This is a genomic window from Galbibacter sp. (assembly GCF_035306585.1).
Lineage (GTDB): Bacteria > Bacteroidota > Bacteroidia > Flavobacteriales > Flavobacteriaceae > Galbibacter.
Window position 1 is genome coordinate 1 of sequence record NZ_DATGNU010000048.1, and the last position, 42,402, is coordinate 42,402.

Genomic DNA, 42,402 nt, shown 5'->3' on the forward strand with positions numbered 1-42,402 from the left:
CCGCCAGTTGTTGTGGCTACTGCTTGATATAATGCCTTCATTTTTAAAAATTTATTTGATTATTTCCTGTAAGTTACCTTTATTCCTACAAAGTATATACATTTTAAATATTAAATTTGCTATAAAATTTAACCTTGGCAACGAAACCATCACAAGAATCATCAAAAAATGAAACACCGAAAAATCCGTTGATTTCAAAGACGAGATCCTCGGTGGTCGACCAGTTTAAATCCAAACGTAAAGCCGCGTTTGATGTAGATGCCTTGTGTGACTCTTTATTAAAAGGAAATATTACGGCTTTAAGTAGAGCCATCACCCTAATTGAAAGTACAAAGCCCGAGCATAGACCTTTAGCGCAGGACCTGTTACATCGATGTCTTCCTTATAGCAATTCCTCGAAGAGAATAGGTATAACAGGAGTTCCTGGGGTTGGAAAAAGCAGTTTTATAGAAGCCTTCGGCTGTCTTGTGGCCTCGCCCTCAAATAAAGTTGCCGTACTAGCTGTGGATCCCAGTAGCTCTATCTCAAAAGGTAGTGTCCTAGGGGATAAAACTCGTATGCAAGAGCTTTCAAGGCATCCGGATGTTTTTATTCGGCCTTCTCCCGCTGGAAGTACCCTAGGAGGAGTGGCACGAAAAACACGCGAAACAATCCTGTTATGTGAAGCTTTTGGCTTTCAAACCATCCTTGTCGAAACTGTAGGGGTAGGCCAGAGTGAAACGGTTGTACATAGTATGGTTGATTTTTTCTTAGTGCTAAAACTCTCTGGTGCGGGGGATGAGCTGCAAGGAATTAAAAGAGGTATTATCGAGCTAGCAGATTCTATTGTCATCAATAAAGCGGATGGTGATAATTTGCAGCGAGCAAAAATTGCCAGAAGTGAATTTAGTAAAGCCCTAAAGCTCTACCCACCTAAAGAAAACGGGTGGAAACCAAAAGTACTGCTAACCTCAGCCATTGAAAATAAAGGGATTATAGAGGTGAATGAGCTCATAGAGGATTACATTAAAACCGCTAAAGAGAATCACAGCTTTGATACAAAGCGACTAGAACAAAATAAATTCTGGCTATACCAATCCATCGAAGAGCATCTCAAGGAGAGCTTTTATCAAAATCCAGAAATCCAAAAAGCATTACGCCTTCAGTTAAAAGCTATAGAAGAACATAAAATCACTCCATTTGCAGCTGCACAATATTTAATTTCCTTACTTTAGTTATATTAACTACTTGAATTGGTGTCACTACAGTACCTTTTTAAGCGTGCAAACCAAAAATTATATATGGAATTCGAGCTTACCATAGTTGTTCCTGTATACAATGAACAAGACAACTTACCTCGCGTAGTCTCCACATTTATCACCTATTTTGAGACCGCACCTCTTTCAACTAAATTACTATTTGTAAATGATGGTTCTTCAGATAATAGCCAAGAAATAATCGAAGAGATCTGTAAGAAAGATCACAGATTTGAATACATCCAATTTGACAAAAACTATGGTTTAAGTACCGCCATTAAAGCGGGATTTGACACCGTCCAAACACCGCTTGTAGGTTATATAGATGCCGATCTACAAACCAACCCTGAGGATTTCAATAAACTATTACAATACAAGGATCATTACCAACTCATCACTGGTGTACGCACGGAGAGAAAAGATTCCTTTTTTAAAAATTTCATGTCGAAAGTTGCCAATATGATTCGTCGCGCCTTTACCAAAGACGGCATGGATGATACAGGTTGCCCTTTAAAAATTATACATACAGATTACGCCAAGAGGATTCCTATGTTTAAAGGTTTGCATCGTTTTCTACCAGCTATGATCTTATTGCAAAATGGAAAAGTGATTCAAGTTCCCATCCGCCATTACCCAAGGATAGCTGGTAGCGCAAATTTCGGGTTACGCAACCGCCTTATGGGACCACTGATGGATTGTTTTGCATATTTATGGATGAAAAGAAAATATATTAATTACACCATTGTTAAGAAAAGATGATTGACAATTGGCTCATATACGCTATTGGATTTCTAGCGCAAATACTGTTTTCCGCTCGCTTGTTACATCAGTGGTTAAGTTCTGAAAAACTTAAAAAAGTAAGTACTCCCACATTGTTTTGGATCCTTAGTCTAGTGGCTTCTTTTTTACTTTTTTCCTACGGCTGGCTAAGGAATGATTTTGCGATTATGCTCGGACAAACCCTCTCTTACTTTATTTATATTAGAAATTTACAATTACAAGGCAAATGGCAACATGCGCCAAAAGGCCTTCGTTTGTTTTTAATCCTCTTCCCCATATTAATTATTACATTTGGATATAACAATAACAACTACGACCTTCGGGCGTTATTTGATAAGGAGAACATCCCATGGTGGTTATTAATTTTAGGTGTGGTAGCTCAAATTATTTTCACGCTCCGATTTATCTACCAATGGGCGTATTCCGAACACAAAAAAATATCTTGCCTTCCTCAAGGGTTTTGGATCTTAAGTCTAATTGGCGCACTGTTAATTTTAATCTATGCTGTTTTTCGTAGAGACCCCGTACTTTTTGTCGGACATTGTTTTGGCAGCGTTATATACATTAGAAATTTACTTATTCTAAGAAAACAAGATGGTTAAATTTGTCGAAAAACACTCCCTCTTGATGATTGTTCTGGTCTGTGTAGGGATCTTCCTTACTCATCTGGATGTGCTTTATGTGAACATTATGGAAGCCCGAAACTTTATATCTGCTCGAGAAATGCTCCACGATGGTAATTGGCTGTTGACTACCATGAACCATGTCCCCCGTTATGAGAAACCTCCACTACCCACCTGGTTAACCGCTTTAAGCGCTTTTCTCTTTGGAATTCACAATTTAAGTGCCCTTAGACTTCCTGCCGCTCTTATATGTATTGCTTTAATTCTAACCTATTATAAACTCATACTAGAATTCTTTAAAAACACCAAACTCGCGTTTTATACTGCACTGATCTTGGCCACTTCTTTTTACATTATTTTCTCAGGACGAAATGGGCAGTGGGATATTTTTGCCCATGGATTTATGGTCATAAGCATCTACTTTTTACTAAAGATGTTACACCGCTCCAATAGGTGGTATTATGCTATTTTAAGCGGGTTGTTTTTTGGATGTGCTTTTTTAAGCAAAGGACCCGTATCCCCTTACGCATTATGGCTCCCTTTTATGATTGCCTATTTAGCAATCTATAAAAATAGGCCCTCCAAAAGAGATATCCTTCCAATGGTGCTGACACTTGTAATTGGCGTATGTGTTGGGCTATCTTGGTATCTTTACATTCAAATTGAAGATCCAGTAAGTTACTTTAGAATTACACAGGAGGAGACTGCGAATTGGTCAAATTTTAACATTCGTCCTTTTTATTACTATTGGAGTTTCTTTACCCAAAGTGGCATTTGGACCATACCCTCGTTTATAGCACTGCTCTACCCTTATTTAAAAAATAAAGTGAGTGATCGAAAAGCCTACACCTTTTCTTTACTTTGGACCATTTCTTCAGTGGTACTACTATCGGTAATTCCAGAGAAAAAATCGCGGTATTTACTTCCCGTACTAATACCCATGGCTTTGAATACCGCATTTTATATCGAGTATTTAATAGCTAAGTTTAAACAACTCAAGAGGACTGAAAAATTACCAGTGTATGTTAACTTTGGACTTATTGGTTTGATCGGAGTTTTATTTCCCATTGCTGGACTAGTGTATTTTAACGGCACCTTAGAGAGGTTCTATGCAAACTTTATCCTGTGTGCCTGTTTGCTATTTGGTGTAGGGTTACTTATCTTAATTACGCTTAAAAAACAACAGTTTAAAAACGTATTTCTACTGACCGTTTTATTTACATGGATGATCCTAACGGTTGGTTTTCCATTAACAAAGGCCTTGTATATCAATCCAAACTTCAACAATTTAAGCGACCTAAAACCAGAAGTTCCGTTGTATTCTTATGGTGAGGTTACCCCTGAAACTTTATGGCATTTTGGGCATACGGTGCCTGATATTCTCTATAGCGGCCAACTTGAAACTCCATCAGAAAATAAATTCGGAATTTTAGTTACCCCTGAGAATAGCTCTGAATTTAAACGTATATTTGCTAAGGAGTATCATATTGAACTATCGGATACTTTTGATTTAAATTATACGGCGAGTCCTCAACATTCCGCGTATAAAGATCGGTTAAAAACATATTATTTTATACTTGAAAAAAAACAAAATAACCATGACAATCAATAGAACTGAAAAATTAGGGTATGCATTTTTAGCAGTTATTTTTGCTGTAAGTCTCTATTTAGGTTTTACTAATGAATCATATTTCAACGACGTTTTTGCCGCTGAAGACAATGCTGTAGAGTGGACAACGGCTATTATGTTGTTATGCGTTAGTATACTTTGTGTTGTCCGATTATTGACCATTTCTAAAGAAAAATCGATGACATGGAAATTAGGGGTATGTGCATTTGCTTTGATTTTCTTCTTTGGTGCAGGGGAAGAAATTTCATGGGGACAACGTATTTTTAACATTGAATCCAGTGCCTTCTTCATGGAGAATAACGCACAAAAAGAAACCAACTTACATAATTTAGTTGTCAGTGGTAAAAAAGTAAATAAAATCGTTTTTAGCCAACTCCTCATGGTAGCGATGGTGGTGTACTTGATTATTGTGCCCATTCTATATCGCAAAATGGATAGTGTACGAAGATTGATGCACTCCTTTGCTGTTCCAGTGGTTCAATGGCATCAAACCATCGCATTTTTAGTTTCAACCCTGATCGTTACGGTCATTCCTCCAAGTAGAAAGTGGGAAGTCTATGAACTTGCCTTTGGCGTTATTTTCTTTTTAATTTTCTTGTTCCCTTTAAACGATTCTATATTCCAGAAAGGTAAGATAAAAAGTGGACACTAAAAGGGGTTCCTCCATGTGTGGCACTAAAGCTTAGGGTATGGGAAACCTACAGGCGTCTATTAAGGTATATTAAGGTATTTATGGGTCTGAAGCGATACTTTCCATTTGGGATGCTTCATAACGTAATCGACAATCATCGGAATTACCTTATCCCGTTTACTCCACTCTGGTTGTAAGTATAATATGCAATTTTCATTGACCTTGGCAGCTTGCTCCTCCGCAAACTTTAAATCGTGTTGATTGAATACAATAACCTTTAGCTCATGCGCTTTTTTATAAATCTCTGCGGTGGGAAGTTTTAACTTTTTAGGCGATAAACAGATCCAATCCCACTGTCCTGTTAATGGGTAAGCACCAGAGGTCTCAATATGTATTTTCAATCCTTTCTTTTTCAGCTCCGAGGTAATAAAGCTCATATCCCATGTAAGTGGCTCCCCTCCAGTGATGACAATAGTATCAGAATATTTAGCCGCATTATCTACAATTTGCATTACATCCGTAGGCGGATGGGTTGCGGCATTCCAGCTCTCCTTAACATCACACCAGTGACACCCTACATCACAACCACCAACTCGAATAAAATATGCGGCTGTCCCCTTGTGAAAACCTTCTCCTTGAATGGTATAAAACTCCTCCATTAGTGGAAGCATTTCTCCTGCATTTACCTTGGCTAATATCCCTTCTTCTATCATGCTGCAAAGATACGTTTTCCATTTTTAATTTAATACCGCCTATTCCCTTGATTTTATCATGGAGCTTTAAAGAATAAGTATTTATTTCAAAATACCTCCGCGAGGACTTTTGAAATTGGATTCAAAACTACGCGGATTACTTGCCATTGCTATACTTGGTTGTAACTTAAAAGCATTAAAAAGTAAAATCTTTGTTACTTTGTGAGATTTTCATCTATTTTAGTATAAATTTTTAGATACAATGGCTGATAAAGACGCTTTTTTCACCTCAATAGAAGCAGGATATAAAACTAAAGGAGATTATATTACGATGGGAAGTGCCATGTTAGATGGTGAAACACTAACCAATGCATTTGTGAAAATCCCACTTAAAACGCTAAACAGACACGGTCTGATCGCTGGTGCAACAGGTACAGGAAAGACAAAAACCTTACAGATATTAGCAGAAAACCTATCCGATAAAGGGATCCCAGTACTTCTAATGGATCTCAAAGGAGATTTAAGTGGACTAGCGCAACCAGGAGATCAAAATGTTGGAATCGAAGAACGTCATTCCAAAATTGGTTTTCCTTATCAAGCCAAAAAATTTCCTTTAGAAATACTGACCCTATCAGAACAAGCTGGAGTGCGTTTAAGAGCTACCGTCTCTGAGTTTGGCCCAATATTACTTTCTCGAATTTTAGATCTCACCGAAACGCAGCAAGGCATCGTGGCTGTGATTTTTAAATACTGCGACGATAACCAACTCCCACTTTTAGATTTAAAAGACTTTAAAAAGATACTCCAATATGCAACCGATCATGGAAAGGATGAATTTCAAAAATCCTACGGTAGAATCTCAACAGCATCCACAGGTGCTATACTGCGTAAAATAATTCAACTTGAGCAACAAGGAGCAGATTTATTCTTTGGTGAAACTTCTTTTGATGTCAATGATTTGACTAGAATTGATAACCAGGGAAGAGGCATCATAAACGTTATTCGCCTAACCGATATACAAGATAGACCCAAACTTTTCTCCACCTTTATGATGAGTCTATTAGCGGAGGTATACGACACTTTCCCGGAGCAAGGTGATAGCGACCGTCCGGAACTGGTTCTTTTTATAGATGAGGCACATTTGCTCTTTAATGAAGCTTCTAATGCTTTATTAGATCAGATTGAGAATATTGTTAAATTAATTCGTTCCAAAGGAATCGGTGTATATTTTGTAACCCAGAATCCAACCGACATTCCAAATGCTGTACTTTCACAGCTTGGACTAAAAATACAACATGCCCTGCGTGCCTTTACCGCCAAGGATAGGAAAGCTATAAAATTAACCGCTGAAAATTATCCGATATCACCCTATTACGATACAGCAGCGGTCTTAACTTCACTTGGAATAGGGGAAGCTCTTATTACCGCTTTGGATGAGAAAGGTCGCCCTACTCCCCTAGCAGCAACATTGTTACGCGCTCCAATGAGTAGAATGGACATCCTTAACGATCAGGAATTAAAGGAACTTATTGACAATTCGCAACTAAGTTCGAAATACAATAAGATTGTTGATCGTGAAAGCGCCTATGAGATCCTAACCAGAAAAATCGAAATCTCTCAACGGGAAGAGGTGCAAAAACAGGCCAAAGAAGAGCAAAGCAAACAACAGAAGACTTCCAGGAAAAGTACTCGTATGAACCCCGTTATTAAAGTACTAACTTCGGCTACTTTCATTAGAGGAGTTATGGGAATTTTAAAGAAAGCCATGCGCTAAAGAAGTCAACTTTAAGTTAATCAATGCTTTTGAATGTTTCTATAACACGTTTTATAAAGCACGCAAACGATAAATAATTTTCTATTTTTTTTGGTGGCGTCAGGTAAAAAAATCACTGGCATCAATAAATTTGGTTATCATTAATATTACTCCTACATTTGACCTGTAAACTTTAGGGGTGCCATCAAGTTTTGGCTGAGATATTACCCTTTGAACCTGATTCAGGCTAGTACCTGCGAAGGAAAAAGTTCAAAAATTCCATTATAACTTTTGCGCGCACATTTGCGCTATCTTGTATAAGATAAACTTTTCTCCGCAATCCATCCCTTTTGTTTACAGCTATTAAAATCAAAGCGATATGATAACTGTAAATGTAAACAACCAAAATCACTCCTTTAGACAACCTATAAGGCTTCTAGAATTACTAGAGCAGCTTCAAATTCAACATTCAGGAATTGCTATAGCTATTGACAATCACGTGATTTCTAAACCCTTGTGGTCGGAAACGCTCCTTGTGGACGGAAGCCAGGTTTTAATCATCCAAGCAGCTCAAGGAGGATGACACTTTTGTTGGTTTTACAAGCAAACACAAATTAAATCAAATTTTTATTATGAAAGAACAGCGTACACCCTCTAGTCAAGGTATCAGCAGAGAACCCTTTCCAAACTCCCAAAAAGTCTACCTAACAGGGAAGCTTCATAAGGGGATTAAAGTCCCAATGAGAAAGATCAATTTAGATGATAGTATTGACCATTTTAACAACACTAGAACACCTAATGAGCCCGTATTGGTATATGACACCAGCGGTCCTTATACAGATCCCTCTCAAGAAATTGATATCCATCGAGGATTACCACCCATTAGACAACCGTGGATTGCTGCTCGCAAAGATGTAGAACTCCTTAGTGAATTGTCTTCAGATTACGGCAAGGAACGTGCTGAAAACAAACCATCACACTCCTTCAGGTTTAAGAATATCCGTAAACCATTACGGGCTAAAGCGGGCAAAAATGTAACCCAATTACATTATGCTCGAAAAGGCATTATAACACCAGAGATGGAGTTTATCGCTATTCGTGAGAATCAAAAGATCCAGGATACTTTGGCCATTAGGAAGCAACATCCTGGTGAAGATTTCGGTGCTAATATCCCGAAACAAATCACGCCAGAGTTCGTCCGGGATGAAGTTGCCAAAGGCCGTGCAGTGATCCCTAATAACATCAACCACCCCGAGAGTGAACCTATGATAATTGGTCGAAATTTCCTGGTTAAAATCAATGCGAACATCGGAAATTCTGCGGTGAGCTCTTCCATTGAAGAAGAGGTGGAAAAGGCAGTCTGGGCATGTAGATGGGGTGCCGATACTATTATGGATCTCTCAACGGGTAAAAACATTCATGAAACACGTGAATGGATCCTTCGCAACTCTCCGGTTCCAATTGGTACAGTGCCAATTTATCAAGCATTGGAAAAAGTCAATGGAAAGGCAGAAAATTTGAATTGGGAGATCTTTAAAGATACACTCATTGAGCAGGCAGAACAAGGGGTTGATTACTTTACCATCCACGCAGGAGTTCGTCTTAAATACGTACCACATACCGCTAAAAGACTTACAGGGATTGTCTCCAGAGGTGGTTCAATAATGGCTAAATGGTGTCTAGCCCATCACCAAGAAAACTTTTTATATACTCACTTTGAGGAAATTTGCCAAATCATGAAATCCTATGATGTGGCTTTCTCTCTGGGGGATGGATTACGACCAGGGAGTATAGCTGATGCCAATGATTACGCTCAGTTTGCCGAATTAGAAACCCTAGGAGAGCTCACTAAAATTGCCTCTAAACATGATGTACAGTGTATCATAGAAGGTCCTGGTCATATACCAATGCACATGATAAAGGAAAACATGGACAAGCAACTTAAAGAGTGCGACCAAGCACCTTTTTATACCTTAGGACCGCTAACCACTGATATTGCTCCAGGATATGATCATATCACTAGTGGAATTGGTGCGGCGATGATTGGATGGTACGGTTGCGCTATGTTGTGTTATGTCACTCCGAAAGAACACCTTGGTCTTCCCAACAAAGAAGATGTAAAACAAGGTGTAATTACCTATAAAATTGCTGCACATGCTGCGGATTTAGCTAAAGGCCATCCAGGGGCACAACACAGGGACAATGCCATGAGTAAAGCTCGCTTTGAATTCCGTTGGAACGATCAGTTTAACCTGGCCTTGGATCCCGATACAGCCAGAGCATATCACGACGAGACCTTACCGTCAGACAATGCGAAAGTAGCTCATTTTTGCTCCATGTGTGGGCCTAATTTCTGTTCAATGAAAATCACACAAGATGTACGCCAATACGCTAAAGAAAACAACATGGATAGTGAAGAGGCTATTATCAAGGGGATGCAAGAAAAATCAGAGGAATTCAAAGCGAAAGGTGGAGAGGTCTACCTCTAAAATTTTTTAAACTATCCAATAAAATCAATAGTATCATCCCATGCTTTTACTAATTACAGCGCAACATAATGTAGAACATGAAGCCAGTATTCTAGAGGAGATTGGCACCTATGACAGCTGTATGATACATGTTAGAAAGCCTGGCTTTTCCCAAGAGCAGATGAAGCAGTGGCTGGAGCAATTTTCTACAAGGACCCTTGAGAAGATGATGCTGCACCAGCACCACCATCTTTGTGCAAATTTTCCGCTGAGAGGAATCCACTTTAAAGAGTCAGAAAAAGATAGGAATATAAAGGTAGCAAGGTCCACCAAATTAATGATCTCTGCTGCCTTTCACGATCCTTTCCAGGCTCAGTGGCAAAACCAATACCATTATGCTATTCTAAGTCCAGTTTTTGATTCCATTTCAAAAACACAGCTGAAGGGGAAAAATTTTCATATTCATACCTCGGTTAAACCCATTATTGCTTTAGGAGGAATAACCACCAAAAATATGAAGGTAGCCCGTAACCTTGGATTTAAAGGAGTTGCGGTATTGGGAAGTGTATGGCAAAACAATGATCCGTTAAAAGCATTTAAGGCTATTGAAAAAACCTATAAAATAGTATATGAATAAGCCCACAGTATTAGTGATTGCTGGATTTGATCCCAGCGGTGGCGCTGGGATTATCGCAGATGCCAAAACTCTTGAGACAATAGGCGTACAGGGTGTTTTTGTGCAAAGTTGTAACACCGTTCAAACTACCACTAAGTTCTTTGAATGCTATTGGGTAGAAGAATCGATAATTTGGCAACAACTCGATCTATTACTCAAAAACCTCACCCCAAAAGTCATCAAAATTGGAGTGGTTAAAAACCTTGAGTTTCTAGATAAATTATTGGAAGTTCTCAAAGTAAAACTTCCCAAGGCTAAAATCATCTGGGATCCCATCGTAAAATCATCTAGTGGATTTGATTTTCACCATCAGAAACATTTTGCACAAATCACTAGGGGTTGTCTTTCAAAGATCGATTTAATCACACCGAACTACAATGAAATAGCTGCTTTCACTTTGGAGAGCGATCATACAAAGGCACTCGAGTACCTAAGAGCTTTTTGTCGTGTGTATCTAAAAGGGGGGCATCGAAAAGAAGTGGGAGTCGATGAACTTTACCAACCCTATAAATTAAAGAAAGTGTATTATCCAAGGACAACGAATTGCAGCGAGAAACATGGGAGTGGTTGCGTTCTATCTTCCGCCATTGCCGCTTATTACGCCAACTGTGGAAAATGGGAAGAGAGTTGTGAAATGGCAAAATTATATGTAGAACGCTATTTAGCCTCCACGACCACCCTTATGGGATCACATTTGAAATAACTTAAAATGAAACAACCAATAGTATATTATATTAGTCAGGGTCCTACAGCAGAACAACATCTAGCGCACCTTATAAAAATGGCAAATGCGGGCTGCAGTTGGGTACAACTACGATTAAAAAACACCCCGAAAAAACAGCACCTTCAAATTGCCCTTCGTGCACAAGAGTATTGTAAAGACCAACAGGTAAATTTAATTATCAACGATAATGTAGAGATTGCAAAGGTCGTCGATGCTGCTGGGGTTCACTTGGGCAAAGACGACCAAGATCCACTCATCGCTAGAAAAGTACTTGGCAAAGACAAGATCATAGGTGGAACAGCCAATACGTGGGAAGATTGTAAAATCTTACTAGAAAAGAAAGTAGATTATATTGGCCTTGGGCCTTTTCGCTTTACAGCTACCAAAAAAAATCTCAGTCCCATACTAGGCATCAATTCCTATCACACCATTATTCAAAAAATGCAACATCACCCCAATAGGGTTCCAATAGTGGCCATTGGTGGGATCACCTTAGCAGATATCTCCGCCTTACAAAAAGCAGGTGTCTGGGGAATTGCACTCTCCGCTTATTTACATCAACAGTCCAACATCCCACAAGCTATTAAAGATATTAAAGATACATTCAAATCATCACAACTTTATGAATACTAAATTAACTATAGCCGGAAAATCATTCCATTCGCGACTCTTAACTGGAACTGGTAAGTTTTCCTCCTCACATATGATGCAGCAAGCCATTCTTGCTAGCGAAAGTGAACTTGTAACTGTTGCGCTAAAAAGAGTTGACCTAGAAAATGAACAACACTCTATTTTACAAGGTCTTACGCATGATCACATTTCACTCTTACCTAACACCTCCGGGGTTCGCAACGCTGAAGAAGCTGTTTTCGCAGCGCAAATGGCAAAAGAAGCCTTGGGGACTAATTGGGTAAAAGTAGAAATACATCCTGATGCCAAGTACTTACTACCTGATCCTATTGAAACGCTCAAAGCTTGTGAGCAGCTTGTCAAACTAGGTTTTGTTGTGATGCCTTATATTCATGCAGATCCTGTGCTCTGTAAACGATTAGAGGACGTTGGGGCCCAATGTGTCATGCCACTAGGCGCTCCTATAGGAACAAATAAGGGGCTTAAAACACTAGACTTTCTTGAAATCATCATTCAGCAAAGTAAGGTTCCGGTGATTGTAGATGCTGGAATTGGAAGTCCTTCACATGCCTGTTGGGCCATGGAAATTGGAGCAGATGCGGTGCTTGTAAATACCGCTATAGCCGTTTCCAAAAACCCCATACAAATGGCGAAAGCCTTTAAAATGGCGGTAGAGGCAGGAGCCATGGCATACCAGGCAAAACTTGCGCAACAAACCGATACACCACAGGCCACTAGCCCACTAACACAATTTCTATATGAGTAATTTCACTTCAGTATTAAAACAGTATAACTGGGATGAACAATGGGAAAACATCCATAGCAAGACTCCGCTTGATGTAGCGAGGGCCTTAGAGGCAAAACAACCAGATCTTGAAGATTTTACTGCCTTAATATCACCTGCAGCCCAGGGATATTTAGAACAGATGGCCCAAAAAAGTAGCACCCTTACAAAGAATCGATTTGGTAATACCATGCAGATGTATGCTCCCCTATACTTAAGCAATGAATGTCAAAATATCTGCACCTATTGTGGTTTTAGTTTTACCAATAAAATACCAAGACGTACCCTATCCGATAAAGAAATACTAATGGAGGCGCAGTTTCTAAAACAAAAAGGGTATCAGCATATCCTATTAGTCACTGGCGAGGCTAGCCAACGTGTCGGAGTAGATTATCTATATAATGCCATTGCGCTTCTTAAGCCGCATTTTGCAAATATCTCCGTGGAAGTTCAGCCATTGGATCAACAGGATTACGAATCCCTCATATCCCAAGGGCTATATGCAACTCTTGTCTATCAGGAGACCTACCACCGAGACACCTATAAAACACACCACCCAAAAGGGAAAAAATCTAATTTTGATTACCGCTTACAGACCCCGGACCGTCTTGCCAGAGCAGGAATACATAAAATAGGCATTGGTGCCTTATTAGGTCTGGAGGATTGGCGGGTTGATAGCTTTTTTACTGCGCTACATTTAAATTATCTACAAACTACCTATTGGAAAACTCGTTATTCTATTTCCTTCCCTAGATTACGACCCTTTAGTGGCGGTATTGATCCCAAAGTTCAAATGACCGATGCCGATCTTCTACAACTTATATGTGCCTACCGAATAGTATTTGAAGATGTAGAACTATCAATATCCACTAGAGAACCTGCGAAGTTTAGAGACCAGTTAGTTCATTTAGGGATTACTTCCATGAGTGCAGAATCAAAAACAAATCCCGGGGGGTATGTGGTAGAACCACAATCTTTGGAACAATTTGATATCTCCGATGAGCGAACTACAGAATCGATCGCCCAAATGCTCAAAAATAGTGGGCTGGAGCCCGTTTGGAAAGATTGGGAGCCATTACTATAATTTAAAATAACGGCTCCCTTACATTTTGCTAAGTGATTACATCGGTTTATTGTCCTTCAAAAGCGCTTTTAAATACACTATTAGCAAATTCTTCTATGGAAGTTGGTGTGGAGTTTTCTTTGGTTCGAGAGTAAAAACCCGGGACCTTCCCTTGGTTAATGAGTTGGGTAAATTCATAAAATTTGCTTGCCGCATTTCTACTTGCTCCCATTTGGGTCATTGTGGAGAAAAAATCATCTTTGCCCACTTGGTAGTATTTCAAATTCGGATTCCCGATTGCCCGCCCGTAAACTTCCGCAATTTCATTATAGGAAAGATCACGCTCTCCCAGAACATATTGAACACTCTTTCCTTTAAAATCAAGTGCGTGTAAATTATTATAGGCAACTTGGGAAATATCCTTTGCGGCAACCAAAGCGAATTTCTGATGCCCATTTTCTGGACCGGCCATGACCCCTTTGTTTTTAATAGCTTGTATTTGAGTCAAGGTATTCTCCATAAAATAAGTTGCCCTGAGGTGTCTTACATTAATATTTGGAATTTCATTAAAAAGTTCTTCTAATTTGTGCAATCCTAAAATCACTCCAGTTCCTTTGTCCAAGTGTGCCCCAACACTACTAAGGGTCACAACAAATTTAATCCCTTGATTTACAACCGCATTTTTAATGGCTGTTGCATGAGCTACCTGGGTGGCGGTATAATCCACCGCTTGCATGTCAATAGGAAGTACCACATAAACAGCGTCAGCACCCATGAAGACGTTATTTAAAAATTTCTCATCTAAGTTGTCCCCAGCAAATACCTCTGCACCTTTTTGTTTTAGTTCCGCAGCTCGCGCTGCATCACGGCAAACCACCCGAACTTTATTTCCATTTTGTAACAATTGAAGTGCAAGGGTTTTACCCGTTTTCCCTGTTCCTCCCGTAATAACGTATGTGACCATGTCTTTTTTTACAAAGTTAAACATTTTTAGTTTCCTTTCTCTAAGGAGACACTTGGTCGCTCCTATGCATTTAAAATGATAACTATAACTGCCTAGGGTCTATCAGCAGTGGAATGGCCTACTAAAAAAAAAGCCCCTTCAATAGGAGCTCTTTAGATTGATCTTATGCTTATGCTACTGGTGGATAGTGTTTATCACCTCTTGGTTTATGCTTCGCACCTTTTCTATATCCATTTTATCTACCTTTCTATCATAAGTCATAAATCCGTTGACTTCACCTTCAACATCCGTAGTCTGGGTGTAAATGGCAGCTGAAAAGCCTGATTTTATGAGTTCCATTAACTCTTTGGCATAGGCGGTATACTGATCGGTAGTTTGTTTTGAATTTTTAAACTTCACATATCCCCAATTATTATCCGTTTTCCATAGATGGCCCTCTACAGGCAGTCCAATACCACCGTACTCTCCTAGAACATTCACCCGATTAGCATCATAGAGATACATCTCAGGGTCTGGGTAATTGTGTAAGTCCAGTATATCCCCTGTTTGGAAATGATTTCCTCCACTAGCTGAATTGATGAGTCTTGAAGGATCATAGGACTGTGTCCATTGTGTTATTTCCACAGTTTTAAACTGCCCCCAAGCTTCATTAAAAGGCACCCAAACCACTATACTCGGGTAGGAATAAAGATAATCCATGATTTCTTTCCACTCCTTTCTGTAGATTTCTTCTGATTCTGCAGAGCGCTGTAATTCGTTGCCATCGAAATACGTTGTATTTTGCCAAATTGGAGCAGCATCTCCATTTGGCATATCTTGCCACACCAAAATCCCGAGCTCATCACAATGTGTATACCATCTCGCAGGTTCCACCTTAACGTGCTTTCGAATCGTATTAAATCCTAACTCTTTGGTCTTTTCAATATCATATTTTAATGCTTGATCGCTCGGAGCAGTGTACAACCCATCAGGCCACCATCCTTGATCCAATGGACCAAGCTGAAAATAATCCTTGTTGTTTAATTGCATTCTAACAATACCGTGCTGGTCCCTTTTTTTGGATATTTTTCGCATGGCAAAATAACTTTCCACTTGATCAACAGTGGCACCATCACTGATTAACTTCACCGTCATATTGTAAAGAAATGGAGACTCAGGGCTCCATAGCTTTTGGTTAGAAATTGGTATTTCCAAGGCTTCTGTAGCACTAGCTTTGGTAACTGAAAGCACCTTGTCACCATCTTTCACTATGACCTCTACGATATCTCCATAGGTTGCGTTTTCTATAATGGGATCTAATTTGAGAAGCTGATTATCAATCTCTGGTGTGGTTCTTAGATCCTTTATATGCTTTTTATGTACAGGTTCAAGCCAGACAGTTTGCCATATCCCCGTCACTGGCGTGTACCAAATGCCTTCAGGATTTTTCACTTGTTTACCCCTAGGCTGTGGACCTTCACTTGTAGGATCCCAAACTTTTACCACAAGGGTTCCTTTAGAATCAGTTAGAAATGGAGTAATATTAAATGAAAACGGTGTATACCCTCCTGTGTGCGAACCTACTTTTATATCATTTATCCATATTTCGGTTTTCCAATCCACCGCTCCAAAGTGAAGGAGTACTTGTTTTCCATTCCAATCTTCTGGTACAACAAAAGTAGTTTCATACCATAACTCATGCTCTTTTCCAACTCTTTTTTGCACTCCTGAAAGGCTTGATTCAACGGCAAAAGGTACCAAGATTTTTCCATCGGCTTTTGAAGGTTTTGATTTTCCAACTTCTTCTATGGCGTAATCCCATAAACCATTGAGGTTTTTCCATTGCTCTCGCTTTAGGATCGGTCTTGGATATTCTGGCAAAACAGCATTTACATCAATTTGTTCAGCCCATTTGGTTTTAATTTTATCTCCTACAGGTTTGTAATTTTGAGCAGAAAAGGTCAAGGGTATTAATAACAAGGCTACAAAGGTTCTAAGCAATTTAAGGTGCGTTTGTGGTATCATAGTTAAAGTTTTAAATTTTAATAATTTATTAGGTTGTTCATTCGTTGGGCTAGTGCGATTATTCTCGGTCAAAATGATTCTTTAATAGTTCGTTAAGGGTACGGTCTGTTTAAGCTCAAGTTAACAATTTTATAAAGTATAACAGTACTATGATCTTGCCTTTTTAACCATATTCCACCCATAGATAATAACCACTAAAAAGCAGATAACAGGTAATAAAAAGGAGAATTTCACCTCCGAGACTCCAAGTATTTTTATATCATCAACTCCGACGCCTCCTAAGTCTATAATCATTCCCTGAAATTGAGGTAGTAGCGCTCCACCAACAATAGCCATGACCAGGCCAGCAGCTCCAATTTTAGCCTTCTCTTCCTCGAGGCCGTCAAGGGCAATTCCATAGATTGTTGGGAACATAATGGAGAGAAAAAAAGAAATACTTACTAAGGCGTATAACCCAAGAACCCCTGCGCCAAATACCGTTATTAATGCACAAATTAACCCAGCAAATGCAAAATACACCAACAGTCTAGTGGAATTTATGAATTTTAGCAAATAGGTTCCAATAATCCTACCAATGGTAAAGAGGATAAAGGCTAATAGCTGATAATTTGCCGCGATACTTGCCTCTATTCCAATTCCTTCCGCGTACTGATAAATATAGGTCCAGCACATAATCTGAGCCCCCATATACATCACTAAAGAAAAGACACCGTAAGAATAGCGTCGATTTTTTAAAAGCGCAGTAAACGTTTTTCTCAGACTCACCCTACCACCACTATCCTTTGCCTGCGGCATTTTACTCATTAAAATAACCACAAGAACTGCTATTACTATAAGGCCTAGAATTACATAAGGATCCCGGATAACAAGTAAGTCCGATGACCTAATCAAGGCTTTTTTACCATGATCCAAGGCCGCGAAATTCTCATAATCATCCGATTGCAACTGATCTAAAACAAAGAACTTAGCTACCAACAAACCCAGCACTAAGCCAACTGGATTAAAGGCCTGTGCGAAATTCAAACGCTGAATAGCAGTTTTAGGGTGCCCCATGGCCAAAATATAGGGATTAGCCGTTGTTTCCAAAAAAGCCAAACCAAAGGTTAGCACATATAGTCCTAGGCAGAAAAACCAAAATTCCTGTCTAACCGCGGCAGGATAAAACAACAATGCTCCCAGGGCATAAAGGGATAATCCTAATATAATTCCGTGCTTATAGGTATACTTTCTAACAAATAATGCTGCTGGTAATGCCATACAAAAATAGCCCCCATAGAACGCCATTTGTACCCAAGCGGCTTGTGAGTTACTCAGTTCAAGCACTTTTTTAAAAGCCTGTACCATAGGATCCGTTACCGCATTGGCAAATCCCCACAAGGCAAATAATGAGGTAACTAAAATAAAAGGGACGATTAACTTTTTATCAACTACTGCTATCTTTAGGTTGGTATTCATGTTTAAATATTAGGTAATTTATCTTTTATCTTATTCCAAAAATCAGGGTCGAATGTATGGCTAGCGCCGATGATATTCGCATGATCTGTTTGATCAATAATAGTAATATGCATTTGTAGTCCTTTGCCCGTTAAACTTTCCCGGAGTCGGTCTAAAAATAATTGGGATGACTTGGCAATACTTCCTCCTATAACCAAGATATCAGGGTTAAATGCTTTTAAATAGGGCGTGGTAAAGGCAACAAAGTTATCCGTGAATTTATCGAACAATTCTTTAGCCTTAGCTCTATTGTCTGCAATGATACTTTTAACACCCCCTGAAATCCGCTTTCCAAATTCTTTTTCGTATTCTTGTAAAAACCACCGAGTCGAGAAGTAATCATCTGCTATGGTATCTTTGAACTTCTTATCCCACAAGCATCCGTGTTCTGGTACCTTCGCTGCGTTGATCAATGGAAACTCATCCTTAAAAAACGCAGCTCCAAAGCCCGTCCCAAGGGTCAGGGCAACCACCTTACTTTGGGGGTTAATCCCGCCTGTGAGCATACTTCCGATCCCAAATGACGACGCATCATTAAAAAACCGCAAAGGAATGTTCTTTTTGTTTAAATATTTCGGTAATTCTTCCTTTATGCAAACTCCGTACAATGATTCATACTTGTCATTTATCTCAAACATGGCGATCCCTTCCTTATAGTGAAATGGTCCTGGCATGGCGAAACCGATTCCAATAGGTACCTTATCAGCAAGCGCTTCCAATGTACTATTTAGGCAGTTTGCCCACTGTTGTAATATTACTTCACTTTCAGCCTTTGAATCAATTGGCGCAATGCGGTATGTTAGATCGATAAGTTTATTACTGTTAAGTTCAACTGCTGCACATGAAATGTGACTCCCCCCTATATCTACTCCAATGGCTATTGGCATGCTAATTTTAATTTTAATATTTAGTACACTACCTACCGTAGTAGGACTGTTAAAACTTTTTTACTTTTTATTGTGTTTCAATTGAAATTTCCCCACCATCCAAAAACAATTGATGAGAAATAAAATATCCCTCCATTGGAGTGTTGTTTACCACAATTCTCTTTAGAGATCTGCAGATCGGTTGTGTTGAAATATTTAACTCGTTCTTCGACCCTGGGTTCACGGAAATGTGATCAAATATTGGAACACTTACCAAATAATCAGTATCCGCTGGTGAGAAGGGGTATAACCCCATCGCACTACAGACATACCAACTAGACATCTCTCCGGCATCATCCATTCCACTAAGGGCTAACCCTTGAGGGCCTATGCCGTAAAAGTTTCTTAAAATAGTGTCAATAATTCTTTGAGATTTTTCTGGTTTGTCAATGAAATAATACCCAAAAGGTGCTTCGTGATCTGGCTGATTTCCATGACAATATTGCCCTATGAAACTGGAAATATTTCGGGCAATATATGCTGGGTTCCACTTAAGGGTAAATAAAGAGTCTAATTTGTTCTCATATGCTTGCTCACTTGTATACAAGGCTATCAAACCTTCCATATCATGTGGGGCATAAAAGGAAACTTGCCAAGCATTAGCCTCTCGGTACATGTATTCATAATACGGGTATTGCGGATTGAAAGGGGCGATCCAAGAACCATCTTCCAATCTACCACGCATAAAATTTGTTTGAGGATCAAAAACATTCCTATAATTTTTGGACCTTTTCATTAAATCCTCATAGTGTAAAGTATCTTTGAGCTCTTTAGCTAATAATGCTAAAGCGTAATCATCATAAGCGTATTCCAAGGTTTTAGAGACTCCCGCCTTCGCTTTGGTTTCAACATGAGGGTTTTCAATATCAGGGTCCGATATAAATCCCTGAGTGATATATTCCTTGATATAAGGTCTTGTACCCCCTTGTTTATAGGCATTATTAAGCAGTAATTCATATGCTTTTTGAACATCAAAATCCCGAATTCCCCTTCTGTAGGAACCACTGATAAAGGCTGCCGCATGATCTCCATGAAAAAACGTGGGTATAAATCCAATATGGCCACCACGATCAACAAGTGACTTGATAATATCATTACAAAGCTTCGGATCTAGAATTTGTAACAACACCAGCTTATTGCGATAGGTGTCCCAAAAAGATGGGTTGGTATAATAACGATGCCCTTTATTCACTACAGCACCCTTTTCATTGCGAAAATCCCCGTTGACATCACTACGAAGTGCTGGCCATAAAAAAGTTCGATATAGCGAGCTGTAAAAAAGAGTTTTTTCCTTTTCTGATCCCCCTTCAACCGCAATTTTTGACAGAAGATCATTCCAAATGGTTTTACCTTTTTGTCGAACCTCTTCAAAGGTCAGCGATCCAATTTCTTTGGCAAGATTCTCTTTGGCATTATCAGTACTGACAAAAGATAATCCAATACGAAGGATAACCGTATTCTCAGATTCGCCTAAATTCAAAAGCACATAGCCCTTGCTCTTTCCTTCATTTTTTTTCTGTACACTTTTAATCGGGGCATCTACATTGGCATAGAAATAAATGCGCTGTTCTCCCGTCTGCTGATAACCTGCAATGTCGTGAAGACCTACCTTTTCAAATCTCCAATCATCCACATGATTATTGGCCATCCCTAAATCAAATAAGATCATTCGGTTATTCTCAGAGGCAAAGCTATACCTATGAATACCTGCACGAAGAGTGGAACTGAGCTCGACGTTTACTTTATAATCTTGGAGATACACTTGGTAGTACGCTGGAGATGCGTTTTCATTTGCATGAGAAAAAGTAGATTTATACGGGTAAGATGCACCTTCTCCAGCGATGGGCAATACAGGAATATTACAGAAATTCCAGTGTCCTTTATTGGTGTGGGTGAAACCTAAAATCTCCGTATCCTCATATTGATAGCCCGCACCAGTGTTATAAGCTGTTATTGGGCTCAGTTGCACCATTGCATTGGGCAAGGATGACCCAGGATAAACCAGCCCCGCCCAAACCCGCCAACCCTCAGGTGGCGTGTATCCAATTTGTTCAGGATCCGTTAAAGGAGCCGTTCCAATAAAAGGATTAACATAATCAGTATAGCCATTTATTTTTTCTTCAGAGCCCGTTTCCAATGTTACTTTTTCCTGGCAGCTATATAGTAGTAAAACAAGACAGCAAAGCCCAAGAAGCACAAAGATGTTTAACCTAAAATGAGTAAAAAAAAGGGTATGGGTATGTACAGATTTCTTCATTAAAGTAGTTCCGGATTTTCAGTATAGGTCTTCCAAAGCAATTCTCCGAATAAGGTATTGGCCCAAGCAAACCAGGATCGACTAAAATTTGTAGGATCATCCTTATGAAATGATTCATGCATGAACCCAGTCCCACCATCTGTATTTTTAAGAATGTTAATACAGTTTTTGATTTCTTTAGGATCAGTACTACTAAGGGCTTTTATACTAAGAGACATCGGCCAGATCATATCCATTCCAACATGAGGGCCTCCGATTCCTTTTCCAGCCTTCCCTTCAAAATAGAACGGGTTATCGAGTGACCAAACAAAATTACGGGTATTTTTATAGATAGGATTCTCTGGACTTATAGCATCTAAATAAGGTAGCGACAACAAACTAGGCACATTGGCATCGTCCATTAAAAGATGATTTCCATAACCATCAACCTCATAGGCGTATATCGGACCATACTTAGGATGATCCACAATCGCATGTTGTTCAATGGCTTGGGTTACTTCACTGCTAAGGTTCAATAATTTTTTTGACAATGATGTATCCTGATGTATTTGTTCAACCATCTCAGCGGCCTGGTTTAAACTTACCACGGCAAAGAAATTGGAAGGAACTAAAAATGAGAACACCGTAGCATCATCACTTGGACGAAAAGCCGAACAAATCAGTCCAACAGGTTTCACTGGATACCCATACCCTCTTAAAGCTCTGGTATCAGTAGCATGAGGTGTGTTCCTCATAAAGGAATAAGGACCAGGTCCATCTTTTTTTTGTTGCTCTTTAAAGGTTTGTAAAATTAGCGCAATGGCCTGTTTCCATTGCTGGTCAAATGGCAAAGTATCCCCAGTGTTCTTCCAGTAATGATATGCTAATCGAATAGGATAACACAGCGAATCAATTTCAAATTTCCGCTCGTGGACACCCGGTATCATTTTTGTCAGATCACTCGCCCATTCCCCTTGCTTTGTGGGATCGTCATAAAAAGCATTGGCATATGGATCTTTAAGAATGTACCTTGTCTGTCGATTGATCACTCCAGCTATCAAATGCCTTAAATCTTCATCTTGATTTGTAAACTCCATATATGGCCAAACCTGAGCAGAGCTATCACGCAACCACATAGCATCAATATCACCTGTTATGACGTAGGTGTCGGGCTTACCATTAATTTGCTTATAGGTCACGGTAGTATCCAATGTATTTGGAAAACAATTATTAAATAACCACACCAATTTAGGGTCTTTCACATCCTTGGAAAAAGTCTTGATTGCTCTTTCAATAGCCTTACTTTGAAAGTTTCTCCCTCCTTCTGGAGTACGTACCTTTGGAAAATTAAGGGCTGAAGATGCCGTTAGTTCCATTGGATTTATAAAAGCAAGACTGGATGCCATGGTCGCATTTTGGATAAAAGTTCTTCTTTTCATAATTGGTTATCTTATGTGATTAGGTATATAATTGGCCTATATTTTCTGTTATAGAATTTCAAATATACATTACTAAATCGTTTTAGCAAATATATTATTCAATTAAATACACCCAATAGTACTTTTTCTAATTTATATAGGTTAATATCGTTTGTAGGAGGAATCACGAATAATGAGTGAAGACTCTAAAACAACTTTTCGATTAGGAACATCCGTATCAGACCTAAGTAATTTCAATATGATATCCATCGCCTCTTTGGCCATTTCGGCCGTGGGTTGGGCAACTGCCGTTATACTAGGGCTATAGGTTTTAAACAAATGACTATCATCGAAGGTAATAAAACCAATTCGATCAATGAGCCCTGGGAAATCTCGCTTAATAACCTCAAGTCCTGTTTCAGTAAGGTAATTGGTAGCAAAGAGGATGGCATCAATTTCAGGGTTCTCTTTCAAAAATGCTTTCATTTCTTTGTCGCCCTGATTACTTATTGTTTTTGAAAAAGGAAGTCTTAGCGAAATTTCCGTTAGTCCGTATTTGGAGATCGCATTCTGGTAGCCTTTTAAACGGTCTTCCATCTGAGACTGATGGGTGTCAAGAGTGATAAAAGCAATGTTTTTAAAACCATTTTCCACTAGGTGTTCAATGGCCTTTTGAGTAGCTTCCGCATTGTTCGTTACCACATAATTGGTGTCAAGTTCTGGATAATAGCGGTCGAATAACAACACTGGAATGCGCTCCTCAATTAAATTGGAGATGGTATTTTGAAGCCTTGGAGAGGGTACAATTATAAATCCATCAACCTGCCTGTTTTTAAATAAATGAATGAGTTCTTTGGATTTGTTATCATCGTTGTCATTACTACAGAACAATACCTTATACCCTTTTTTATAAGCTAGATCTTCAATGAGCCGTGCCAACTTAGCAAAGAAAGAGTTGGCAATGTCCTCTACCATAAATACAAGAATTTTTGACTCTCCAGTTCGCAAACTTTGTGCAATCTGGTTAGGTTTATAGTTGACCTTTTCAACATACTCAAGTACCTTTTTGGTGAGTTTCTTTGAAATGTGCTTCTCCTCTGCCTTACCATTTAAAACAAAAGAAACCGTAGTCACGGAGATATTTAAATCCGCTGCAATATCTTTTATGGATACTCTTTTTTTTCTCATTATCAAGCTGTCAGTATTACAGATACCCTGAAATATAGGGAGTTAATTCATGGCCAGGCGCTAAATTAGGAAAAATATTAACATTTCTAATCATCTCCATTTTTAAATTATCTACATCGAATTAAGAATAGATACTATACCAGTAAGCTATCGGAAACAATAAAGGCCTGGTGTACATTACCCAAGCCTTTGATTGTAATTCTAAGTTTCAAAATTAATTAATAGTGGTGCTTTACTTTCCGTTAAAGAGAATCATCACGCCAATTACAATAGCAACAATAAGGATTGATACAACAACATCAACCCAGTTGTAGCTGTTTTTATTATTTTGTTTTTCTTCCTCAGTGATGGTTCCGAAAGTAAGGTTCTTAACTTTGTCTTCTGATGGTGTTCTGGTTAGTAAACTAACTACAATGGCTAGGATAATACAAAATAAGAAGAACCAAGCTCCAAAGGTTAAGAAGTTCATATCGCCAAGGGCAAATAATATTCCGTTGGGATCTAAATCATCTTTAATAAGTTCCAGTATAATTCTAAAAGCACCTACGACAAATCCAGTAACGAGCGTTGTAAAGGCCCCATGAGCATTGATACGCCTGTGAAAAATCCCCAATAAGAATACCGCCGTAATCGGGGGTGAAATATAGGACTGTACTTTTTGAAGGTATTCATATAGTACACCTGAGATATTGGCCATAATAGGAATCCAGATAATACCGATTATAACCACGATAACAGTCGCTAGCTGACCTGTTCTAACAAGTTTCTTTTCGGGGGTGTTTGGTCGTAACTTCTTGTAAATATCGACGGTGAATAATGTGGAACAAGAGTTAAATACAGAGGCCAGTGAACTCATCAGGGCGGCTAATAATCCAGCTGCAACGAGCCCTCTTAATCCGGAAGGTAATAAGTTACTCATCAACACCGGAAAAGCTTCATCTGGGGAGTCCCAATGTAATTCTCCTCTCATTTTTAAGGTCAATGCAATAACACCTGGTATTAAAAATAAAAATACTGGTAAAAGTTTCAAAAGTGCCCCAAAAATAGTTCCTCTTCTACCTTCTTTTATATTTTTGGCAGTTAGGGTACGTTGAACAATGTATTGATCCGTACACCAATACCAAATACCAACAATAGTACTTGTAATTAATAAGGTTGGCCAAGGAAATTCAGGGTCAGATGCAGAACGCCACATATCGAGATATTCCGGAGTTACAGTCGCTTTCATACTCTCCCATCCCCCTACTTCGTTTAGTCCTATAATGGTAAGCACTGCTGCTCCGAAAACTAACACAATCGCTTGCAATGCCTCGGTATAAACAACCGCGCGCATTCCTCCAACAACGGTATAGAGTCCAGTTAGAATCACAGTAGATAATGCTCCTGTCCAAAAATCAATTCCTAAAAGCGCTGATACTACAATTCCCCCTGCATAAATGGTCACCGATATTTTAGTAAGTACATAAGCGATAATCGAGAATACAGATAAGACCCATCTTGAACGCGCATCGAAACGTTTTTCTAAGAATTCTGGCATGGTGAACACCCCGCTCCTCGCGTAGAAGGGAAGAAATATCCAGCCCAGCATCAATACTACCCATGCTTGTATTTCATAAATTAACATCGGAAGTTTATCGCCCGCACCTGCACCTGCCAAGCCTACCACATGCTCTGATCCTATATTGGAAGCAAATATAGAGGTCCCTACAACGAACCAACCAATATTACGTCCAGCTAAAAAGTAATCCTCGGTATTGTTTTGTTTTTTTCTGATAATCCAAACGGCGACACCAGCCAATACTAAAAAGTATAGTCCGATAAAAATCCAATCCAGTGTATCTAATGTCTTCATATATTATTCTGTTAGGTTGTTCTTGTTGTTTGTTTATTTAACTGAAAACTTAAAGGTGGTTTCACTTCTATAGGTCTGATCTGGATTCAACACCACCGATGGGAAGTCCTCTTGATTTGGTGAATCAGGGTAATGCTGCGTTTCTAAACAAAAACCTGATCGCTTGGCATAGGTTCCTCCCGATTTAGACTTTAGCGTTCCATCAAGAAAATTCCCAGAATAAAATTGTATTCCAGGCTCCGTTGTTTTAACTTCCATAAAACGACCACTTTTTGGATCATAGGCAGTGGCTGCAAGGCTTAAATCTTCGGAAACCCTGTTGAGTACCCAACAGTGGTCATAGCCTAAACCACGTTTTAATTGTTGGTTATCTTCATTAATTTGTTTACCAATGGCTTTGGCTTGTTTAAAATCAAAAGGCGTTCCAGCAACCGCTTTAAATTCACCCGTTGGAATCAATGTTTCATCCACTGGTAAGAAGGTATCCGCATTAATTGCGATTTCATGTTCTAATATATCCTTAGAGAAATCACCCGACAAGTTAAAATAGGTGTGTTGGGTTAGATTGACTATCGTCTTTTTATCCGTAGTAGCTTTGTAGCTTACCTTTAAGGTGTTGTCATTGGTTAAGGTATAAGTAACAGTGGTACTTAAATTCCCTGGATAGCCTTCTTCCATATCCTCACTTAAATAATGTAATTGAAGGGCTATGCTGTGTAGATTGGTTATCTTTGTAATTTCCCAAACCACCTTATCAAAACCTTTATTTCCTCCGTGAAGGTGATTTTGTCCATCGTTTTGAGCTAAAGTGTACTGCGTACCATCAAGGTTGAATTTTCCCTGAGCAATTCTATTGCCATATCGCCCAATAATTGCTCCAAAATATGGTGCTGGTGTGAGATAACCTTCAAGGGAATCAAAGCCTAAAACCACATCTTCAATTTTCCCATTTTTATCTGGGACTTTAAGATTGGTGATAATGCCCCCATAATTAATTACAGAAACCACCATACCATTGGCATTGGTCATAGTATATTTCTGGATGGATTCTCCAGTGGGTAATTTCCCGAAGTCTTCTTGCGAAATAGCAAGGCTATCCTTTGGCTCCTTGTTGGCAATTTCAGTTTGTTTTGTACCTTCATTCTCAGCTTTTCCCTTACACTGAACGTTTAGGAATAACACTGCTAAGACCAGTAAAAATTGCATGCTGATTTTTAATGCTTTCATGATGTTGAATTTAGTCGGTTACATTCCATGTTGAAAAATATGGTAATAGGCCTCATTTGCGTTTAAGGTATCTTTAAAAGATCGGATTCGCGTATCTTGATCGATTACCAGTAATTCAATACCTGCAATATCGGCAAAGTCCTCCATATATGCTGTATCTAAAGCTTGAGAATAAACAGTATGGTGTGCCCCTCCAGCTAATATCCAAGCTGTGGTTGCCGTCTCAAGGTTTGGTTTACAATCCCAAAGAACTCTTGCCACTGGTAAATTTGGTAGATCTTCCAAAGGCTCAATGGCCTCCACCTCGTTAACCACCAAACGGAAACGATTTCCCAAATCAACTAAGGAAGCGTTGATCGCTGGCCCTGCAGGTGAATTAAACACCAAACGCACAGGGTCTTCTTTTCCACCAATACCCAGTGAATGAACCTCACAAGAAGGTTTTCCTTGTGCAATAGATGGACATATTTCGAGCATATGTGAGCCTAAGACATACGATTTTTGGGCTCCAAAGTGGTAGGTGTAATCTTCCATGAATGAAGTGCCCCCTTCAAGCCCTGAAGCCATCACTTTCATGCTTCGTAACATGGCGGCCGTTTTCCAGTCACCTTCTGCACCAAACCCATATCCATCATTCATTAATCGCTGAACAGCTATCCCTGGAAGTTGTTGTAGATTCCCTAAATTTTCAAATGTATCAGTGAAGGCCTTAAAGCCTCCTTGGTCTAGGAAGCTACGAAGGCCTAATTCTATTTTCGCAGCATCCACTAAAGAATGTCTTTGATCCCCACCTGGTTTTAGCGACGGTGTTAGATTATATGAATTTTCATAGACCTCTAGAAGCTCTTTAAGCTGACTCTCACTTACGTCTTTAATATGTTCTATAACATCCTGCGAATCATAACCATTCACTTGAAAACCAAAACGGATTTGAGCTTCGACTTTGTCCCCTTCTGTTACAGCCACTTGTCTCATATTATCTCCAATTCGAGCTACTTTAAGATGCTGTAACTCATTCCAACCAAGGATCACGCGAGCCCATATGCCTATTTGAGACTGTACATGTGATGATCTCCAGTGTCCAACAACCACCTTTCTTTTCTTACGCAATCTAGACATTATAAATCCGAATTCTCGATCTCCGTGAGCAGATTGATTGAGATTCATAAAATCCATATCAATGTCATTCCATGGAATTTCTGCATTGAATTGAGTGTGAAGATGGCATAATGGCTTCTTTAAAATATTTAACCCATTGATCCACATTTTAGCCGGTGAGAAGGTATGCATCCAACTAAGAATCCCGAGACAGGATTTTGAACTGTTGGCCGCTACACAAAGTGATGTAATCTCCTCGGGAGTCTTCACAATGTCTTTATAGACAATTTTTATCGTTATACTTGAACAAGCGCTCAGTTCGCTTGCAATTGTTTTGGCATTATCAGCCACTTGTTTTAAAGTCTCAGGACCGTATAAATGTTGGCTTCCTGTTACAAACCAAATTTCTTTTTCAGATGAAATCATTATGTGTATATCTTGTTTTACTTTTGTCCGTAGTAAGCATCTTTTCCATGCTTACGTAGATAATGTTTTTTAATCAGTGAATCTTTTAATCGCGGTGCATCTGGATTAATTTGCAAGGTTAAAAATGCCATTCTTGCAATTTCTTCCAAGACTTTGCTATTATAAACGGCCTTAGCTGCAGTAGGTCCCCAAGTAAATGGTCCATGATTTCCTAATAAAACCATTTGGACTTCCTGGTAGTTTAAACCTTTTTCTTTGAAGCAATCCAAAATCTGAATTCCAGTGTTGTGTTCGTAGTTACCTTCAATTAAATCATCATTCATTGGAGCGGCACATGGAATATCAGCAACCAAGTGATCAGCATGAGTGGTCCCAAAAATTGGAATATCCTTTTGTGCTTGAGCCCAGGCGACAGAGTAGGTGGCATGCGTATGGGCAATTCCGCCTATATCTGTCCAATGTTTATAGAGATAAGCGTGGGTTTTTGTGTCCGAAGAAGGCCTCATACTTCCTTCTATTATATGGTTCTCAAAATCGACAATTACAATATCCTCAGGAGTCAGCTTTTCATAGGCAACCCCACTGGGTTTAATGGCAAAAACACCATGCTCCCTATCCACAGCACTCACATTCCCAAAGGTATAAATCACCAGGTTCAATGCATTTAGTTCCATATTGGCCTGGTAACATTCTTGTTTTAAATCTTTATACTTAGCGCTCATAAGCCATCATTTATTGGTTTGTAACTTCGTGTTCTATAAAATCTGCAAGCTTCGAATAAAAATCCATATGGGTTTGATACAACTGAATTTGATCTGCCTCAGGATGGTACTCTGCTTCAAAAGCACTACCCAATTCCTTGCTTGCACTTATTACATCGGGATAAATTCCCGCAGCAACAGCAGCATAAATAGCTGCTCCCAATGCAGGTGCTTGATCGGATGCCGCTATCTTGATAGGCTTGTTTAAAACATTGGCAAGTGTTTGCATAATAAAAGGTGATTTTCGGGCTACCCCGCCTATTCCTATAACGGTGTCAATTCTTACACCTTGCTCCTCAAAACGTTCCACTATTTTCTTTGCGCCGAAACAAATCGCATTTACTAAAGCTTTAAAGATATGTGGAGCTTTACTTCCTAGGCTAAGTCCCATGACGGCTGCCTTTAATTCTTGATTGGCATCTGGAGTGCGTCTTCCATTCACCCAATCCAATGCTATTGGAATGCTTTGATCCAATGGAATATTTTCGGCCATCTGAGAAAGTTTAAAAATAAAAGCATCTTCTACTTCCTTTTTAAGCAACTGTACCTGAGTTTCTTCAAGGCTTTGAGCGTTGTACACTAAATTGTGTAATGGCCAGCTCAGTACATCTTTAAACCAAGCTAACACATCCCCAAAGGCGGATTGACCAGCCTCTAGTCCAATCATATTCGGAATCACAGAACCGTCAACTTGACCACAGATCCCTTTAACCAATTGATCTTGAAGAACTTTATTCTCCGTTACCATGATATCACAGGTTGATGTACCCATTACCCGAACCAAGGTATTATCTTCAATTTTAGCACCTACTGCTCCTGCATGAGCATCAAAAGTACCCACAGCGATTACCGTCCGGGTACTTAATCCTAACTTCTCTGCCCAGGTACTATTTAAATAACCTGCAACTTGATCTGATGTAAAGGTTTCACTGTAGAGCTGACCTTTAAGCTTGGTTAAATACGGATCTAGCTGATTCAAAAATTCATCTGCGGGAAGACCGTTCCAGCTTTGATGCCACATCGCCTTATGGCCCGCTGCACATCTACTGCGTTTAAAACGATTTAAATCTTGATCATCACACAACATATAGGTCATATAATCACAATGTTCCATCCAGGTATAGGCAGCTGCTTTTACCTGTTGATCTTCGCGTGCAATGTGCAATATTTTTGCCCAAAACCATTCGGAGGAGTATATCCCTCCCTCATAACTAGTAAAATCTACCCCTCCCCAAGTTCGTGAGAGTTCGTTAATTTCATTGGCTTCCTTAATTGCCGTGTGGTCCTTCCATAAAACCATCATTGCGTTTGGATTTTCTTTAAATTCATCCAATAGCGCAAGTGGCGTTCCTTGCTTATCCAAAGGTAGCGGCGAGGAGCCTGTGGTATCTATACAAATCCCCTTGATCGCATCAGCTTCTACACCACTTTGAGTGACCACCGTTTTAATAGTCTTTTCAAGACCTTCGATATGGTCCAAAGGATGTTGTCGAAATTGATTTTTTGTGGCCTCACAATAGCGCCCTTTCTTCCATCTTGCATAATAGGAAACGTCCGTTGCAATTTCCTCTCCACTATGGGCATCTAGTAAAACAGCTCTTACGGAATCTGTACCGTAATCAAGTCCGATGACATAGGATTTTTTCATTTTCAATATTGAATTTTAATTTTCAATTTTTAGTTTAAACACATTCACAGAATATGGAGATAACTGTACCCCTTTTTGAACATTTACTTGTGTTGTTTCTGGTGAAATATTTTTTGGCTTCTCTATAGAGTTCACCGCTGTTAAATCATCACTTTTCAATATAATTTGTTCCGCTTTTTTTCCAGTTTTTACTCCCTTAATATTAAATTTAATCGATTTTGAACTAGCCCCTGTGTTAACCACCTTTACAATAACTTCCGAAGTAGATTCATCTTTCACTGCAGAGGCATATAGATCGTTTTGACCAATCAGTTTTTCTCCCCTAGCACTTACTTTCAACAAATCCGATCCACGATTGGTTGCAAATATTTGCTGCACGTAGTAATTAGGCGTACCATAAGAGCTTAAGTTGTCAAACCAAATGAGATCCGGAGTCCATTGCCAGGCTTCTGTATGCGCCATAAGAGGGGCATAGGAAGTTAATTGTACCACATCAGCATTACGCTCTAAGCCAGTCATAAATGCAGCCTCAGCTAAGGCACATTCCCAGTTATTCTCATTTTCAGGGCTCGCGATTGCTACACTTTGTGCAGCGTATTCACCGGCAAATATTTTAGGCCCATTTCGATCATAACTATCATAACGGTCTGCATTTTCTCTAAACCACTCTGGGCTTTTGTAATAGTGTTCATCAATGATCTCAGCTCCGATCTGGGTAAGTTGTTCCATTCCGTATTCAAAATAATCCCCATCAGGGAATGGTCCCGAACCCGAAACAATAACAATATCTGGATACTGGTCTTTTATGGCATCATTAAATACTTTATAACGCGCTATATAATCAGGTCCCCATTGTTCGTTCCCTACACCAATATACTTCAGATTAAATGGCTCCGGGTGCCCCATGTCTGCTCGAACCTTTCCCCATGGTGTATCTACATCTCCATTGGCGAATTCAATTAAATCAAGTGCATCTTGGACATAAGGATCCAATTGATCCATCGGTACCAATTCTCCTGTATTAAATTGACACGCAATCCCACAACTTAAAATAGGCAAAGGCGTTGCTCCAATATCTTCGGCTAGTTGAAAATATTCAAAGAAACCAATTCCAAAACTCTGGAAGTAATCTGGAGTTGGACGGTGGGAAAACTCCGTATTCCATCTGTTAAAAAGGATTTCGCGGTCGGCCACCGGTCCTACCGTTTTCTTCCATTGATAGCGTTCGGCGAGCGTTCTTCCCTCTACAATACATCCCCCTGGGAATCTTAAAAATCCGGGGTCCATATCTGCTAGTAACTGAACAAGATCCTTACGCATTCCATTTTCTCTTTTTTTCCATGTATTCTCTGGAAACATAGAGATCATATCAAGATCAATCTCACCCTGACCACTAAAAGTAATTTCTAAACTCGCTTTTTTTGAAGTTGCCTTCGCTGTAAATTCGGTTCGATACTTTTTCCAATCTCCTTTTGTTAAATCCACGGAACTAGAACCTAAGACTTTTCCAGCCTCGTCTAGAAGCTTAAAATGAATCTGGGTCACCGATCCAGCGCTATTAGAGGCTAAAAAGGAAAGACGGTAGTTTTCATTTTCATGAACACCGATTCCTCTAAAACCTTTATTGATAAGCTTATAGCCACTAGCATCGTTTATCTTAACCCTAATAAAATTATGATTGGTTTGTTCTTGTGAATACTGTACCGGTACAGCGATCCCTGAATTCTTATTATATGAATGACGATCACTATTAGGTTGTTCCCAACCCATCAAGGGCCAATCAAATTCAAAAGATCTATTTTTGATCAATTCCGCATACAATCCACCATCTGCAGCGAAATTAATATCTTCAAAAAAGATCCCGTACATAGTAGGCGCTATTTCTGCTACAGTTTTAGAGGCATCAATATCCAATGTGGTTGCTGATTGTGCCTGCAAAGGACTGTAAAAACAAAAGAACAAACCGCTTAAGAGGGTTGTTTTTATCATGTTAAAATAATTAATTTTCATAGCTTTAGTTTTTTATGATTACTGTTTGCTTGGTATCCAAACTTTCATTTTACCAATGCCTCTGTTTGACCAAGCGTAGTAAGGAATGGCGGTTAGATTTTCATTTTTAATCACATTTACTCCTTTAAGTAACGCTGGTTGCCATACCACTTCGTAGTTATCACCAGAATTTAATTCAATGGAATCAAAGTTTTCTTTATTGTCCGCCTCTTCAATAGCATAAACAATTGGACCGTATTCAAGGGCTAATTTACCTCGGTTAGCTTCTACTTTGTCATTGGTAATAACCTCTCTTGGCTCCATAGGTAAATTCAAGGCTATTGTCTCACCTTTTTTCCAATCTCTATTAATGGTAATATATCCATCTTTCACCTGAGCTTCCACCAATTCATCATTAATTTTTAAAGCCAACTGGGAGGTCATATCATCCTTATATTGGTATAAGGTTCCTGGCAAAACTTCATTTCTAAACCAACCTGGGATTCTTAGTTTTAATGTGAAATTTGCTTCCTTCTCTGGAGTTACTGTAAAGTTAACCAAACCATTCCAAGGATAATTTGTTTGTAAATCAATTGCAAGGCTTGTGGAAGGCAAATCAATTTGAGCCTGGTTTGCTATGTATAGATTTACAAAAACAGTATTATCAGTTTTAGAGTAAACAAGTCCAGGTAACGATGGTAAGAAACGGATCATATTAGTTGGACAACAAGAACAATCGAACCATTCTTGACGTGTACAGGATCCTCTATTAAATTTATAGATACCATCTGATTCCAATGCATTGGGATAAAAGAACTCCGTGCCACTTAAGGAAATTCCTGAAAGAAGACCATTGTACAGGCTACGTTCAATAACGTCTATATATTTTACATCCCCTGTTAAGTTGTGTAATCGGTGATTCCAATATACATCTCCAATGGCTGCACAAGTTTCGCTATAGGCCGTTAGATTAGGTAGCTCATAATTCGCACCAAAAGCTTCCTGTTCGTGCTTTGCACCTATTCCCCCAGTGATATACATTTTTTTGTTAACCATATTCTCCCAGAGATTATTGACGGCATTCAGATAAGCACTATCCTTATCAATAGCAGCGATATCCGTCATTCCAGCATACATATAGACAGCTCTTACAGCATGTCCTACAACTTCATCTTGCGCTATAACGGGTAAATGATCTTGTGAATATTCGCCTAAATTTGGTCTATTTTCATGGTGCCCTCTTTCATCTAGAAAGAACCGAGCTAAGTCTAAATAATCTTCGTTCTGGGTAATTCTATATAATTTCACTAGTCCAGTTTCAATAACTTGATGCCCAGGAACTTTCTCAATTTTACCTTCCCCTTTACCAAAGGTTTCAACCAATAAATCCGCATTTTTAATAGCAATTTCTAAGAAGTTTTTCTTACCCGTAGCTCTATAATGTGCAGCAGCAGCCTCATATAAGTGTCCCGCATTATAGAGCTCATGGCTGGCCTCTATTGATTCCCAGCGACTCCCATCCACAACAGCTACCCATTTAGCCGTAGGTTTATCAGGATCAATGGTTCTCCAAGTGGTCAAATAACCATCTTTTTCTTGACCAATTTTTACAATTCCAATTAGCGAATCTAATAGCTTTTCAAGCTCCGGGTTGGGGGCACTAATAAGGGAATAAGAAGCACCCTCAATTATTTTATACACATCAGTGTCATCAAAAGGCATTACCCCTCTTGCTTGCCCTTCCATCTGACCTCCAGCGATTAAGAAGTTTTCAAATCGTCCTTCCTCATCACATTTTTCTAATGCAAATTCGATCGTTTTATTTTGAATACGCTCAATAACTGGTAGCCAAAAGTCATCTTTTAATTTAACGTGTTTGATATCTACCGATGTAATTGGATAACCCGGATCAACTGAATGTGTCTGCGTATTTTCCTTTGATTCAGGCCCTGTATTACATCCTACAAGAAAAAGTAACAGACTCAGTACTGGTAAGGCCAAAAAATAACGTATGTCGTCTTTAGGTTTCATCTTAACTGGTTTTAGAAGATTGATTAAATAAGTGTGCAATTTACATTTTAAAATTTAAAAAACAACTTCCTGTTATAATTTATTCAATTCCTTGCTGGATAAATTGGGCCAATTAGCACCGTCCCAGTCCAAAGTAAGGATTTTTAATTTTGGTTTTCCATCGTCCTTTGCGTCATAGGCATGAAAGAACATATAGTCTTTATGGTTAAAAGCATAGACACTGTTATGGCCCAAGCCATACCAATTTTCATTCCCTTCTAGCAAAACAGTTCCCCCTCCATCAAACAAAGAAACGCCTTGTTTATCGAAATATGGTCCAGTTATACTTTTAGACCTTCCCACTACGATTTTATAATTACTCTCTTGCCCTCGACAACAATAATCCCAGGATAGAAACAGGTAATAGTATCCGTTTTTGTAATAAATAAAAGGGGCCTCCAGTGCTGCATTTCCAGCCTCGGTATCGGGAAGTTTAAAATCACGTTTACGTCTGGCTATAGTATGCCATTTCTCAGGATGTGCAATGGTTTTTAAATCGTCATTTAACTGAACTAACTTCAATCCCTGCCAAAAAGATCCAAAGGCCAGCCATGGTCTATGTTGTTTATCGAAAACTAAATTCGGATCAATAGCATTCCAAAGGTCTCTGTTGGGAATGGATTGAATAACAACGCCTTGATCTTCCCATTTAAAATCCGCGGCCTTACTATCGAGTGTCTTATTGGTTACTAAACCAATTGCAGAGGTATTTTTCCCAAAGCTAGATATAGAATAATACAAATAATACATCCCATTGTGATAGGAAATATCTGGCGCCCAGATATGATTATTAAATCCGGGAACTACCGTGCTGGCCCATGAGGGAGCCTGTTTAAAAACAGGCTCTTCTTTTTCCCAGTGCTTCATATCTTTGGAACTATACCAAGAAATTCCACGACCAGTGGAGAATAAATAATAATTCCCATCACGTGCTATTGCCACAGGATCATGAACTACCAACTCCTGCGACCAAAGCCCCGTTGTAATACAACAAAAAGCTAATGCCGCAACTCTTTTCATTCTAATTCAATTCAAACATTATTACAGAAAATGGGGCTATATCCACTGATAAGTTTCCTTTTTTGAATTTAAAATCTTTAAATTCTTCCACCTGAATTTTATTAGGGTTGTCAAAACTATTATGATCTCTAACATCTGGAGCGCTCAAAATACTTGCATCCGCCTTTTTCAGATTTAAACTTGTAAGATCAAGCGATAGGTTATGTGATTTATTCATATCTACATTCACCACTGAAATATGCACTTTTCCTTGAGCATCTTTTGAAGCAGAGACCGAAATCGCTGGAACTTTCTTCCCATCATATTGATAAGCATCCGTTTTAAGGTCCAGTTTAAGTAGTGTTGCATCTTGATGCACCGCATACATCTTCATTACATGATATGTAGGGGTTAAAATCATTTTTTCATCATCGGTAAGAATTACCGCTTGAAGAACATTTACCGTTTGGGCAAGATTTGCCATTTTTACGCGGTCACTGTGATTGTTAAATATATTAAGTGTCGCTCCTGCAATCATAGCATCTCTCATGGTGTTTTGTTGATATAAAAAACCAGGGTTGGTTCCCTCTTCAACATTATACCATCCTCCCCATTCATCGACAATTAGATCTATTTTTCCTTCTGGATCATATTTATCCATTATCGCCGTATGCTTTTGAATCAAGGTTTCCATGTTCAAAGCTCTTTCAATTGTTTTGAAATACTGGAGTTCATTAAAATCAACAGCAGGACCCTTAGCATCCCACTCTACAAACGAATAAGAATGTAGTGCAACCCCTTCTATAAGGTGACTTGGAACGTCTCTCATGAGGACTTCGGTCCAGTGGTAGTCATCTACATTAGCACCGGAAGCAATTCGATAAATTCCGCTATCGTTATCCCAACTACTCATAAAGGTTGCGTACTGACGGTAAAGGTTGGCGTAATATTCAGGGGTCATATTTCCTCCACAACCCCACATTTCATTGCCAACACCCCAATAAGTTACCCCCCAAGGTTTTTCTCTACCATTCTCACGTCTTAAATTAGCCATAGGACTTTCCCCATCGTGGTTGACATATTGGATCCAATCCGTGAACTCTTGGACAGTTCCACTTCCAATATTAGCAGCTAGGTAAGGCTCCGCATCCAATTCCTCACAAAGATTTAAAAAATCATGTGTTCCAAAACTATTGTCCTCGGTCACCCCTCCCCACCATCTGTTTACGATGGTAGGTCTGTCTTCTTTAGGCCCAATACCGTCTTTCCAATGATAGGTATCGGCAAAACATCCACCAGGCCAACGCAAGTTTGGAATCTTCATCTCTTTCAAGGCTTGTATAATATCGGTACGTACTCCCGCAGTATTAGGTATTTCACTATCCTCTCCCACATAAAAGCCCCCATAAATACACCTCCCAAGGTGTTCTGCAAAATGTCCGTAGATATGCCTGCTAATGGTTGGTGCATTCTCCTGCTCTTCCACCACAGCAGTGGATTGGGCTGTCGCCAGTCCACTTGCCATAATGGCTCCAGCCAGTAATAAATTTTTAAATTTCATGATTGTATAGTTAATAGTTAGATTTAATTTGCTGAGTTAGGTTCTAAATTCGGATTAACATCTAATTCAGTCTGTGGTATTGGGAGATACTCTTTCCCTGGTGTCCAGGTATTAAAATCAGAATCATGCGATTTTAACATCTCTAATTTGGCATCATCGTACAACCAACCCCACCGTATGATATCGTGAATCCGAATACTTTCTATAGCGAATTCTAATGCTCGTTCATGGCCAAGTTGATCACGCATTTGTTGCTGGGTCATATTCGGCCTTACCGCTTCCAGATCAGGTAAATTAGCCCGATCACGCACCATTTGGATATAAGGATAAGCCTCTGAAGTTCTACCGAGCTCATTTAAGGCTTCTGCATACATTAATAATACATCAGCATAACGCATCAGACGATAATTAATTTCAGATAATTCAACTGATCCTTGACTTTCAGTCGCGAATCCTAAACCATCGTGGGTATACTTCCTTGGATATATGGCAGTTTCTGCATGTGGCCATGGCACATCCTGGTAGACGGTCGTAGAATTTTCGCTAGGCTCGTATGAAGCGATTGTAACCATAAGTCGTGGATCTAATCCACCATCTACGGTCTTCTCCACCTTATATTCTTCGTAAATCCATCGAGTAGGTAAAAAGTCAGAATATCCAAATCCGTCCATGGCATAGGTATGTCCTACTGAAGATACTTGCATCCATCCAGAGGTAGGTTCGCCTCCATAATTTTTAACTGTTCCACCAACCTGATCTGGAGTCGCAAACTGTACTTCAAAAATGGACTCCGCATTGTTCTCCGTGTGCGGACTAAAGTTATCCCTATAATCGGCCATAAGACTATAATTATTCAATGGGCCATCAATTAGTTTTTTAAATTCCGTTGCTGCTAGATCCCATTGCTGGGTATATAGATATGCTTTTCCTAAGAATGCAGTAGCTGCCCCTTTTGTAGCTCTTCCTACTTGTCCTTGATCAGCCCCTGTAATACTTTGATAATCGATTGGAAGGTTATTTTGGGCGAATTTTAAATCCCCAATAATTTGATTCCAAATTTCTTCTTCTGTTGCTGTAGGGGCATAATAATCTTCCTGACTTTGCGCAGGAGTTAATACCAGAGGTACTTTTTGAAAGTTAGTTTTTAAATGGAAATACGCAATAGCTCTTAAAAAAGATGCCTGCCCTAAACAGCGCTCCTTTACTGCAGCGTCCATTTCAATATCTGGAACCCTCGCCAAAACCTGGTTCGCACGATATACGGCCTGATAGTACGCAGACCAACTCCATTCTATGGGACCCGAGGTTGGCATCAAAACAAATTGTCCGACCTGTACCAGATCCAACCATGGGCTATCTCCCGTAAAATCATCGCCACGGCCATCAGTTAGAGCGGGGGTCATTCTCATATAATAACCATCAATAAGAAATGAATTATATATGGAGTTTACTCCTTCCATAGCGTGTTGCTCAGTTAACCAAAATGTATCCGTGGTTTGACTGTTAGGATTTAACAAATCCAGCTCTTTTTCACAACTTCCTAGTATAAAGCATGTGATTATTACTACAATATATTTATAAGATTTCATAGAATTCATATGTGATGGTTAAAAAGTTAATTGCACCCCTAACATATAGGTTCTTGGTCTAGGATAGGTTCCATTATCAAAACCAGGTTCAAAAACACCTGAATTAAAATCAGGATTATAACCTTTATAGGATTGGAAGGTGTAAATATTTTGTAGGGTTCCATACACTCTTGCAGAACTTAGGAGTGTTCCAAGAGCGCTTTCTGGAATTTTATAACCTACAGAAATAGTATTTAGCCTTAAATAATCCCCTTTTTGCAACCAACCTGGTCGGTTAGAGTCTCGCGCATTACCATTGGGGTCATTGGCTACGACCCTTGGAATGTTTGTATCGGTGTTCTCAGGGGTCCATCTGTTTAAAATATCCTTATGAGAATTAATATAATCGGTTGACCACATTAGTGTTCGATACAATCTACTGTTAATATAGTAATCTGCTGCTCCAGAGGCAAATACTGTAAAATCGAAATTTTTATAGTTGGCAGAAAAGTTTAATCCATAAGTAATTCCTGGAATAGCACTACCCAAAAATTCCCGATCATCAGCATTGATGACGCCATCATCGTTTAGGTCCTTAAATTTAACATCTCCTGGAGATGTTGCTGCTGTTTGAAATGCATGGGAAGCGACCTCATCTGCGCTTTGAAAGATTCCCTCATAAACATATCCAAAATGTGCACCGACTTCACCTCCAACCTGGGTCTTGGATCCAACGCCATATACAGGTTCATCATTTCCACCCAAGGCTAAAACTTTATTTTTCAAAGTGCTGACATTGGCTGAAATATCGAAATTAAAATCACTTCCATTAGTGTAATGATATGTCATGGCTACATCCACCCCCGTATTTTTTAAACTACCCGCATTTACAGTGGGTGATTTGTTAATAGAGCCAACAGAGGCAGGGATTGGAACACCTACTAAGACATCTGTCGTCTCCTTACTATAGTACTCAACAGTAAGATCTAATGCGTGATTAAATAACGAAGCATCCATACCAATATTCATTGATGTGGTAGTCTCCCATTTAATATCCTCTGAAATAATATTGGTTTGTAATCCACCAATAACAGTTTGCCCTCCAAAATTGTACAATATATTTCGGTTTACTACAGGCTGATATAAATAATCTCCAATATTTTGATTTCCTAATTCACCATAACTTCCACGAAGTTTTAGGTCACTGATAATAGCCTCGGGAACCTTAAAGAACTCTTCATTTGAAATTCTCCAACCAACTGCGACAGAGGGATAAGTACCATATCTATTAACCGATGAGAATCTTGAGGATCCATCTCTACGGATGGTTCCAGTTATTAAGTATCGGTCGTCGAAATTATAATTCACTCTTCCAAAAATTGAAGCGAGGGTACTTGTAGACTCCGTACCACCAGAGGTTTGATTCTCTCCATTGGACAGTACTGGAAGATACGGTTCAGGGAGATTTTCAGAATGCGCAGTACGAGTTACCGCGTCATTTTTCTGATAGGTTTGACCAAGAAGAAGATCTAGCGTATGCTTTCCAAAGGTTTTCTTGTAATTCAGAGTATTTTCCACCAAACTCACTGTGTAAATTCTAGAGTTGTCATCCAAAAGTGATTTTCCTGAATTAAAAAAATATCCCATTTCAAATGCTGGCACGAAAGAAAAATCCCTTGCATGCGTTTTATCATAACTCAAGTTGAGCTTATAGGTAAGTTCGTTTCCTCCTTTATTCCACAGTTTTAATTCAGGATTGATAATGGCAAAGGTACGGTCCACCTCTACCCAATTCGTGAACAAACTATTTATTCCTGGTACATTTAAAGCAATGGTCTGGTGTAATTCTGAAGAAGTACCCGCATACCCCCCTTTATTATTGGAATCATAAACACCCATGGTAGGGATTGCAATTACCAAATCATTAATCAGTGGAGGCCTTCCACCGGTGAGGACATCCCCCCTAAAGGTTAAGGAGTTCTCAAAAGAATGTGCGTAATACAGCGAGGGCGAAATTTTAAATATTCCTTTTTCTAAAGTGGTGTTGATTCGTCCAGAATAGCGCTCATAAGTAGGGCCTTTCCCAACCAAAAAACCTTCATTGCTAAAATAATCAATAGAGGCATTATAGGTCACAGATTCTCCACCACCAGAAAAATTAAAATTATGGTTTTGCCTACTTCCGCTTTTAATCCCAACCCTCTGCCAATCGGTATCTATATCGTCAATAAACAATGGTGAATCCGGATCATTCCCAGCAATTAAAGGCATTCCCGCATTCACACGCTTTTCATTGACGATCATTTGATAATCCTCTCGTTTGAGAACAGGCATTATTTGATTTACATCATCCATCCCGTAATACCCACTATACTGGATTTTTAAAGGGGTGTTCGTTCGGCCTTTTTTTGTAGTTATAATGACCACACCATTGGCGGCCCTAGATCCATAAATAGCACCAGCTGAAGCATCCTTTAGTACCTGAACAGTGGCAATATCATTAGGATTAAAATCTCTTATCGATGTTCCAACAGGAACCCCATCTACAATATAAAGTGGTTGGTTGTTCCCAAAGGTTCCAACACCACGGATGCGAATATTGGGTGAAGCACCTGGTTGTCCATCACTAGTTACCATAACCCCCGCAGCTCTTCCTTGAAGCAGCTGAGAGATATCACTATTGGAAACCTTTTGCGCTTCGTTTGCCTCAATTACCGAAACAGAACCTGTTAGATCGGCTTTTTTCTGGGTACCGTATCCGATAACTACTACTTCTTCTAATGATGTGTTGTCAAGTTCAAGAGAAGCATTAATTACATTACCGCTACCTACAGTAATCTCTTGACTTTTAAAACCAATGTAAGAAAAAACAAGTACATCAGACGCAGTGGCCTCTATGCTGTAATTTCCATAAAAATCTGTAGCGACCCCAGTATTTGTTCCCTTGACAAGAACATTAACTCCAGGAAGTGGTTCCTCCCCTTGTGCCGCTATAACAGTTCCAGTAATTGTTTTTCCTTGAGCAAATAGCCCAGATGGCAACATCATCATTACGACTACTAAAAATGGAATCCCTCCCATAAATAAAGCGCCGAAACGATCCTTTAAGTGTTTGAATAAACTCATAATGTTAGATTCATTATTAAGTGTTGTTTTTACATTTCCAAATTAATTAATAATTTTTAACAAATACAAATAAATCCTTAGACAATTAATCACCAATCTGTAGCAAAAATGCATAATACTCAATGAACATCGATCCTCACTGCGCTGTTAAAAAATTA

32 protein-coding genes and 1 riboswitch are annotated in these 42,402 nt (G+C 39.2%); of the genes, 13 read left to right on the forward strand and 19 right to left on the reverse strand.

Annotated elements, in window-relative coordinates; translation table 11 throughout:
• The first annotated feature begins 134 nt into the window (after positions 1–134).
• The 5 genes from meaB to VKY50_RS05640 all read left to right on the forward strand — a co-directional run bounded on the left by meaB (position 135) and on the right by VKY50_RS05640 (position 4,920).
• Positions 135–1,214 (forward strand): methylmalonyl Co-A mutase-associated GTPase MeaB, encoded by a 1,080-nt coding sequence (gene meaB / locus VKY50_RS05620; protein WP_324299731.1) that lies wholly within the window; start codon positions 135–137, stop codon positions 1,212–1,214.
• A 66-nt stretch (positions 1,215–1,280) separates the two neighbouring features.
• Positions 1,281–1,994, forward strand: coding sequence for a glycosyltransferase family 2 protein (locus VKY50_RS05625; RefSeq protein ID WP_324299733.1), 714 nt, complete (start codon positions 1,281–1,283; stop codon positions 1,992–1,994).
• Positions 1,994–2,617, forward strand: a complete 624-nt coding sequence (locus VKY50_RS05630; RefSeq protein WP_324299792.1) for a lipid-A-disaccharide synthase N-terminal domain-containing protein — start codon at positions 1,994–1,996, stop codon at positions 2,615–2,617. The genes VKY50_RS05625 and VKY50_RS05630 overlap by 1 nt, the downstream gene beginning before the upstream one ends.
• Positions 2,610–4,250 (forward strand): ArnT family glycosyltransferase, encoded by a 1,641-nt coding sequence (locus VKY50_RS05635; protein ID WP_324299735.1) that lies wholly within the window; start codon positions 2,610–2,612, stop codon positions 4,248–4,250. The genes VKY50_RS05630 and VKY50_RS05635 overlap by 8 nt, the downstream gene beginning before the upstream one ends.
• Positions 4,237–4,920, forward strand: a complete 684-nt coding sequence (locus VKY50_RS05640; RefSeq protein ID WP_324299737.1) for a hypothetical protein — start codon at positions 4,237–4,239, stop codon at positions 4,918–4,920. Before VKY50_RS05635 ends, VKY50_RS05640 begins: the two co-directional genes overlap by 14 nt.
• A gap of 59 nt (positions 4,921–4,979) precedes the next feature.
• Here the strand turns inward: VKY50_RS05640 and VKY50_RS05645 are convergent, their stop codons facing one another.
• Positions 4,980–5,612, reverse strand: a complete 633-nt coding sequence (locus tag VKY50_RS05645; RefSeq protein ID WP_324299739.1) for a 7-carboxy-7-deazaguanine synthase QueE — start codon at positions 5,610–5,612, stop codon at positions 4,980–4,982.
• 241 nt (positions 5,613–5,853) lie between these two features.
• On the opposite strand from VKY50_RS05645, the gene VKY50_RS05650 reads away from it, so the two are divergent.
• The 8 genes from VKY50_RS05650 (at position 5,854) to thiH (ending at position 13,710) form a co-directional block, all read left to right on the forward strand.
• The gene (locus VKY50_RS05650; RefSeq protein ID WP_324299741.1) at positions 5,854–7,365 is read left to right on the forward strand and encodes a helicase HerA-like domain-containing protein; all 1,512 of its coding nucleotides are present in this window, start codon (positions 5,854–5,856) and stop codon (positions 7,363–7,365) included.
• A 164-nt stretch (positions 7,366–7,529) separates the two neighbouring features.
• Positions 7,530–7,626: riboswitch (TPP riboswitch) on the forward strand.
• A gap of 97 nt (positions 7,627–7,723) precedes the next feature.
• Positions 7,724–7,927, forward strand: coding sequence for a sulfur carrier protein ThiS (gene thiS / locus VKY50_RS05655; RefSeq protein WP_324299743.1), 204 nt, complete (start codon positions 7,724–7,726; stop codon positions 7,925–7,927).
• 49 nt (positions 7,928–7,976) lie between these two features.
• Complete coding sequence (gene thiC, locus VKY50_RS05660) at positions 7,977–9,833, forward strand: phosphomethylpyrimidine synthase ThiC (RefSeq protein WP_324299745.1); 1,857 nt, start codon at positions 7,977–7,979, stop codon at positions 9,831–9,833.
• Positions 9,834–9,873: 40 nt separating this feature from the next.
• Complete coding sequence (locus tag VKY50_RS05665) at positions 9,874–10,449, forward strand: thiamine phosphate synthase (RefSeq protein ID WP_324299747.1); 576 nt, start codon at positions 9,874–9,876, stop codon at positions 10,447–10,449.
• A complete protein-coding gene (locus tag VKY50_RS05670; RefSeq protein WP_324299749.1) occupies positions 10,442–11,191 on the forward strand; it encodes a hydroxymethylpyrimidine/phosphomethylpyrimidine kinase in 750 nt (249 codons plus the stop codon). The genes VKY50_RS05665 and VKY50_RS05670 overlap by 8 nt, the downstream gene beginning before the upstream one ends.
• A gap of 6 nt (positions 11,192–11,197) precedes the next feature.
• Positions 11,198–11,845, forward strand: coding sequence for a thiamine phosphate synthase (thiE, locus tag VKY50_RS05675; protein ID WP_324299751.1), 648 nt, complete (start codon positions 11,198–11,200; stop codon positions 11,843–11,845).
• Entirely contained in the window at positions 11,835–12,608 is a 774-nt protein-coding gene (locus VKY50_RS05680) for a thiazole synthase (RefSeq protein ID WP_324299753.1), read from the forward strand. Before thiE ends, VKY50_RS05680 begins: the two co-directional genes overlap by 11 nt.
• Positions 12,601–13,710, forward strand: a complete 1,110-nt coding sequence (gene thiH / locus VKY50_RS05685) for a 2-iminoacetate synthase ThiH (RefSeq protein WP_324299755.1) — start codon at positions 12,601–12,603, stop codon at positions 13,708–13,710. Before VKY50_RS05680 ends, thiH begins: the two co-directional genes overlap by 8 nt.
• A 46-nt stretch (positions 13,711–13,756) precedes the next feature.
• Here thiH and VKY50_RS05690 read toward each other — a convergent pair whose 3' ends face one another.
• From VKY50_RS05690 to VKY50_RS05775, 18 genes are all read right to left on the reverse strand, one after another.
• Positions 13,757–14,653, reverse strand: coding sequence for an NmrA family NAD(P)-binding protein (locus VKY50_RS05690; RefSeq protein WP_324299757.1), 897 nt, complete (start codon positions 14,651–14,653; stop codon positions 13,757–13,759).
• Positions 14,654–14,827: 174 nt separating this feature from the next.
• A complete protein-coding gene (locus tag VKY50_RS05695) occupies positions 14,828–16,657 on the reverse strand; it encodes a glycoside hydrolase family 2 protein (protein ID WP_324299758.1) in 1,830 nt (609 codons plus the stop codon).
• Between the two features lie 147 nt (positions 16,658–16,804).
• On the reverse strand, positions 16,805–18,112 hold the full coding sequence (gene fucP, locus VKY50_RS05700) for an L-fucose:H+ symporter permease (RefSeq protein WP_324299760.1): 1,308 nt from the start codon (positions 18,110–18,112) through the stop codon (positions 16,805–16,807).
• A 2-nt stretch (positions 18,113–18,114) separates the two neighbouring features.
• Complete coding sequence (locus VKY50_RS05705; RefSeq protein ID WP_324299762.1) at positions 18,115–19,038, reverse strand: ROK family protein; 924 nt, start codon at positions 19,036–19,038, stop codon at positions 18,115–18,117.
• A gap of 67 nt (positions 19,039–19,105) precedes the next feature.
• On the reverse strand, positions 19,106–21,334 hold the full coding sequence (locus tag VKY50_RS05710; RefSeq protein ID WP_324299764.1) for a GH92 family glycosyl hydrolase: 2,229 nt from the start codon (positions 21,332–21,334) through the stop codon (positions 19,106–19,108).
• The gene (locus VKY50_RS05715; protein WP_324299766.1) at positions 21,334–22,752 is read right to left on the reverse strand and encodes a glycoside hydrolase family 125 protein; all 1,419 of its coding nucleotides are present in this window, start codon (positions 22,750–22,752) and stop codon (positions 21,334–21,336) included. The genes VKY50_RS05710 and VKY50_RS05715 overlap by 1 nt, the downstream gene beginning before the upstream one ends.
• 141 nt (positions 22,753–22,893) lie before the next feature.
• Positions 22,894–23,919, reverse strand: coding sequence for a LacI family DNA-binding transcriptional regulator (locus tag VKY50_RS05720; RefSeq protein WP_324299768.1), 1,026 nt, complete (start codon positions 23,917–23,919; stop codon positions 22,894–22,896).
• A gap of 232 nt (positions 23,920–24,151) precedes the next feature.
• Positions 24,152–25,771, reverse strand: a complete 1,620-nt coding sequence (locus tag VKY50_RS05725; RefSeq protein ID WP_324299770.1) for a sodium:solute symporter — start codon at positions 25,769–25,771, stop codon at positions 24,152–24,154.
• A gap of 33 nt (positions 25,772–25,804) precedes the next feature.
• Positions 25,805–26,998: an aldose epimerase family protein gene (locus VKY50_RS05730; RefSeq protein WP_324299772.1), complete on the reverse strand. Its 1,194-nt coding sequence runs from the start codon at positions 26,996–26,998 to the stop codon at positions 25,805–25,807.
• An 18-nt stretch (positions 26,999–27,016) separates the two neighbouring features.
• Positions 27,017–28,522 carry an L-arabinose isomerase gene (gene araA, locus VKY50_RS05735; RefSeq protein WP_324299774.1) on the reverse strand — a complete coding sequence of 502 codons (1,506 nt, stop codon included), beginning with the start codon at positions 28,520–28,522 and terminating at the stop codon, positions 27,017–27,019.
• Between the two features lie 17 nt (positions 28,523–28,539).
• Entirely contained in the window at positions 28,540–29,244 is a 705-nt protein-coding gene (locus tag VKY50_RS05740; protein ID WP_324299776.1) for an L-ribulose-5-phosphate 4-epimerase, read from the reverse strand.
• Positions 29,245–29,254: 10 nt separating this feature from the next.
• Positions 29,255–30,931 carry a ribulokinase gene (locus VKY50_RS05745; protein ID WP_324299778.1) on the reverse strand — a complete coding sequence of 559 codons (1,677 nt, stop codon included), beginning with the start codon at positions 30,929–30,931 and terminating at the stop codon, positions 29,255–29,257.
• A gap of 15 nt (positions 30,932–30,946) precedes the next feature.
• A complete protein-coding gene (locus VKY50_RS05750) occupies positions 30,947–32,920 on the reverse strand; it encodes an alpha-L-arabinofuranosidase C-terminal domain-containing protein (RefSeq protein WP_324299780.1) in 1,974 nt (657 codons plus the stop codon).
• 39 nt (positions 32,921–32,959) lie between these two features.
• Positions 32,960–34,951: a glycoside hydrolase family 127 protein gene (locus VKY50_RS05755; protein ID WP_324299782.1), complete on the reverse strand. Its 1,992-nt coding sequence runs from the start codon at positions 34,949–34,951 to the stop codon at positions 32,960–32,962.
• A 72-nt stretch (positions 34,952–35,023) separates the two neighbouring features.
• A complete protein-coding gene (locus VKY50_RS05760) occupies positions 35,024–36,010 on the reverse strand; it encodes an arabinan endo-1,5-alpha-L-arabinosidase (protein ID WP_324299784.1) in 987 nt (328 codons plus the stop codon).
• A gap of 1 nt (position 36,011) precedes the next feature.
• Complete coding sequence (locus tag VKY50_RS05765) at positions 36,012–37,550, reverse strand: alpha-N-arabinofuranosidase (RefSeq protein ID WP_324299786.1); 1,539 nt, start codon at positions 37,548–37,550, stop codon at positions 36,012–36,014.
• 23 nt (positions 37,551–37,573) lie between these two features.
• Positions 37,574–39,148 carry a RagB/SusD family nutrient uptake outer membrane protein gene (locus VKY50_RS05770; protein ID WP_324299788.1) on the reverse strand — a complete coding sequence of 525 codons (1,575 nt, stop codon included), beginning with the start codon at positions 39,146–39,148 and terminating at the stop codon, positions 37,574–37,576.
• A gap of 9 nt (positions 39,149–39,157) precedes the next feature.
• A complete protein-coding gene (locus VKY50_RS05775) occupies positions 39,158–42,244 on the reverse strand; it encodes a SusC/RagA family TonB-linked outer membrane protein (RefSeq protein ID WP_324299790.1) in 3,087 nt (1,028 codons plus the stop codon).
• Positions 42,245–42,402: the final 158 nt, after the last annotated feature.

Excerpts from the sequence above, each read along its gene's own strand:
- VKY50_RS05625 (WP_324299733.1), top strand. The coding sequence starts at position 1,281 with ATGGAATTCGAGCTTACCATAGTTGTTCCTGTATACAATGAACAAGAC.
- VKY50_RS05635 (WP_324299735.1), top strand. The coding sequence starts at position 2,610 with ATGGTTAAATTTGTCGAAAAACACTCCCTCTTGATGATTGTTCTGGTC.
- VKY50_RS05640 (WP_324299737.1), top strand. The coding sequence starts at position 4,237 with ATGACAATCAATAGAACTGAAAAATTAGGGTATGCATTTTTAGCAGTT.
- VKY50_RS05645 (WP_324299739.1), bottom strand. The coding sequence starts at position 5,612 with ATGATAGAAGAAGGGATATTAGCCAAGGTAAATGCAGGAGAAATGCTT.
- VKY50_RS05650 (WP_324299741.1), top strand. The coding sequence starts at position 5,854 with ATGGCTGATAAAGACGCTTTTTTCACCTCAATAGAAGCAGGATATAAA.
- thiS (WP_324299743.1), top strand. The coding sequence starts at position 7,724 with ATGATAACTGTAAATGTAAACAACCAAAATCACTCCTTTAGACAACCT.
- thiC (WP_324299745.1), top strand. The coding sequence starts at position 7,977 with ATGAAAGAACAGCGTACACCCTCTAGTCAAGGTATCAGCAGAGAACCC.
- VKY50_RS05665 (WP_324299747.1), top strand. The coding sequence starts at position 9,874 with ATGCTTTTACTAATTACAGCGCAACATAATGTAGAACATGAAGCCAGT.
- VKY50_RS05670 (WP_324299749.1), top strand. The coding sequence starts at position 10,442 with ATGAATAAGCCCACAGTATTAGTGATTGCTGGATTTGATCCCAGCGGT.
- thiE (WP_324299751.1), top strand. The coding sequence starts at position 11,198 with ATGAAACAACCAATAGTATATTATATTAGTCAGGGTCCTACAGCAGAA.
- VKY50_RS05680 (WP_324299753.1), top strand. The coding sequence starts at position 11,835 with ATGAATACTAAATTAACTATAGCCGGAAAATCATTCCATTCGCGACTC.
- thiH (WP_324299755.1), top strand. The coding sequence starts at position 12,601 with ATGAGTAATTTCACTTCAGTATTAAAACAGTATAACTGGGATGAACAA.
- VKY50_RS05690 (WP_324299757.1), bottom strand. The coding sequence starts at position 14,653 with ATGGTCACATACGTTATTACGGGAGGAACAGGGAAAACGGGTAAAACC.
- VKY50_RS05695 (WP_324299758.1), bottom strand. The coding sequence starts at position 16,657 with ATGATACCACAAACGCACCTTAAATTGCTTAGAACCTTTGTAGCCTTG.
- fucP (WP_324299760.1), bottom strand. The coding sequence starts at position 18,112 with ATGAATACCAACCTAAAGATAGCAGTAGTTGATAAAAAGTTAATCGTC.
- VKY50_RS05705 (WP_324299762.1), bottom strand. The coding sequence starts at position 19,038 with ATGCCAATAGCCATTGGAGTAGATATAGGGGGGAGTCACATTTCATGT.
- VKY50_RS05710 (WP_324299764.1), bottom strand. The coding sequence starts at position 21,334 with ATGAAGAAATCTGTACATACCCATACCCTTTTTTTTACTCATTTTAGG.
- VKY50_RS05715 (WP_324299766.1), bottom strand. The coding sequence starts at position 22,752 with ATGAAAAGAAGAACTTTTATCCAAAATGCGACCATGGCATCCAGTCTT.
- VKY50_RS05720 (WP_324299768.1), bottom strand. The coding sequence starts at position 23,919 with ATGAGAAAAAAAAGAGTATCCATAAAAGATATTGCAGCGGATTTAAAT.
- VKY50_RS05725 (WP_324299770.1), bottom strand. The coding sequence starts at position 25,771 with ATGAAGACATTAGATACACTGGATTGGATTTTTATCGGACTATACTTT.
- VKY50_RS05730 (WP_324299772.1), bottom strand. The coding sequence starts at position 26,998 with ATGAAAGCATTAAAAATCAGCATGCAATTTTTACTGGTCTTAGCAGTG.
- araA (WP_324299774.1), bottom strand. The coding sequence starts at position 28,522 with ATGATTTCATCTGAAAAAGAAATTTGGTTTGTAACAGGAAGCCAACAT.
- VKY50_RS05740 (WP_324299776.1), bottom strand. The coding sequence starts at position 29,244 with ATGAGCGCTAAGTATAAAGATTTAAAACAAGAATGTTACCAGGCCAAT.
- VKY50_RS05745 (WP_324299778.1), bottom strand. The coding sequence starts at position 30,931 with ATGAAAAAATCCTATGTCATCGGACTTGATTACGGTACAGATTCCGTA.
- VKY50_RS05750 (WP_324299780.1), bottom strand. The coding sequence starts at position 32,920 with ATGATAAAAACAACCCTCTTAAGCGGTTTGTTCTTTTGTTTTTACAGT.
- VKY50_RS05755 (WP_324299782.1), bottom strand. The coding sequence starts at position 34,951 with ATGAAACCTAAAGACGACATACGTTATTTTTTGGCCTTACCAGTACTG.
- VKY50_RS05760 (WP_324299784.1), bottom strand. The coding sequence starts at position 36,010 with ATGAAAAGAGTTGCGGCATTAGCTTTTTGTTGTATTACAACGGGGCTT.
- VKY50_RS05765 (WP_324299786.1), bottom strand. The coding sequence starts at position 37,550 with ATGAAATTTAAAAATTTATTACTGGCTGGAGCCATTATGGCAAGTGGA.
- VKY50_RS05770 (WP_324299788.1), bottom strand. The coding sequence starts at position 39,148 with ATGAATTCTATGAAATCTTATAAATATATTGTAGTAATAATCACATGC.
- VKY50_RS05775 (WP_324299790.1), bottom strand. The coding sequence starts at position 42,244 with ATGAGTTTATTCAAACACTTAAAGGATCGTTTCGGCGCTTTATTTATG.